General features: G+C 43.6%; 46 protein-coding genes and 1 pseudogene (2 of these 47 cut by a window edge). 33 read left to right on the top strand and 14 right to left on the bottom strand.

The window, feature by feature from the left end; genetic code table 11:
- The 16 genes from ABD014_RS01810 to ABD014_RS01735 all read left to right on the top strand — a co-directional run.
- Positions 1–2,774, top strand: partial view of an SDR family NAD(P)-dependent oxidoreductase gene (locus tag ABD014_RS01810; protein ID WP_343856741.1) — the end only. It extends 3,088 nt beyond the left edge of the window; the window shows 2,774 of its 5,862 coding nt (coding positions 3,089–5,862); its start codon lies beyond the left edge, outside the window; its stop codon occupies positions 2,772–2,774.
- Positions 2,775–2,809: 35 nt separating this feature from the next.
- Entirely contained in the window at positions 2,810–6,025 is a 3,216-nt protein-coding gene (locus ABD014_RS01805) for an AMP-binding protein (protein ID WP_343856739.1), read from the top strand.
- A gap of 359 nt (positions 6,026–6,384) precedes the next feature.
- The gene (locus ABD014_RS01800) at positions 6,385–7,818 is read left to right on the top strand and encodes an ABC transporter ATP-binding protein (protein ID WP_343856736.1); all 1,434 of its coding nucleotides are present in this window, start codon (positions 6,385–6,387) and stop codon (positions 7,816–7,818) included.
- A gap of 38 nt (positions 7,819–7,856) precedes the next feature.
- On the top strand, positions 7,857–9,656 hold the full coding sequence (locus ABD014_RS01795; RefSeq protein WP_343856734.1) for an ABC transporter ATP-binding protein: 1,800 nt from the start codon (positions 7,857–7,859) through the stop codon (positions 9,654–9,656).
- Between the two features lie 270 nt (positions 9,657–9,926).
- The gene (locus ABD014_RS01790; RefSeq protein WP_343856732.1) at positions 9,927–11,036 is read left to right on the top strand and encodes a DUF1839 family protein; all 1,110 of its coding nucleotides are present in this window, start codon (positions 9,927–9,929) and stop codon (positions 11,034–11,036) included.
- Positions 11,037–11,090: 54 nt separating this feature from the next.
- The gene (locus ABD014_RS01785) at positions 11,091–11,462 is read left to right on the top strand and encodes a VOC family protein (protein ID WP_343856729.1); all 372 of its coding nucleotides are present in this window, start codon (positions 11,091–11,093) and stop codon (positions 11,460–11,462) included.
- Positions 11,463–11,490: 28 nt separating this feature from the next.
- Positions 11,491–12,054 carry a class I SAM-dependent methyltransferase gene (locus ABD014_RS01780; protein WP_343856727.1) on the top strand — a complete coding sequence of 188 codons (564 nt, stop codon included), beginning with the start codon at positions 11,491–11,493 and terminating at the stop codon, positions 12,052–12,054.
- A 73-nt stretch (positions 12,055–12,127) separates the two neighbouring features.
- Positions 12,128–13,153: a hypothetical protein gene (locus tag ABD014_RS01775; protein WP_343856725.1), complete on the top strand. Its 1,026-nt coding sequence runs from the start codon at positions 12,128–12,130 to the stop codon at positions 13,151–13,153.
- Positions 13,154–13,261: 108 nt separating this feature from the next.
- Positions 13,262–14,377, top strand: a complete 1,116-nt coding sequence (locus ABD014_RS01770) for a methyltransferase (protein ID WP_343856723.1) — start codon at positions 13,262–13,264, stop codon at positions 14,375–14,377.
- A 699-nt stretch (positions 14,378–15,076) separates the two neighbouring features.
- On the top strand, positions 15,077–15,502 hold the full coding sequence (locus tag ABD014_RS01765; RefSeq protein ID WP_343857323.1) for a DMT family transporter: 426 nt from the start codon (positions 15,077–15,079) through the stop codon (positions 15,500–15,502).
- 26 nt (positions 15,503–15,528) lie between these two features.
- A complete protein-coding gene (locus tag ABD014_RS01760) occupies positions 15,529–16,230 on the top strand; it encodes a Crp/Fnr family transcriptional regulator (protein ID WP_343856721.1) in 702 nt (233 codons plus the stop codon).
- 12 nt (positions 16,231–16,242) lie between these two features.
- The gene (locus ABD014_RS01755; protein ID WP_343856719.1) at positions 16,243–16,722 is read left to right on the top strand and encodes a DMT family transporter; all 480 of its coding nucleotides are present in this window, start codon (positions 16,243–16,245) and stop codon (positions 16,720–16,722) included.
- Positions 16,723–16,945: 223 nt separating this feature from the next.
- A complete protein-coding gene (locus tag ABD014_RS01750) occupies positions 16,946–17,572 on the top strand; it encodes a TetR/AcrR family transcriptional regulator (protein WP_343856718.1) in 627 nt (208 codons plus the stop codon).
- A 13-nt stretch (positions 17,573–17,585) separates the two neighbouring features.
- The gene (locus ABD014_RS01745) at positions 17,586–18,884 is read left to right on the top strand and encodes an MFS transporter (protein WP_343856717.1); all 1,299 of its coding nucleotides are present in this window, start codon (positions 17,586–17,588) and stop codon (positions 18,882–18,884) included.
- Positions 18,869–21,187, top strand: coding sequence for an ABC transporter permease (locus ABD014_RS01740; protein WP_343856716.1), 2,319 nt, complete (start codon positions 18,869–18,871; stop codon positions 21,185–21,187). The genes ABD014_RS01745 and ABD014_RS01740 overlap by 16 nt, the downstream gene beginning before the upstream one ends.
- A gap of 4 nt (positions 21,188–21,191) precedes the next feature.
- Positions 21,192–21,950: an ABC transporter ATP-binding protein gene (locus tag ABD014_RS01735; RefSeq protein WP_343856715.1), complete on the top strand. Its 759-nt coding sequence runs from the start codon at positions 21,192–21,194 to the stop codon at positions 21,948–21,950.
- A gap of 64 nt (positions 21,951–22,014) precedes the next feature.
- Here the strand turns inward: ABD014_RS01735 and ABD014_RS01730 are convergent, their stop codons facing one another.
- From ABD014_RS01730 to ABD014_RS01715, 4 genes are read right to left on the bottom strand one after another with little or no spacing between them, the layout of a single operon-like run.
- A complete protein-coding gene (locus ABD014_RS01730; RefSeq protein ID WP_343856713.1) occupies positions 22,015–23,043 on the bottom strand; it encodes a Gfo/Idh/MocA family protein in 1,029 nt (342 codons plus the stop codon).
- Between the two features lies 1 nt (position 23,044).
- Positions 23,045–23,806: a sugar phosphate isomerase/epimerase family protein gene (locus tag ABD014_RS01725; RefSeq protein WP_343856710.1), complete on the bottom strand. Its 762-nt coding sequence runs from the start codon at positions 23,804–23,806 to the stop codon at positions 23,045–23,047.
- A 15-nt stretch (positions 23,807–23,821) separates the two neighbouring features.
- Positions 23,822–24,985: a Gfo/Idh/MocA family protein gene (locus ABD014_RS01720; RefSeq protein ID WP_343856708.1), complete on the bottom strand. Its 1,164-nt coding sequence runs from the start codon at positions 24,983–24,985 to the stop codon at positions 23,822–23,824.
- Between the two features lie 60 nt (positions 24,986–25,045).
- Positions 25,046–25,903 (bottom strand): sugar phosphate isomerase/epimerase family protein, encoded by an 858-nt coding sequence (locus ABD014_RS01715; protein WP_343856706.1) that lies wholly within the window; start codon positions 25,901–25,903, stop codon positions 25,046–25,048.
- 123 nt (positions 25,904–26,026) lie between these two features.
- On the opposite strand from ABD014_RS01715, the gene ABD014_RS01710 reads away from it, so the two are divergent.
- On the top strand, positions 26,027–26,872 hold the full coding sequence (locus ABD014_RS01710; protein ID WP_343856705.1) for a helix-turn-helix domain-containing protein: 846 nt from the start codon (positions 26,027–26,029) through the stop codon (positions 26,870–26,872).
- A gap of 99 nt (positions 26,873–26,971) precedes the next feature.
- The gene (locus ABD014_RS01705) at positions 26,972–27,988 is read left to right on the top strand and encodes a S66 family peptidase (protein ID WP_343856704.1); all 1,017 of its coding nucleotides are present in this window, start codon (positions 26,972–26,974) and stop codon (positions 27,986–27,988) included.
- 304 nt (positions 27,989–28,292) lie between these two features.
- Here the strand turns inward: ABD014_RS01705 and ABD014_RS01700 are convergent, their stop codons facing one another.
- Entirely contained in the window at positions 28,293–28,928 is a 636-nt protein-coding gene (locus ABD014_RS01700; RefSeq protein ID WP_343856702.1) for a nitroreductase family protein, read from the bottom strand.
- A 208-nt stretch (positions 28,929–29,136) separates the two neighbouring features.
- On the opposite strand from ABD014_RS01700, the gene ABD014_RS01695 reads away from it, so the two are divergent.
- The 6 genes from ABD014_RS01695 (at position 29,137) to ABD014_RS01670 (ending at position 34,410) form a co-directional block, all read left to right on the top strand.
- Positions 29,137–29,601, top strand: a complete 465-nt coding sequence (locus ABD014_RS01695) for a GNAT family N-acetyltransferase (RefSeq protein ID WP_343856701.1) — start codon at positions 29,137–29,139, stop codon at positions 29,599–29,601.
- 21 nt (positions 29,602–29,622) lie between these two features.
- Positions 29,623–30,024, top strand: coding sequence for a zinc ribbon domain-containing protein (locus tag ABD014_RS01690; protein ID WP_343856698.1), 402 nt, complete (start codon positions 29,623–29,625; stop codon positions 30,022–30,024).
- Positions 30,025–30,173: 149 nt separating this feature from the next.
- Positions 30,174–32,090: a beta-N-acetylhexosaminidase gene (locus tag ABD014_RS01685; protein ID WP_343856695.1), complete on the top strand. Its 1,917-nt coding sequence runs from the start codon at positions 30,174–30,176 to the stop codon at positions 32,088–32,090.
- 207 nt (positions 32,091–32,297) lie between these two features.
- On the top strand, positions 32,298–33,089 hold the full coding sequence (locus ABD014_RS01680) for a lipid II flippase Amj family protein (protein ID WP_343856694.1): 792 nt from the start codon (positions 32,298–32,300) through the stop codon (positions 33,087–33,089).
- A gap of 103 nt (positions 33,090–33,192) precedes the next feature.
- The gene (locus tag ABD014_RS01675; protein WP_343856692.1) at positions 33,193–33,843 is read left to right on the top strand and encodes an HAD family hydrolase; all 651 of its coding nucleotides are present in this window, start codon (positions 33,193–33,195) and stop codon (positions 33,841–33,843) included.
- 30 nt (positions 33,844–33,873) lie between these two features.
- Positions 33,874–34,410, top strand: a complete 537-nt coding sequence (locus ABD014_RS01670) for a GNAT family N-acetyltransferase (RefSeq protein ID WP_343856690.1) — start codon at positions 33,874–33,876, stop codon at positions 34,408–34,410.
- Between the two features lie 147 nt (positions 34,411–34,557).
- Here ABD014_RS01670 and ABD014_RS01665 read toward each other — a convergent pair whose 3' ends face one another.
- Together ABD014_RS01665 and ABD014_RS01660 are read right to left on the bottom strand one after the other, a co-directional pair.
- Positions 34,558–34,794, bottom strand: a complete 237-nt coding sequence (locus ABD014_RS01665; RefSeq protein ID WP_343856688.1) for a cysteine-rich CWC family protein — start codon at positions 34,792–34,794, stop codon at positions 34,558–34,560.
- Positions 34,795–35,721, bottom strand: coding sequence for a helix-turn-helix domain-containing protein (locus ABD014_RS01660; protein WP_343856685.1), 927 nt, complete (start codon positions 35,719–35,721; stop codon positions 34,795–34,797).
- Positions 35,722–35,892: 171 nt separating this feature from the next.
- On the opposite strand from ABD014_RS01660, the gene ABD014_RS01655 reads away from it, so the two are divergent.
- From ABD014_RS01655 to ABD014_RS24795, 7 genes and pseudogenes are all read left to right on the top strand, one after another.
- Complete coding sequence (locus tag ABD014_RS01655; RefSeq protein WP_343856682.1) at positions 35,893–37,671, top strand: ABC transporter ATP-binding protein; 1,779 nt, start codon at positions 35,893–35,895, stop codon at positions 37,669–37,671.
- A gap of 196 nt (positions 37,672–37,867) precedes the next feature.
- A complete protein-coding gene (locus ABD014_RS01650; protein WP_343856679.1) occupies positions 37,868–38,995 on the top strand; it encodes a DUF4349 domain-containing protein in 1,128 nt (375 codons plus the stop codon).
- Positions 38,996–39,424: 429 nt separating this feature from the next.
- Entirely contained in the window at positions 39,425–40,060 is a 636-nt protein-coding gene (locus tag ABD014_RS01645; protein ID WP_343856677.1) for a class D sortase, read from the top strand.
- A gap of 184 nt (positions 40,061–40,244) precedes the next feature.
- A complete protein-coding gene (locus tag ABD014_RS01640; protein ID WP_343856675.1) occupies positions 40,245–41,381 on the top strand; it encodes a response regulator in 1,137 nt (378 codons plus the stop codon).
- Between the two features lie 174 nt (positions 41,382–41,555).
- The gene (locus tag ABD014_RS01635; protein ID WP_343856672.1) at positions 41,556–42,197 is read left to right on the top strand and encodes a hypothetical protein; all 642 of its coding nucleotides are present in this window, start codon (positions 41,556–41,558) and stop codon (positions 42,195–42,197) included.
- Positions 42,198–42,633: 436 nt separating this feature from the next.
- A complete protein-coding gene (locus ABD014_RS01630; RefSeq protein ID WP_343856669.1) occupies positions 42,634–43,296 on the top strand; it encodes a diguanylate cyclase domain-containing protein in 663 nt (220 codons plus the stop codon).
- A 9-nt stretch (positions 43,297–43,305) separates the two neighbouring features.
- Positions 43,306–43,454, top strand: a pseudogene (locus ABD014_RS24795) (alpha-galactosidase); the annotation flags it as partial.
- A gap of 67 nt (positions 43,455–43,521) precedes the next feature.
- Here ABD014_RS24795 and ABD014_RS01620 read toward each other — a convergent pair.
- Positions 43,522–44,772 carry a methyl-accepting chemotaxis protein gene (locus ABD014_RS01620; protein WP_343856662.1) on the bottom strand — a complete coding sequence of 417 codons (1,251 nt, stop codon included), beginning with the start codon at positions 44,770–44,772 and terminating at the stop codon, positions 43,522–43,524.
- Between the two features lie 365 nt (positions 44,773–45,137).
- Between ABD014_RS01620 and ABD014_RS01615 the strand changes: the two genes are divergently transcribed.
- The gene (locus tag ABD014_RS01615) at positions 45,138–46,649 is read left to right on the top strand and encodes a DHA2 family efflux MFS transporter permease subunit (RefSeq protein ID WP_343856660.1); all 1,512 of its coding nucleotides are present in this window, start codon (positions 45,138–45,140) and stop codon (positions 46,647–46,649) included.
- Between the two features lie 68 nt (positions 46,650–46,717).
- Here ABD014_RS01615 and ABD014_RS01610 read toward each other — a convergent pair whose 3' ends face one another.
- The 6 genes from ABD014_RS01610 to ABD014_RS01585 all read right to left on the bottom strand — a co-directional run bounded on the left by ABD014_RS01610 (position 46,718) and on the right by ABD014_RS01585 (position 57,199).
- Positions 46,718–48,328 (bottom strand): S-layer homology domain-containing protein, encoded by a 1,611-nt coding sequence (locus ABD014_RS01610; RefSeq protein WP_343856658.1) that lies wholly within the window; start codon positions 48,326–48,328, stop codon positions 46,718–46,720.
- The gene (locus tag ABD014_RS01605; RefSeq protein ID WP_343856655.1) at positions 48,267–51,104 is read right to left on the bottom strand and encodes a family 10 glycosylhydrolase; all 2,838 of its coding nucleotides are present in this window, start codon (positions 51,102–51,104) and stop codon (positions 48,267–48,269) included. Before ABD014_RS01605 ends, ABD014_RS01610 begins: the two co-directional genes overlap by 62 nt.
- A gap of 304 nt (positions 51,105–51,408) precedes the next feature.
- On the bottom strand, positions 51,409–53,874 hold the full coding sequence (locus ABD014_RS01600; protein WP_343856653.1) for a glycoside hydrolase family 94 protein: 2,466 nt from the start codon (positions 53,872–53,874) through the stop codon (positions 51,409–51,411).
- 135 nt (positions 53,875–54,009) lie between these two features.
- Positions 54,010–55,059 (bottom strand): LacI family DNA-binding transcriptional regulator, encoded by a 1,050-nt coding sequence (locus tag ABD014_RS01595; RefSeq protein ID WP_343856651.1) that lies wholly within the window; start codon positions 55,057–55,059, stop codon positions 54,010–54,012.
- Between the two features lie 142 nt (positions 55,060–55,201).
- On the bottom strand, positions 55,202–56,095 hold the full coding sequence (locus tag ABD014_RS01590) for a molecular chaperone DnaJ (protein ID WP_343856649.1): 894 nt from the start codon (positions 56,093–56,095) through the stop codon (positions 55,202–55,204).
- A 186-nt stretch (positions 56,096–56,281) separates the two neighbouring features.
- The gene (locus ABD014_RS01585; RefSeq protein WP_343856647.1) at positions 56,282–57,199 is read right to left on the bottom strand and encodes a C40 family peptidase; all 918 of its coding nucleotides are present in this window, start codon (positions 57,197–57,199) and stop codon (positions 56,282–56,284) included.
- 195 nt (positions 57,200–57,394) lie between these two features.
- Here ABD014_RS01585 and ABD014_RS01580 point away from each other — a divergent pair, with 195 nt between their 5' ends.
- On the top strand, positions 57,395–57,671 hold the beginning of the coding sequence (locus tag ABD014_RS01580; RefSeq protein ID WP_343857321.1) for an aldose 1-epimerase. Its footprint extends 725 nt past the window's final position; the window shows 277 of its 1,002 coding nt (coding positions 1–277); it begins with the start codon at positions 57,395–57,397; its stop codon lies off the right edge, out of view.

Here is a 57,671-nt window from a genome sequence, read left to right as displayed (position 1 = left end):
GTAAGGACTTTTTTTACGCAAAAATAAATGGAACGTTGAATATTAGAAATTCAATTTCTGATGACAAGTTTGGTTTTTGTTATCTTATCTCATCAAATACTTCTTTTTTAGGTGGTATTGGTGACAGTATATACAGTACTGTTAATAGTTTTTGCAATTTGTTGGCTGAAAAAGAAAGTCATAAGTGGAAGGCAATATGCTTTGATTATTTACCAAGAATCTTTGAAGACAGTGTTGAAGTCGATAATTATGGTAAATCATTGATTAGGAATATGTTGAATATAATTGAATTCAATGCTGCTTTGGCTGCCTTACATGAGATACAGGAAGCAGTACTCATTGTCTCAAAGAGCGAATACAACAACAGATACAATGAGGTAGTTAAAGCGATTGAAACGACTCCTGTACGGAATCTGCCGACTCTAGTTACTTTAGACGAGCATGAGATTCGTACATCGTTACAAAAAATGTGGTTTTCTGCATTGAGTGAAAATCTTGAAAATGACGACAATTTTTTTGATTTTGGGGGAGATTCTTATGCCGCAATAAAAATTGTTGCTGACATTTCATCCACGTACAACATTGAATTTTCAGTTGCTGAATTTATGAACAATTCTACAATTACGAAATTAACCAATAAAATTCAGGGTCTGCTTAAGGAAAAAGAACAATTAGCCTTACAGAAAAGAGAGGCGCATGCACTTGAGCTTGATAAAACAAGTAGCGACAATGATGATGATCTTATAGCTGTGATTGGTATGTCCGGTCGATATCCAGGTTGTAAAGATATAAATGAATTTTGGGAGAAAATTAAAAACAACCAAAATTGTTTGGATAATTTTCAATTTGAAGGTTGTTTCTCGGAGAAAAGCGGAAAAGGTGAAAAAGAAGTTTTCGTAAGAGGGATTCTTGACGAAGAAGATGTTAGAAATTTCGACCACAAACTATTTAACATCTCCTATTACGAAGCATGCCTTATGGATCCGCAGCAGCGTATATTTCTTCAGTGTGCATGGGAAGCTCTTGAGGATGCAGGAATTTCAATTGATGGGTCAGTAAGAAATATCGGCGTATTTGCCTCGGCGTGTCCCAGCTCTTATTTATATGAGAACATTATTCCATATGAAGAAAAATATAATGAAAAAAGTGACCTGAAATACATTTTTAATAGTGCTGATTCACTTGCAACAATGGTGTCTTATAAACTTAATTTTAACGGACCAAGTAAGTCTGTACAGACATTTTGTTCAAGTTCATTGGTGGCTATTTATGACGGTATGCGCAGTATTCTAAACGATGAGTGTAAAATTGCCATGGCGGGCGGTGTCAATATTATCACTCCCCAGAAGAAACCCTATCTTTATCGACAAGGCTCGATTTTATCTCCTACAGGGCACTTAAGGCCGTTTGATGACCGTGCTGATGGAACTGTTTTCAGCAACGGTGCAGGTGTTGTTATATTAAAGAAGCTTTCAGAGGCTATGAAAGATGGGGATTATATCTATGGTGTTATCTCTGGGGCTTCGATCAATAACGATGGCTCATCAAAAGCAGGTTATATGGCCCCAAGTGAAGAAGGGCAAATAAAATGTATTATGGATGCTTATCACAAGTCTGGAATTCAACCGGAGTCAGTTTGCTATGTTGAAACCCATGGCACAGGGACACGGATTGGTGATGCGATCGAAGCCTCTGCACTAATACAGGCATTTTCTAGTTATACCAATAAGAAGAGCTATTGTGTGCTTGGTTCTGTCAAAGGAAACATTGGGCACACAGACAGAGCCGCAGGAGTATTGTCGTTTATTAAATGTATGCTTATGTTATCACACAGAGAAATGCCTCCAATTTTCAATCCGGATTCTATCGAGAACAAATCGATTGCTTTTCATAATTCACCATTTTATCTGAATAGAGAGCTTTTAAAAGTAGATACTTCCCAGAAGTTTATTATCGGTTTGTCTGGTATGGGGGTAGGCGGAACCAATGTTCATTTGATTTTAAGTGAGGTTCCTTCCAAAAAGATCAGTGGTTTCGACCAACAATCAAGATACTTGGTAAAGGTTACAGGAAAGAATTCTAGTGCTCTTGCACGAAACTGTTTAAGATTATCTCAGTTTCTTGGGGAAAATCCGGATCGTAATCTGTGCGATGTAGCATACACTCTTTTGAAACGTTCTGATTTAAATCAAAGGGCATGTTTTTCGGCTGCTACAATTGAGGAATTAAGATATAAATTGGAAAATTATGAGGTTGGCAAAGATATACCAACTGAAAAAAAGATATTGATTATAAAAAAAGGTAAACTTAGGGAGATAATAAATACCGTAGCTCAGTATCATCATGAATTCAAGCAAATTCTGAACAATCACAAAGATGATTTTGATAGAGAATTACTTGCTTTAAAAGAATTTACAGAACGGTTGTTTTATTATAATACAATTTTCTCCGTCCAGGAAGGCGATCAAAGCAGTTTTGAAACCCTTGGTAATAAAAATTATATGTACGTTGATGACTATTCTACGTATCTTGATTTTTTGGCATATCATTATCGATTGGGCATGATGATGGATTGGAACACCTTCTTGATGGGAAGTTCCGGGAATATGATATCCCTTCCATTTTATTCATTTGAAAAGAAATGCTGTTGGTTGGAGGTAGAGAAGGCATCGAGCGTAACTGCCGAAGACAAAATTAACGTACTCAAGGTTCAAAATCGCACCTTGGAGGAAAAGTTCCTTGGTGATCTTGAAAACTTATTAAAAACTTTCTAGGGGAAGTTAAGCCAATAATAGGTTAGGAGATTGTCATGCTAAATAACAGTCTAAATCAAGTTAAGTATCAAAATCTGTTTTATTTGGACAGAAATGACGAAGTATGTAAGTTTACTATTAATTACGGCTGTGATCAACTATTCACGTCAGCTAATTTCGACAATAGAGCAGAAAAGTTAAAAGCAGCATATAACCAACAGGCTTTATGGTACGAAGAGAAAAGAAATCCTAACACTTGGAATCTATTCAATATCAAAGCCATAAAGCTTAAAGGGATATGTGACAGCAATGAAGTAGAGAACATTATAAGGAAGTTAATAGATCGGCACGAAGCCTTACAACTATGTTTTTACGAATATGAAAATCAGTTGTATTTTGATTTCGAAAAGAACCGTTATACATTTTTCAATTATTCAAACATTGCTGCCAAAGCAGAAGTTGAGAAGAGAGATATTATTCAGAAAACTGCCCATACACTATTTGACTTGGAAAAGCCATTATTCCGTGCGCACTTATTCAGAACTGCTTCAGATGAAAATATTCTAATGTTTGTTATCCACCATCTTATTTCAGATGCTTGTTCAGTTCAGATCTTGTTAAATGAATTCGTCATGGAATATCAAGGAATTAAGCAGATTGATAAGCTTGAACCTGTATGGGGGCAATATTTTAATTTTATCAGAGCAGAACAGACAGGGGCGCTTGATCAGCTTTACACCACAGAGTATCAATACTGGAAGAATGAGATTGACTTGAACAACAAAAGCAGTGAATTGGATATTGCGGAACAAAAAATCAGCGAAGGGTATAAGCAAGGTCGGTTGTTGCATTTTTTTGACCAGGAACAGAGTGAATTTATTAAGAATGCCAGTTCAGATTTATCATGTAGTGCATATGCATTGTTCTTATCGGCACTTTGCTTAATAATGAAGAATTTTACAAATTCTGATAATGTTAGTTTGGGTGTGTATGGTCTTAACAGATACATTCAGAATAAAAATTATAACAGTATCGTCGGTTATTTTGCTAATCCCTTAGTTTTTCAGACCAAGGTGGATACGTCACAAAGAATTACAGACTTTATTGCTCATATCAATAAGAAGATTTATGCCATTATCGAGCATCAAATGTATCCGTATTCTCTCCTTGTAAAAAAGCTCAATCCTACAAGAAGAGCAGAAAGTAGTTTTTTTAACATTGCTTTCGATTCACTGATTATGCCGCGATCTTCAACAAAGTATTTGAATAAATTTGAAACCTATGAAGTGATTCAGGGAACTGGTGAAATTGATATTCTAATCTGGCTTGGAATAGAAGAAGGGAGATTCTACCTCGACTTTAGATTTAATGAACATAAATATATGCAATACCACATACAAGAGCTTGCAGCGTGCTTTGTAAAAGCAGTTCAAGGTTTGACCTCCCATCAAACAGAACACTTAGAAGCGGTGGAATGTCTATCTAATTTTTATAATGAATACAATAACACCGAGATGCACTTTGAATTTGATAGCATCAATTCATGTATTCTTTTTAACAGTTTTTTTAACCCAGACAAAACTGCAATTGTTTACAAAGATAAAAAACTGTCTTTTTTGGAAGTCTCTGACCTCGTCAAGAACTTTTCCTATCAGTTAAAAAGCAAGGGGGTCAAAAAAGGAAGTAAAGTTGTAGTGAGTGTCGATAAGAATGAATATTTTCTACCATTAGCATTGGCTATTCTGTATGTTGGAGCAATATATGTGCCTATAAATCCTGCTTTTCCGTATCACAAGAAAAAATCAATGTGTTCTTATGTCCAGCCCGATTTATTGGTAGCCACCGCGGACTTGGAATCCTCGTGCGGTGAGTATACCTCATTGACAGCCCTGATAGATAATTTTGATAGAGATCAATTCTGTGAAGAGCCTGAGGAAATACATAAAGAGGACATTGCGTATATTATTTTCACCTCGGGTACAACTGGAGATCCTAAAGGCGTTCAAATTAGGCATGGTTCTTTAATAAACCTTCTTCAATCCATAAAAAACAACATTGGAATTGATATAGATGACTGCCTCTGTTTTAGTGCATCTATATCGTTTGATATGTCTATTTTGGAGATGTTTATGCCGGTGTTTTGCTGCTTAAAGCTAGTAGTGATAGATGATGATATAAAAATTGATGGTGAACAGCTATTACATACCTTATATGAAAATGGAGTAACCGTACTTCAAGCGACTCCAACGATGTTGAGAATGATGAGTATGTTCTACGAACTAGATCATCCGATATTTAGAACAGTCTTGTGTGGAGGGGAAGCTTATAGTATTGATACAGTCAGAAAAATTGAACTTATGAGTCGTAATATTTACAATATGTATGGACCTGCGGAGACCACTGTTTGGGTTACATTCCAAAAAATAGATGGTAAATTTAGCAATATACCATTGGGAAAACCGTTATATAATACTACAATTTTGCTTTTCAACGAACAAAAGCAATTAGTACCTAAAGGTATTTGCGGAGAAATCTGGGTGGGGGGAGAAAATGTATCGCAGGGTTATTATAACAATCCTGATTTAACCAAATTGCAATACCCAATATGTCATAGTAAGGACATTTATTATAAGACTGGAGATTGGGCTTATATAAATGAGACAGATAATATCATTTTCTTAGGTAGAAAAGATGAACAGATAAAAATAAGAGGATTTCGTGTAAATATACAGGAGATCGAAGCGGTCATTAATAAGTATGTTGGCGTTCAAAATGTGGTCATATTAAATAGCACTAGGGATGCTCTAGTAGCGTTTTGCAAGAACGATAACACCATAGAATTGTTGGAAATTAAACGAGAGATATCTAAACACTTACCAGATTATATGGTTCCGGCATATATATGGAATATTGATTCATTCCCTATGAGTACCAGTAATAAAATTGATAAGCGGGCATTGATGGAAACCCATGATAAGAGGTTGACACGATTGGATAATCAAGAAGATATGAGCAACAAAAATATAATTGAAAAACAACTGGTTCAAATATGGTCAGATATATTGCAGCATTCTGTAAACAATCTAGACCAAACCTTTTTTGATTCAGGTGGAGATAGCTTCGCACTGAGCAGACTTCGTGTGGCTCTTGAAAGTGCGTTCGAAATTAAAATCAAAATTACTGATTTGTTTCTATACCCATCAATTAAAACATCTGCAAAGTACTTGCATGAGATTATAAAAAATAAAGGTGGCATACAGGATAAGATATGAAAAACGAGATTAGAGGTAGCAATCTAAGTAATATTAAATTTCTCATTCAGTATGCATGGAAGCATGATAAGATAGTGTTTTTTCAATTTATCATATATACGATTATGGCACCGGCCTTACCATTTATCGGCTTGTTGGTAACCAAGTTTGTCCTCGATGAACTGACCGGGAGCCTCCGATGGAGTTACTTAGTAGAAATTATAGTAGTCAGTTTTGTTTTATCTTCAATAATCTATTTTATTGTAAATTATGTTCGTGAGATATACTTTCCACGGATGGTCAGACTGCGTTTTCAATTGTTTGAAGAGATACAAAGAAAGTGTTTGGAGATAGACTACAATCATTTAGAAGATCCGGAAATGTTGGACAAGATTCAATTATCATTTCAGGCAGTTGATAACTGCTTCGTTGGGGTTGAAGGAACACTACATAAGTTGTTCCAGACTCCGGCTAAGTTCGTGATCTTAATATTCAACTCGATATTTATATTTAATTTAAGTCCAATTGTTTTTGTTGTTTTATGTACTAGCGTGCTAGTCAGCCATTTTCTATACCGCAAAATTTCAAAATATTCGTTTAGTAAAGCACACGAACTTTCGCGGTTAGACCGAAAAACAAATTACTATTACAATACAACATCCGACTTTTCCTTTGGCAAGGACATACGAATCTTTCAGATACAAGATTTGTTGAGACAAAAGTTTAAACAATCTATTGAAGAAAAAGTTGCCGTGAACCGGGAAATTCAAAATTATACCCTGTTTATTAAAACATTTTGCAATATCGCTTCTGTTTTAGGAGAAGGCGTAGCTTATATTTATCTGGTTTTCAGCTATGTTAATGGGTCTATGAGCGTAGGGGATTTCTTTCTCTATTTTGGACTAATTACTATTTTCAGTAGCAGTCTTGTTGATATTGTGACTGATATTGCATTTGTTAATTCTGAAAGTTTAAAAGTCCGATATTTCAGAATTTTCTTAAGCTTTGAAGATGATGGGGATAAAAGCAACCTGAAAAGCATTGAAAAGTCAAGCGAGTATAGCATAGATTTTAGGAATGTATCTTTTAAGTACCCTAAGAGTGATAATTGGGTATGCAGAAACTTATCATTTACCATTGAGTCAGGACAGTCCATAGCAATAGTGGGATATAACGGGGCTGGAAAGTCAACCATTATAAAATTACTAATGAGGCTCTACGATCCTATTGAAGGTGCAATCTTTATAAATGGAATTAATATAAAAGAATTCGATAGGAAGGAATATTACAAGCTGTTTTCAGTAATATTTCAAGATATTAAGATATTCGCTGCATCTGTGGAACAAAATATTGCAATGAGTTTAGGAGAAAGTGTTTCTAAGGAAAAGGTTAAAAATAGTGCTAAAATAGCGAACATCGACCAGAAAATAAGCTCCCTTCAGAACGGTTATAATACAAATCTATTGAAAGTCATTGACGAAGACGGAACTGAATTGTCGGGGGGGCAGAATCAAAGAATTGCATTAGCACGTGCAATTTACAAGGATGGACCATTTTTCATACTGGACGAGCCAACATCAGCTATGGATCCAATGGCCGAATACCAATTTTATATGAATTTCAGGAACATAGTACGTGGAAAAACTGCGATCTATATTTCACACCGACTGGCCAGTACGAAGTTTTGTGATAAAATATTCTGTTTTGAGAAGGGATGTTTAATTGAGGAGGGTACTCATGAGGAACTATTGCAATTAAACGGAACTTATGCAAAATTATATCGGATTCAATCAGAAAAGTTTCAATCAGTTTAGTAGGTTTGTAGTAACCTAAAGAAATGAGGTATGTTCGATTGGTAAGTACAGCGCTTCAAGGATTAAAAAATGATATTATTATAGCGAAGCATTTCTTGGCTTTGGTGACTAAAATTTCAAAGCTTTATACTGCTTATATTACATTGTACGCGATCGTTAATTGCTTTGACACATTTCTCATTATAATGGCACCCAAATTTATTATTGATGAACTTTTAGGAGAACAACGTTTAACGGTTATTTTGACTATTATTGCAGCAATTATAGGTTTGAAATTTTTTCTAGTCTGTATCAAGGATTTTTTAGACAGTAAAATCAATGTTGAAAACTTAAGAATTAAAGAAGGCTTTAATCTCCATATTGGAAATATCATCATGGACATGCCAATTGAAAACATCGAAGATCCGAAAATCCTAACACTGAAGAAAAAAGCGATGTTTCCAATTCATGATCAAGACGCAATTAAACGAATGTTGGATGGACTTTTTAGAATTCTTCAGCAGTTTATTGTACTTATTACCATAGCGGGTTTGTTGTCAATATTAAATCCTCTGTTGATGCTTGCTTTGTTAGTAATCGTACTTTTAAATGTGAGGTTACTAAAAAATAACCAGAAAAATCTATATGATTTTAACAGTGCTTTGGCTGAATTTGATAAAAAGTTTGATTATTATCAGAATACCACAACGGATTATTCTTTTGGCAAAGATGTTCGTTTGTATGATGCGAGTAATCTTGTAATTGGCAAAATCCATTCATGTGTCAAAAGTAGTATTGCTGCATTTTTTAAACTAGATAGGATACAAGGTAGAAATAATGGCTTAATAAATGTGAATTTACAGATTCAGACTTTAATAGTTTATCTTTATTTAGCATATAAGGTAGTGACTAAAAGTATTAGTATCGCAGATTTTACAATGTATATGAATGCAGCGAATAAATTCAGCAGTGGTCTATCTGATATTTTGAGTTCCTATAACGAAATCCGGCAAATGTGCAGGTACCTTGAAAACTATATGAAGCTTGAAAGCATTCCTGCACAGAAGTGTAGTGAAAGTAGTTCTCTCGATATGAAGAGGGAACCTGTAATTGAAGTTCGTAATGTTTGGTTTAAATATCCCCGTAGCCATGATTATATTCTGAAAAATATAAGTATTACGATGAATCCTGGTGAAAAAATTTCAATTGTAGGATTGAATGGTGCTGGAAAGACAACATTTATCAAACTATTATTAGGATTTTATGAACCTTCTAAAGGGGAGATATATGTAGCGGGTAAGCCAATTAAAGAATATAACTTTGAAGAGTATGTTCGGTTGTTTTCGGTGGTATTTCAAGATTCGAAACTTTTTTCATTTTCCATAAAGGAAAATTTGCTTCTGAATGATCATTATCATGCTGGTAGTAATCAAGTTGTAGGCGATATTTTGAAACGTGTAAGCATGTACGATTATGTAAATTCATTGAATAATGGTGCAGATAGCTTAATGTTCAAGATGCTTGACGATGGTGGTGTTGAATTCTCCGGTGGGCAGAATCAAAAACTTGTGGTGGGAAGGGCGTTACATAAAAATGCATCGATCCTAATTTTGGATGAAGCCACATCGGCATTGGACCCCGTCTCGGAGAAGGAAATTGATGATATTATAGATGCGAATACACAAGATAAACTAGTAATTTTTATCTCACATAAGTTGTCCAGTTGCCAGAAAGCCGATAAAGTTTTATTCTTTCAAGATGGAGAGATTGCAGAATCTGGAAATCATAAAGAGTTAATGGAACTAAATCGGGAATATGCCGCTTTATATAGGCTTCAGATGGAAAATTATATCGCTTAATTTTGGAGTATGGAATGGAATTAATACATACCTTTCCAAAGGTTTAAACTTATTGCTGCCAGCTCATCTGCCAAGAATCACTTGAAAACTAGCCATACCCTTGGACGATTGAAGCATAATTTTTTCTTGGAGATAATCCTTATCTGTAAAAACGGAGATTTATTAACTTAACGAATTTCAACTCGGACTGACATCCAAAGGAATATTGATTTAACCAAAAATAATGATAATCGCATAAAAGTATGAAACATTTACTAAGGTTGGTGGGTTATGGGCTTTGATCAAAAAAAACTGTTTATAGATAATAATAGTTTTTGTTTGCTTGGTGTGATTGGTGCTGTTGCACGTTATAAGTACGATGTAAGTAATATTAACAAATTGTATTTTAGTCACACATATCAATATGAGAAACAAGAAGATAAAATCAGGTTTCAAAAAAACTCAGATTTACTGAACATTAACTTTTCAAGACAAATAATATTAAATAAAGAAGAATGTATTAAAAGATTAAGGGGTTATTACGGAATTGAAATAGTATACAAAGAATATAAATTATTTGATGAATTAATGATTGATATAGAATACTTTAGCAGTATAGGTGAACTAATATTAACAGAAATAGACATGTTTTATGTGAGCAAAGACAGAAGTTACCACGAAGTGAATGATCAGCACGTGATGATCATTCATAATATAGACAAGCATAAAGGACTAATAAATGTTATGGACAACAAATATGGTTTTTTTGATTTGCCTATAGTTGACTATAAGGATTTTTTTGTAGAGGTAACTGAACGTATAAAAAGGCCGCTTTATCTAATGTTGGTTAAAAGGGATCGACTAAAATATAATATAATCAATAAAAATGAATTATTTAAGGACATTAGTCTGACTATACAAAATAGGAAAAATGAAAACAAAAAATATGGGGTTAAAGCATTAAGTATTTTTTTCGAAGACTATTTAGAATTTTTGACCTGGAATAATGAAACATTAAGGAAGGAATTCAGTATTCCTGGTTTGTGGACAATTAATGCGGACCTGAGAAACAACTCACAGTTTCTTGATGAGTTCGCAAAGGAAAATGTTGTTTTTAATAATGTGTTATTGTCGGACATTAAAAGAAACTTATCTTTATTAATTAAGAATTGGTCTATTTTTAATAGAACAATATATATCTACAAACCTACTAAAGATTATATTGAAAATACCAAATCAATTTTTAATGAGATTATTCGACTTGAAGGTGAGATGGATAATTTGCTCGATAACTTTAAACATATGATTGAAAGACAATTTTGTGATGAAGAGCTACCCTTAAGCAAGGAAAATTTAAGGGGCTTCATTTCAGGGGTGCCGGATAAAGTGTACTATGACTAGTAAAATTATTTACACTATTCGTATTTTAATTCCTATTAATTTAGAGGTGTTTGGATGGAATTTCATCATATTGGGTTGGCGGTTGAAAATATAAAAGACTATTATAATAAATATCTTAAGCTATTTGGATTCAATGAATTAACGCCAATTAAAATATTAGAAACACAGAAAGTACAAATAGCATATGCTATAAATGCTTCCGGAGTAAAAATTGAACTAATAGAAGCCTTAGATGAAACTAGCCCATCAACGAAAGTTTTAAAGAGGAAAAACGGAGGGCTTTATCATTTGGGTTTTACATCACAAGAATTTATGAAGGATGTAGAATTGTTAAAGAATAGGGGATTTAGAGTGATCTCACTAGGAGAGGATGTAGCTTTTTTGCTTGCCCCAACAATGGAATTGTATGAAATAATAGAAGATTAAAATTAGATCCTAAAGTGAGGTTAAGCTTATGATTAATATAAACATGGACAATAAGACATTGAGTTTTGTGACTTCTGATGGAGTCTTTTCTCCAAAATCAATAGATAAAGGCACTATTGCAATGATTTCACAAGTAGAGTTCCAGAGTACTGATAAAGTGCTTGATTTAGGCTGCGGTTATGGATTTGTGGGGATTTATGCATCTAAGATTGCAGGTGTGGAGAAGGTTGTTATGGTTGATGTTCAAGATGAAGCGCTTGAATTAGCACAACAAAATATTGAAATTAATAATACAACAAATGTTACTTTGATTAAAAGCGATGGATTCAATAACATGTTCGAAACTGGTTTTACCTTAATTCTATCAAACCCACCATATCATGTTGATTTTTCTGTGCCGAGAAATTTTATTGAAAAAGGGTTTAATCGCTTAACAATAGGCGGAAAAATGTACATGGTTACAAAACGAAAGGAATGGTATAAAAAGAAATTCATTTCTATTTTTGGTGGGGTTAAGATTTGGGAAATTGATGGTTATTATATTTTTATGGGAATCAAGAACAGCATGAAATATGCCAGTAAAAAAAAATAATGCAGTTATCGCAATTATCGGTTTGATAAAAAGCCAGTATATATAACTAAGTCGAAAAGAAAAATTACTCATAATGCACGAACCAACCAAAATGAGTGGGGGAATTTGTCTGATACTACAATTATCTGACCCAGTTATTAAGTCATACTCATTATATACTAACCCGCTTTCAATAATATTACATGAAGAAAAAAGTTGGAATTGGTTTTATAGTAATTTTCTATTACTTTGCACTTTTGATCATGATACTGATGAAAGCATTAATGACTTGGCGCTTATGTATGCTCCTTTGGAAATAAAGCATATTTGTCCATGGATAGAATACCAGAGGATTAATAAAGATGTATTGGCATTTAATGGCGAATCGATAATAAAATTTCTGATTAATTGTTTGAACCAAGGTTATTATATACATTGTCATGTTGATCACTATTACATAAGTCAATCTGATAAAAATGATGCACATGAATTTTTTATTTATGGATATTGCAATGAAAGCGATTTATTTTATGCTGCTGATACTTGTTTAAATGATAAATATTCAAAAATAACTTGTACATTTGAAGAATTTGAAAAAGCATATTCAAGTAATAAAAGATTTTATGGCAAAGAGAAGTACATAGAACTTCTTTGCTTTGATAAATATAGGGACATTTATGATTTTTCTTTTATTTCATTTACTACACAATTAACCGATTACTTAGAATCAAAATGTTCTGACCCAAATAATACGCAAAAAATGACATTTGGCCTTAAGAATTATCAAAAGATTAAAAAATTTCTATCTTATGTTATTAATGATAATCCTGGAACTGATACTGATATTCGCCCATTTTTTGTACTGTATGAATATAAAAAGGTAATGGTTATGCGTTTGAATCATATGAAAAAAAATAAGCTTTTTAGCAAGAATATAGATCATATTATTGATGGATATGATGAATTAAAAACAATTAGTGAGTCACATCTCAATAGCATGATAAAATATTCGATAACTAAAAATACAAAATTAGTTGAAAATGTATTACAACAAATTGACTATGTTGAATGTTGCGAAAGAGAGCTTATTAATCAAATGCTCAGTTTTTGTCCAGTATAGTAGGTATACGTGGCAGATCCGATTAGACCATGGTTCAGACAGTATGAATAGGAATGAAGTTGAAAGAATCGGGTGGCATATTCCTCCATTCAGAAAAGTGAGGGTTTCATGAATAATTCACGAAAAGCAGTAGCGATAGAGTTGAAAAAAATTCTGGATCGCTATCAATATCATTCTTTGATTTTCATGTTGACAGACGGACGTTCTATGCAGGAGCCATGGACTGAAATTCCGGAGTATCGACTTTCTAAGCTTCCACAAGAACTTCAAAAGGTCGTACGTTTTTTCTATCAGGGGAAAGCTGTTGAGCTGTCTTCAGATTATAGTCAGTTGCTTAGTTCTCTTGAAAATGCTGGATTGGCAGACCAATTGTCTGGAACATGGAAGTTAAAAGAATTAAGAATCGTTCCCATTCAAGGTCTATACTTAATAGTTGATCTGTGGAGTCCAGGAAATCACTCAGATCAACTTCAAGTATGGCTGGGTCGAGATTCGATGTTTTTAGGACAGATCGTGCAATTTATTAGTAAACGCAAACGAGTGCTTGATTTGTGCACGGGAACTGGAATCCATGCTTTAATCAATGCTTCAGCTTATGATGCGGAAACCGTAGAAGCGGTCGATATCAACCCAAGGTCTGTGTTCTTAACAGAATGGAATGCACTTATTAACCAGTTGGAGCATAAATTACGCGTACATCATGGGGATTTGTTCGAACCTTTTAAGGGTAAGTCATTCGACTTCATTATTGCAAACCCTCCGTTCCTTCCAATTTCTGAAGATTCGCAGAACATGATCTCTTTTGCAAACGGAGGAAACGATGGACTTGCTGTGTTACGGCGAATTCTGAATGAGTGCTCTGATTATTTAAAAAAAGATGGGGTTATGGTTATTTTTTGCGGTGGGTTTGGAGATGACTACCAGCCTTCTTTCTCGCGTGAATTGGATTTATTAACGAAGGAAAAAGGTTGGAGTACTCAACTATATTCTGTCTCCAAGGATCCGGTGAAATTCATATTAAATAATATGGGAAGTGAATTCCCAAGCATGCAAGAGGGGATTACCATGATGCTGAATGATATATCCTCAGACATTACAAGCTATTATAACTTTCTAATATGTATACGTAATGGTACTGATCCAGTATTTCAAGCAATAGATTGTAGTTTTTCCGTGAAGGAAAGAATGGATCAGTCTAGGAGGCATAAGAAGCTATCCCAGTAATGAAGTAGTGGGAGGTATATCAATGATTATTGAAGCTGCTAATCAGCTTTTTGGTGACCCCATATGGTGATCATAGGTACATGCAAATGTTGTTAGCTTTATGATGTTACAATTTAGTTGGAAAGTGACACTGACAATAGAGGTGTGACATTTTTACAGTATAAAAAGCTTCCGAAATAACTTATTTTAATGACAAAACAAGTTAGCGGACATTTATTGAATGTTGTAATTAGAACTGTTACCCATTGAAAGATGATTCGTCACCAGGTTTGAATATGTATGACTGTCCCCAACCCTTCAAGGGTTGGGGCTTTTTTATAGGTTTAGTGTCATTATTGTAATCCTAACCGACTATATCAATTAACTTTTTGATAAGGTACTTCAACTCCTTCATCGATAAATAATTGATTCTCAACATCTACATAACTCATCGTATTGCGTACGCGATACCGTCGATTGTGCTGTATATTCTTTCTGTCTAAAGGGTTCAGCATGCAAGGGGGGACGAAGGGGTAATAAGTGGGGAGGCGGCCTTTGTCCTGAATTCATGGACTGAGGCCTTTTTGTTTTGCTTGTAGTCGTTCATAATTGAACAATGAAAATAGTTATCTTGGGACATATGTCCTTCCCCGGATGCTTCGATTTGATTTTAAATAATAGCATAGTGAATCGATATCGAAGTGTTAGGGGAGCGGAATGATGGTAGGAATCTTATTTGCATTGTTGGGCGGGGCATTTATTACGCTGCAAGGCGTGGCGAATTCCCGAATCAGTCAAGATATTGGCACTTGGCAAGCGGCGGCGATTACCCAGTTCACCGGATTTGTGCTGGCTTCCCTCCTTCTGCTCATCGTCCGTGACGGGCGGTGGAGGAAGGTGGGGCAAGTGAAGCCGCTCTATTTAACGGGTGGAGCCTTAGCGGCAATCATAATTTCTAGCAATATTACGGCCATTCATCACATCGGCGTTACCTTGACGATAGCCATCGTGTTGATTGCTCAGTTAGGTATAACCTTTATGATCGACAGCAGGGGATGGTTCGGTGTAGCGAAGCAGAAGATGAAGCTGGCGCAGTTCATCGGCATTGGGATGATGATCGCCGGAGTGGTCATAATGAAGATGTAATTTCGCTTGAGAGGTGAAGGCATGCTATGAAAGAGATTAAGGATCGTGAACAACTGGCTCACTATTTAGAGATGCATCAGATTACATCGATATTCAATGCGAACATTATGCCGCATTTGGCACTTTACAGCTATGAGCAGGGTGAACGCATCTGTTCTCAGGGCGATCCTGCGGAGTACTTGTACATTCTTGTGAAAGGGAAGGTGAAGGTTTCTAACACCTCAGCGGAAGGCAAGGCGCTGATCATATCATTCAAAACGGCGCTAGAGGCGATCGGGGACATTGAATATGTGCAAGGGATCGACTTTATGAACTCGGTCGAGGCTGCATCACCCGTTCATTTGATTGGAGTCCATAATCGCTGGCTGCATCAATATGGAGCAAGTGACGCGGAATTGCTTCGTTTTCTGCTCAGGATCATTACGACGAAGTTTTGCATGAAATCCGACGCATTAAGCTTTAATCTGATGAATCCGGTGGAGGCACGCTTGGCGAGTTATCTCTTATCCATTTCGTATGACGAATCGGATCCACGATTTAACGGTCAGCTCAGTGCAGTCAGTTTACGGGATGTGGCGAACCTTATCGGCACTAGCTACAGGCACCTAAACCGGGTCATTCATAAATTTTGCGAAGAGGACTTGGTCGAACGCAGTCGTGGGTTCATTTGCGTAAAGGATCGGGAGCGATTGCGTGCATTGGCAGGTCATAATATATATGAGACATGAGAGGAGACGCATATGATTACAGGCTTGGTATTGGCACTCCTTGCTGGCTCGCTGGTAGGCATTCAAAATGTATTCAACAACAAAGTGAATGAGGGTGTGGGAACGTGGACGACGACGGCAATCGTGCTTGCCATGGGATTTATGGCTTCCTTCTGCATTGGCCTAGCTATAGAGGGCAGGCAGATGTTCGATTTGTCTAATATGAAGACGTGGTTCTGGTTCAGCGGCGTCATTGGGGTAGGCGTGGTTCTTTCTGTGGTGCAGGGAGTGAAGCGGCTTGGTCCGACGTATGCGATCTCGATCGTAATGGCGTCCCAGATCGGATTTGCTCTGGTGTTCGACTCATTGGGACTGCTTGGCCTAAATAAGGTTCCTTTTACGGGAAAACAAGCTATCGGGGTATTGGTCATTGTTGGCGGCATTATCGTGTTTAAGACAGGCGGCAAGCGCAGAGATACCCGCAAGTCGGTTCAGAGCCAGCGAACTGCTTAGAAAGTATATAAGAACAGATGGGTCGTGAGAGATAGGAATAAAAAAGAGCGCGAAAAGGAGTGATTCCAAATCGCGCTCTTATTGCTGATCAGTCGCACAGGCAGGCCGTGTCAGGGCTTTTGTGATTCATAGAGAAGTCTACCTCTTTCCTTCACTAACAATCTATGTTATTATATTACCGACAGGCAGTCGGTCTATAAAGTCCAATCAGGGAGGTGCAGCAATGAGAGTTGTCAAAGATGCCGAGGAGCGCAGGAATGAAATTCTTGATGCGGCGAATGAACTGTTTGCGCAGAAGGGCTTTGACGGCACAAGTACGAACGATATTCTCGAGAAGGTTGGGATCGCTCGGGGAACGCTATATTATCATTTTAAGTCAAAGGAAGATATTATGGACGCGCTGATTGAGCGATATAGCGTACGTCTAATTGGGGCGGCGCAAGAAATTGCCGTGGACAAGAGCACTCCCGTTGTCGAGCGTATTATCCGTGTGATCATGGCATTGAATATCAGCGATGGGAGCAGTCAGGAGATTATGGAGCATATTCATAAGCCGCAGAACGCGCTGATGCATCAGAAAATACAGAAGGTGCTGATTAACGGTGTTACACCGATCCTGGCGGATATTATCCGCGAAGGCATCACGCAGGGACTGTTCAACACGCCGTTTCCGTATGAATGCATGGAGATGGTCATGATTTATGCCAATACGATCTTTGATGATGATATGGTTCCGATGACGAACGAGGAGCTCGCTCATCGGGCACAGGCGCTCGTATACAACATTGAGAGGCTGCTGGGCGCTGAGAGCGGAAGTCTTATGCAGGTCATGCAGATGTTTGGCAGCTAATATGGAGGCAGGAATGGACAATTCAAAAAGGCTTTTTGGAAAATTTCTTATTTTGTGGTCAGGGCAATTTATTTCTTCAATCGGCAACGGGCTTACTTCATTCGGACTGGGCATTTATGTGTTCCAGCTGACCGGAAAGGCATCCGCCATGGGTCTGGTCACCTTGCTAGCGTTCATGCCCTCGCTACTATTAAGCGCCTTTGCCGGTGTACTCGCTGATCGTTATGACCGCAGACTGCTTATGGTGTTAGGCGATAGCCTCTCTGCTATAGGCCTTGTATTCATCTTGATTTGTATGCTTCGCGGAGAGGCGCAGCTCTGGCAGATTTGCGTGGGGGTAACGATAAGCTCGGTATTCTCGTCGCTGCTTGATCCGGCGTATAAGGCTACAGTTACAGATTTGCTAACGAAGGAGCAGTACACGAAGGCAAGCGGTCTAGTCCAGATAGCGAGCACGTCTAAATTTTTGATCTCACCGATCATTGCCGGATATTTGCTCGTGATCTCGGACATCAAGCTGCTGCTGATCATCGATATTTTCACTTTTTTTGTTACAGTCACGACAACACTTGTAGTTCGCAGTGGTCTTGCTTCCAAGACCTATGAGCGGGCAAATTCGTTCATTCGGGACTTCAAGGACGGATGGAGCGCCATATCCGGGAATAGAGGGGTGCTTGTCCTTATCATCATGACCTCATTGCTTACCTTTCTGCTAGGAATCATTGAGACCCTTTCAATTCCGATGCTGCTGGCATTTTCGAACAGCTCTGTAATCGGAACGGTCGAGACCATTGTAGCTTCAGGCATGCTCGTAACGAGTGTAGTCATCGGATTTCTTCCGATCAAGAAGGATTATGTGAAAATATTATCGTTCTCCATGTTCCTGGTAGGGATATTTATGACTATGTTCGGATTACGTGAAAATATTGTGTTGATATGTGTTGCGGGGTTTCTCTTTTTTGCCATGATTCCTTTTGCTAATGTAAGTATGGATTATCTTATCCGTACGAATATTGATAATTCCGCTCAAGGAAGGGCATGGGCGTTGATCGGTGTTATTACTCAGTTCGGTTATGTGGCCGCTTATGCACTTGCTGGTCTGATGGCGGATTACCTATTCACTCCTTTATTAGTGGAAGGGGGAGCGCTTGCTGGCAGTGTTGGGAGGATCATAGGCACGGGAAGCGGCAGGGGAACAGGCTTCCTCATTATTGTCGCCGGGATCGTGTTAAGTGTAGTTTCGATTGTTCTATATAACATGAAATCAGTTAGAAAGCTAGAACACAAGGGGGACTTATGTATTCAAGAATAATCCGCAATGACATCTCGAAGAGCAAGCTCGTTACACTGACAACCACCATATTTATTGCTGCCGCGGCTATGCTTGTATCACTTGCGGCGATCCTCATCGTCAATCTGTCAGGTGCGCTGGATTCAATGATGACCCAAGCCAGAACTCCGCACTTTTTGCAGATGCACTCCGGGGATATCGATATTGCACGATTGGAGTCATTTGCGAATCAGAATGGCAATGTTGATGAATTTCAAGTGCTGGAATTTCTGAATATGGACGGTTCGCAATTTCGGTTCGGCGATTACTCGCTAACAGACAGTGTTCAGGATAATGGCATCATCGTACAGAGCGAGAAGTTTGATTATCTACTCAATCTTAATGGCAAAGTCATTAATGTATTGGACGGAGAGATTTATGTTCCGGTCAACTATATGAAGGACGAGACAATTAAGGTTGGCGACAAGGCCGTTATTGGCGGTAAGGAATTTCAGGTTGCGGGTTTTCTTCGAGATTCCCAGATGAATTCCATGCTAGCCTCTTCCAAAAGATTTCTAATTAGCAAGCATGATTTCGAACAGTTAAAAGATATGGGCAGTATAGAGTATTTGATTGAGTTCAGATTGAAGAATTTGGCGAAGCTCGGTGAATTTGAGACAGCCTATGCTTCCGCAGGGTTGGAAGCGAACGGGCCGGCAATTACATATCCGCTTTTTAAAATGATTAACGCCCTCTCCGACGGGATGATGATTGGGGTCATTCTTCTGGTGAGCATACTTGTCGTCGCTATAGCATTGATGTGCATCCGCTTCACGCTGCTTGCCAAAATGGAAGACGACTACCGTGAAATCGGTGTGATGAAGGCTATAGGACTACGCATCTCGGACATCAAGAAAATCTATCTTGCGAAATATGCGGTACTAGCGGCGGTAGGCTGCATGATCGGCTATGCTCTGTCCTTGGTCTTCAAAGGCATGCTGCTTGAGAACATCCGACTATATATGGGAGAAAGCGAAAGTTCTTCTGTTGCTGCCGCTGTAGGAATCTTTGGTGTACTACTCGTGTTTCTGGCAATTATCGGTTATGTAAATGGTGTACTAAGACGCTTCCGGAAGATCTCTGCAGCAGAAGCTATCCGCCAGGGGACTTCCCAGGACAAAGCGCCTGGCTCCAAGCATTTTCGTCTAAGTGGGAACAGGCTGCTGAACACGAATGTTTTTCTCGGGATCAAGGATGTACTCGCCCGAAAAAAACTGTACACGACGATGCTTGTCGTGCTGATCATTTCCGTGTTCATTATGGTAGTTCCGCAGAACCTGTACAACACGATTTCCTCCAAGAGCTTCATTCAGTATATGGGGATTGGAAACTACGATATGCGCATCGACATTCAGCAGACGGATCATATGTCTGAGAGAGCTGCTGAAATGATAGACACGCTTCGCAATGACAGCACCATCTCAAAGTATGCTGTGCTAGCAACAAAGACCTTCAAAGTAAAGATGGAAGGCGGATCGGAAGAAAACATTAAAGTCGAGCTCGGCGACCATACGATCTTCCCAATTCAATATTCTCAGGGCAGAGCGCCTGCGGATGAAGATGAAATTGCACTATCCGTTTTAAATGCGGATGAATTGGGCAAGAAGATTGGCGATCCGATGACGCTGATGATAGAGGGACGAGAGAGGAATTTTACCATCAGCGGAATTTATTCTGATATCACTAACGGAGGCAAAACCGCCAAGGCTGGATTTACTGATCACTCAGCTGAGGTCATGTGGTACGTGATCTGCGCGGACCTATCCAACCCATCGCTGATCGGCGAGACAACGTCACAATATGCAGACAGGTTTAGTTATGCCAAGGTCTCAGATATTGATGGATTTGTAGCTCAAACCTTCGGATCGACGATTAGCTCCGTCAAGAAGGCTTCCCATGCTTCAATTCTCGTTGCTCTGATTATTGTAGTATTGGTTGCCTTGTTATTCATGAAAATGCTTGTAGCAAAAGATAGATACTCAATTGCTGTAATGAAAGTGTTCGGATTTACAACCTCAGATATCAGGACACAGTATCTCGCGCGATCCGGGTTCGTTCTGTTCGTTGGGATTGTTCTTGGTACGTTACTGGCCAATACACTTGGAGGGATGCTTGCGGGTGCGGCGATCTCTTCCTTTGGAGCGGCGACGTTCCATTTTACGATTAATCCGCTGTCTGCGTATCTATTTAGCCCGCTTCTGTTGATCGCCTCGGTACTCATCGCCACGATGATCGGTACAGCGGGCGCGAGACGAATACAAATTTCCGAGAATATAAAGGAGTAGACAGATGAAGAAGATCATAATCGGCGAACATATCGTAAAATCCTTCGGTGAGGGCAAGGAGAAGCGCAATGTTCTTGATGGTGTGTCCGTTGAAATTACAGAGGGCGAGTTCGCTTCGGTGATGGGCCCCTCGGGTTCGGGAAAATCAACGTTAATGTTCGCACTGAGCGGAACAGACGGGATTGATAACGGAAAGGTTATTTTCGATAGCAAGGATTTATCAGCGGCCTCGGAGAATGAACTCTCGGATCTGCGCAGGACGACAATGGGCTTTGTCTTCCAGCAGCCGACGATGTTGAAGAATCTGAATATTCTCGATAACATCATTCTCCCATCGATGCGCGGTAATCGAAAAAGTACGGTAGAAATTACGGAGAAGGCGCGAGCACTTATGAAAAGGGTAGGTATCGCCGAGCTGGAAAAGCGCGACATTACACAGGTCTCGGGTGGTCAGCTCCAGCGTGCGGGTATATGCCGCGCCCTGATGAACAGTCCAAGGATCATCTTTGGTGACGAACCAACGGGTGCGCTTAACTCAAAATCCGCGCAGGAGATTATGGATCTCCTGGCCGAGATCAACGCAGATGGCACTGCAGTGATGCTGGTCACCCATGATGTTATGGTCGCCGCGCGTACCGAACGTATTATGTTTATGCGCGATGGCAAAATCGTCAGTGAGCTGAGGCTCTCCAAGTTTGACGGGACCGATATGGATGATAGAGTCAGGAAGGTTACCGTGAAAATGCGGGAGATCGGAATATGATCTAAGAGTATAGTAGTAAAAGGCTGCCCTGAGTCTGTTGGCTTTAGAGGCAGCCTTTAATGTATTAGAACAACTCTATCATTTCTCTACGATCATTATTGGACGAAGCATAGATGGCATCGAGAATGCCCATGGAATAGGCGGCGTCCTGCAAGGAGGAATAGCTGCCTAGATGGCCGGCCAAAGTTTGATAGAATTGATCGATCAACTTGGCGTGGCCGCTGCCCCAATAAGCTTTGCCGATGGAAGACTTGCTGCATTGCATGTCATCAGCTAGAATCTGTTCCTCACCGTTACTCTTCAGTATGAGCTTATTATCAATATAACGCAGCACACCCTGTTCTAGATGCATCTCGATAAAGAAGGGACTGTCCTCGGAATAGCCGTTCGTCGCGTACAACCATCCGCGCTTGCCATCCTTATAATAGAAGGTTGCTTCCGCCGTATCCTCGACTTCAATAACCTCCTGAAGAACCCTTGTGTCGATGTGACCCTTCACGGCTTCAACCTCACCGCCGAGATAATACAGCAAGTCGAGCATATGGACAGCTTGGTTGATTAACAAACCGCCTCCTTCGGTAGCCCATTTGCCGCGCCAGTCGGCTGAAACGTAATATTCTGCCGTACGCTTCCAGGTCAGGAAGGCTTTAATCCCTAACAGCTTGCCATATGATCCATCATCAATCAGACTCTTAGCTGCTTCGATACAAGGGTTCAAGCGATTCTGTAAAATCGCGCAGCAGCTGACTCCAGCAGTGCGGACCGCGTTACTTACGGCACGGGCTTCTAAGACATTCATCGCAATCGGCTTCTCTAGTAAGATCTGCTTGCCAGCCGCAGCAGCTTGCACAGCCATTTCGGCATGCAAGTAATGCGGGGTGCATATGTGGACACTATGCACGGCCTCATCGGCCAGCACCTGTGCGTAGCTGGTGAAAGCCCGGCAGCCGTAACGTAGAGCCAGCGCTTCAGCACGCTCAGGAAGAACATCGCATACGCCATATAGATGAGCAGCGTCTGAATTCGTGATCGCCTCGGCATGGATCGGGCCGATGGCGCCACAGCCGATAATTACTGCATTCATCTGGCTCATCTTATTCATACCCCAGCTTTCTCAGATGATCATAGCTGATCTTCAAGCTGTCAAAGGCATCGGTCGGGCCGTCATCTCGCTCGATCAGATACCATTTTACGGCGGATTCCTCACAGGCTTGCAGAATATCGAGCCAATCCAGATTGCCTTCCATAACCTCAGCCATGATCTGCTGTGAATCAATAATCACCAGATCCTTCAGATGAATCGCCTCGATCCGGTTCTTCAGCTTGCGGATCCAGTTGCTCGGATTACCACCACCAACCTGTACCCAGTAAGTATCGATCGTAAACAAGAAGTTGTCGGGATTCGTCTGTTCCATAAGAATATCCAAGCCGAGCTGCCCGTCATATTTCTGAAATTCAAAATGATGGTTGTGGTAGCTGAACTTCAATCCGTTCCGTGCCAGCTCATCGGCGATGATCGAGAATTTCTTGGAGAAGGCATAATATCCGTCCTTACTCTGATATTCCCTTGGTAGACCGCCTAATCCCGCCAAGCCGCAGCCGAGCTTGTGATGATCACGAATCACACCGTCCAGATCATCGATAAAGCGTTCATACGGAGTATGCGTGATGACAATCTGCAGCCCATGGCTGGCCGCAATCGCTGCGATCTCATCGACAGACAGATGCCACATGGCCGATACTTGAACCGTCCGGTAACCCATCGCTTTGATCCTGCTCAAGGACTGGTCGAGCTCTTCAGGAGTGGCGGCGTAATTCCGGATTGTATACAGCTGAGCACCTAATATTTTGGACATGAATCTGGCCTCCTCTTAATGTGAACCTCTAACATCGCTAACCTTCTGACTGACATTCTTCTGCACGGTAGAGTTATTAATCCTCTCTTGCAGCAATTCATAGAAATGATCGTGATCGAAGCTGTCCAGTACGGCCCAGTCATCTTTCCAGGTAGAGTAATGAATCGCATTTGAGATTAGAAGACCGTTAATGCCCTCCTCACCGGGAGCAAGTAACTTATCACCGTGTAATATGGCATTTGCAAAATTCTTCAGAATTCCGATATGCTGCTCTCCGCTGTCTGTTGCAACCGGAATGTCCACATGCCAGCTCTCGGGCGCTTTGAACGCTTCGGTGTTGATGCGGTTGTGCTCCCGCTCCGAGATCCGGTTGCGGTCGAAGCTGATTCGGTTGTTTTCCACGACGATTCGACCCATATCGCCCGAGATCTCCAGCCGGTTCGTACCCGGGGCTTCACCGGTAGAGGTAATATATACTCCGCTGGCTCCATTCGGATATTCCAGATAGGCGGTTACATCATCCTCGACTTCGATATCGTAATATTTGCCGAAGCTGCAGAAGGAGCGAATCCGGCTTGGCATGCCTAACATCCACTGCAGCAGATCGAGATTATGCGGGTTCTGGTTAATGAGTGTACCGCCACCTTCTCCCTTCCAGGTTGAACGCCAGGAGCCGGAGTCGTGATAAGCCTGCGGGCGGTACCAGTTCGTAATGATCCAGACGACGCGTTTGAGTGCGCCGAGTTCACCACTCTGCATGAGCTCTCTGACCTTCTGATAGACAGGATTCGTGCGCTGATTATACATAATGCCAAATACTTTGCCGGATTGTTCCGCTGCGGCATTCATCTCCAGAACCTGCTTTGTATATACTCCAGCCGGTTTCTCGACAAGCACATGTAGACCGTTGGCAAACGCAAGGGCAGCGAGCGCAGGATGATCGTAGTGAGGGACGGCAATCAGCACCGCATCGATCAGACCGCTCCGGTACATATCCGCAGCCTGCTCGAACACCGCCACGCCGGGCAAATGCTCCTTGGCCCAAGCCCGCCGCTCCTCGCTAATATCGCAGATAGCACTTAGAACCATTCCTTGCACTTTATGATCAGCATGAATGTGCAGGCTATGAGCTGTACCTATATTGCCGATCCCGATAATACCTAAGCGAACGTTTTCCATTCAGTTATAACCTCCCTATTAGATACATAAATACATGTTCAAAAGGATCGCTTTCCAGCATTAAATGCGATTTAATATTTGCAGCAGGGAAGAGTGCGCCAGCCTGAAGCTATGCAGTCCGCTGGCCTCAAGCGTATCCGGCATTGAGGCATTCTCCAGTTCATGCAGCCCGGTGAAGCTGCCCAGATGAGGCTCCAGAGACAGGAAGCCGTTATACCCGTTCACCTTCAAGTCCTGCAGTACTTCTTCAATTCGTCCAGCTCCCATGCCTGCGGGCACATTCCGCCCATCTTCTGCAAGGGCATCCTTGATATGCACATATTTGATGTAATGCTTCAGCAACTCATAGGCCGCTGGATATGCTTCGCTACCACACTGAACAAAGTTAGCCGGGTCAAAAGCACAGGCAAAATGGGGGGAGCCAAACGTCTTAAGCAGATCGAGACAGCGTTCCGGGATATCCCCGTAGATTTCTTTTTCGTTCTCGTGGAGGATCGTTAGTCCGCTACCCTTAGCGGCATCCACAATTGCGCCCATGCGCTCCATAACTTCGTTCCGGTATAGGGCTGCATCGCTGCCTTGCGGGATGTAGAAGCTGAATATACGAACGAACGGACTGTTCAAGGTGCGAGCGGTTTCAAAAATGCGCTTTGCCATATCCAAATGGGCGCCAAAGTCGTCTTGAAGCGTTATTTTTCCAATAGGAGAGCCGATGGAAGATACACTAATACCGTAATCCTTCAGTTTGTTTTGAACCTCACGGATCTCTGGCGGGGTCAGGTTGGATATGTTCTTTCCATTTACGCCCCGAATCTCTATAAATCGAATATTTAGACTACTAAGCCCTTTCAACTGAGTCTCAAAATTCTCGTCAATCTCGTCTGCAAAACCTGTAATAGTAAATTCGGATGCTGGCATTGGCTGATCACCTCTTTTAAATTGTTATCTTCTTGAATGTAACATTAATATTGTCATAGTTCCTCGCTAAAATTGTTTGAAACTATGCCATTCTTGCTGTATGTTGAGATGGAGGTGAATGTTATGTCAGAACACGGGGCAGTAAATCTTCATTACACTGCGGAGGATCATTCTTTTTGGTATCATCATGTCCGGGACGAGCATCCAAATCCGCTGCATTATAAGCCACATTATGAGAAGGGCTATGAGATTTTTATGTTCATCAGCGGTTCAGGCAGCTTCACCATCGAAGGTAGTAAATATGAGCTGGAGCCTTATTCGATCTTGATGATGAATTCCAACGAGCTTCATGTCGTTAATATAGCAGAGGATCAGCCCTATGAACGGGCGGTGCTGACGCTTGACGGAAACTTCATGGCTCCGTTCATGTCCAGCGGAGTCGACCTGTTCCGGACGATTAAATACCGCAGACTAGGTCAAGATAACCAGCTCAACGCCAAGACGGTGAAGGAGAGTGGCTTGTTAGAGTTGTTTAGTGAACTCCGGCGGGCGCTCAATCAGGGCAGTGCTGAACATGAGATTGTCGCTAAATGCATCATTGTACAAATCGCCTCGATGATCAATGATTTGGCCCAGAATCACTCACCAAGCAGCAGCAAGAGGGGAGAGCCGAAGGTCACAGCGGTGCTTGAATATATCAATAATAATCTTGATGAATCCCTTACGCTGGACCTTCTAGCCGAACAGTTTTTTATTACTAAATATTATTTATGCCATATTTTCAAAGAAACGACGGGGTACACGATCAATCAGTACATCACTCACAAGAGAATTCTGAAGGCAGACGAACTGATGAGGCAGGGCTTCACCGCTACCCAGGCCTGCTTCGCGGCGGGCTTCACCAGCTATTCGAGCTTCTACAAATCGTACCGCAAGCTAACGGGCAGAACACCGAGGAGCGGGAGATAAGGGAAGAAATAATTCATAATGATATTGTTCTACGGCAGTGAATTGATTTAGAATGAATGGATAAATCGAAGTGAAGTCATAGTCATGAGGTGAATGTTAATGATTAAATATCCATCTTTACCTTTGGGAGCTACGATTGGTGTGACAGCACCTTCGTCAGGCGTTCCTGCTGAGTTACATGAATTACTCAGACAAGCTCGCAACCGTATGGAAGCGGAGGGATACGCTATGGTCTTTGGCGATACGGCCTGGACACAGGATAAAGCGAAGTCGGCTCCAGCCCGGGTGCGTGCTGACGAATTCAACAAAATGATCGGCGATGAGCAAATAGATTTGATCATTCCTCCCTGGGGTGGAGAACTACTAATAGAAATACTAGAACTTATAGATTTCGGAAAGATTCAGAACAAATGGATCTTGGGTTATTCGGACATCAGTGTGTTGCTGCTGGCAGTGACATTGAAGACCGGCATCGCCACTGCACACGGCACGAATCTAGTTGATCTTCGAGGGGAGTACTCCGATGAGACAACGGCGATGTGGGAGACCGTCCTAAGAACGAAGCCAGGAGAAGAGGTTCTACAGCATTCTTCGCCGTATTATCAGAAGGAATGGAAGCATGATGAACCTTCTCCTTGTGTCTATCACTTGACGGAACCGACCTGCTGGAAGACGGTTTCCGGGCAGAAGGTTAGGCTGGAAGGAAGATTGCTGGGCGGCTGCATCGACGTAATCAGGCATCTGATCGGTACCCCGTTCGGGGATATCCGTCATTATCAGGAATCTTATATCCATAATGAGCCAATACTCTGGTACTTCGAAAATTGTGAACTGAATACGGCCGATTTACGCAGATCATTGGTTCATATGAAGTTAGCTGGTTGGTTTGATAAATGTTCCGGTATTATGTTTGGTCGAAGCGGCGCTAATCAGCCAATCGACCATTATACGGTCGAGGATCTATATCAAGAGCTTGCTGATGAATTAGAGCTGCCGATTATTTATGATATGGACTTTGGCCATGTTCCGCCGCAGGTCACGCTGATTAACGGAGCCTATGCGGAAGTTGAGGTGGAGAACGGGAAGGGAACAATCAAACAAGTTTTTAAGGTGTAGAAGAATCTTTCTGAGGTTATTTAAGGATAGTAACTGTATCTATCAAAAAAAGCGGTGAAAGGCAGCCGATGGCCGTCTGTGCACCGCTTTTCTTCTATAAATGCGTGTTCAAAAAGGCTGGTTTTCAGCACCGAGAAGGTTGAATGAAGCTAGGGACTGAGGAGCGGAGCACCTGAGATGTTTCCGTAGGAAACATGACTTCGTAAGCATTTGCTTAGGCCCGGCTGAATTCAAGATTCGATGTCGAATTTACTTACTGATTCACTTCGTGATCAAAAGCGGACTTTTTGAACAACCTCTATAATTATTGCTTGCCAAACTCATTATAGCTTACAAATTCTCCGACTGGCTTGCGGTAGCCTCGTGGACGCTGGCTGGAAGGATCGGCCTTGCCGATGGTAATCATCATCGTAGGAATATAATTGTCAGGAATGTTCAGCAGCTCTTGTACCGCGTCTGGATCGAAACCGATCATTGGGCAAGTATCCCAGCCTCTATCTTTGGCAACGTACATGAATAACTGTGCCGATAGACTAGAGTTGCGGATCGCCTCGTCGCGCATAAATTGCTGGCCGCCTCCCTCATAGAAGCCAGTGACGGATTCAACCTCCATGTCATATTCCTGTTTGCTAAGGACCCCCAGATTCAAGAAGCCTTCATTGATCCGTGCTACATCCTTATAGGCCTCCAAATTGCCCAGGACAAGGACAACCGCGGAAGCGGTAAGTACCTTGTATTGCTTATTGGCTGCAACATACAACTTTTCAATCATGTCGCGGTCATTGACAACAACGTATTGCGCATGCTGAAGATTGAACGCAGACGGGGCTAATTTCACCAGCTTGAATATTTCTTCCAATTCTTCGACCGGTATTTGAACACCTTTAATAAATTTATTCGCCGAACGGCGATTTTCAATAATTGAGACAAAGTCACCCATGAGTAGCACTCCTTATGTATAATAATAATTCACGATGCGTTATTTCTTTAATTCATAATATTATTATATGTTATTTGCTTACTTTTTGAAAGTGAATTTTCTATGAATAGTACTATTATTTCTAAATTTGTTTTCGGTCCGCCTAGGAAACATGATAAGATGAAAAAAATGCATCAGTCAGGATTATTTTGGAATAGGGGATTGCAGAATGGAAATCGTATATAAACTACTGGATTTGCAAGCTGGGCAAGAGGTTCCGTATGAGCTGCTGCTGCTCGCTGATCCTTCCAAGTCGATGGTAGATGATTATATAGCAAGGGGAAAATGTTATCTCGCTTATATCAATGATGAGCTTGTTGGTGAATTTGTTCTGATTCCAACACACCCGAGAACGATGGAAATTGTGAATATTGCTGTTGCAGAGCAGCATCATGGACGCGGGATCGGTAAGAGGCTAGTTTTGCAGGCCATCGAGGAAGCTCGGCGCTTGCATGCGCACACTGTAGAAATAGGCACGGGTAATTCAAGTCTACTTCAACTGAAATTATACCAACGATGCGGTTTTCGGATTACGGGAGTAGACCGGGATTTCTTCGTCAGACACTATGAGGAAGAGATCATAGAAGATGGACTTCCATGTCGTGATATGATCCGGCTTCGCCTGGATTTGTAGTGAACTAAGGAGGAGACGCGTATGAATCAGTTGATTGAATGCCCTTGGTGCCATCATGAGATTCAGATTGTTCGCGGACGCTGTCCTGAATGCCATAACCAGCTCTATGAAGTAACGGAAGCCGATTTTCAGGAGGCAAATGGGGAAGAGCCCGTCGCCGTGCTTGGTTCAAATCTAGATGAAGTTATAACAATGATTGAGGATCGGTACAAATGTGTTAAATGCTCGGGTGGGGAATGCAGGGTGAAGGAGATCGCCATGACCGGATCAGGAGTTAGCAGGTTGCTTGATGTCCAGCATCATCTCTATCTTGCTGTCTCGTGTATAGACTGCGGATTCTCTGAATTGTACGATGCGGATGTTTTGTTGGGGAAGAAGGCCGGGATGCTGGGATCGGTGTTAGATTTAATATTTGGCAGGTAGATGTACACGAGACAATAATTAATGTTTTAATGATGAAAATAGTGCGTTAAAAGACCAAAAATGTTCCCCATTTGGAGCATTTTTCACATATAATAGGGCCAGAGCAATGTACGTAAATGATAACATTACTAGAGTGGGGGGAATTATTCGTGAAACTTCATTTTGAGGGGGATATTGCTGACCTATTGCCAGGGATTGAGGCATTATCTCAGGAGCTTTCATTTACTTTGTCTGATGACGGAGGGAAAGTTAAGGTAGGGCCTTCAACAGCCGAAGATGTGCTTGAGGTCGGACTTGAAGAAGGGAATGCTTACATTCGCTATGGCCAGAAACATCAATTCTTCCGCGGACTTGGCTTACTGATTCAGCAGGGGCAAACGGGAAGACCTTTTCATATTCAGGAGAATCAACAGTTTGGCACAATCGGCCCGATGTTCGATCTGTCACGTAATGGTGTGCTTACCGTGGACAGCTTCAAATTTTTCCTTCGTAAGATGGCCCTAATGGGCTTGAACACCGTGATGCTGTATATGGAGGATACCTATGAAATTTCCGGAGAGCCGTACTTCGGCTATATGCGTGGCCGCTATAGTGCGGCTGAATTGAAGGAAATTGACGACTATGCAGATCAGTTCGGGATCGAGGCATTTCCAAGCATTCAGACCTTAGCGCATTTGGAAGAGTTCCTGAAGTGGGAATCCGTAGCTGCTTACAAGGATACCAAGGGAGCCCTACTGGTGGGTGACGAGAAGGTAGATCGATTAGTAGAGAATATGCTGGAGAGCGTAAGCGCACCTTTTAGAAGCAAGCGAATCCACATCGGCATGGATGAGGCCGAAGAACTTGGACGCGGTAAATATTTGGACCGGAATGGCTACCAAGCGCGGTTCGATATCATGATCGGTCATTTGGAGAAGATCTTGAAGGTAACATCTCGTCTAGGTCTAGAGCCGATGATGTGGAGTGATATGTTCCTGAAGCTGGCTTCCGAGGATGGCCGAGATTATTACAACTCAGAAGCGGGAATTCCGGAAGAAATGGCTAAGCGTATTCCGAAAAATGTGGAAATGGTGTACTGGGACTACTATCACACGGAGATGGAGGATTATGAGAAGCAGATTGCTAAACATCGTCCGCTTGGATGTAACTTGGCATTTGCGGGAGCCGTCTGGGTGTTCAACACATTCGGTGTCAATTATGGCTTGTCCTTGCGCGCTACAGATTCAGCGCTGAAGGTATGCAAGCGAGAAGGCATTCGTGACATCTATGCCACGATGTGGGGCGATGACGGGAATGAGAGCAACCCGGTCGCTGCTTTGCTTGGTCTTCAGTTATATGCTGAGCATGCATATACGGAGGGAAGTCTGGCTTGGGAACAAGTGACGGAAAGGGTGCAATTCTGCACGGGGATCGAGGCAGAGGCTTTCCTCAAGTTCAAGGATCTGGACGAGGTTCCGGGCTCCGCACCGAATAATACGAGACAGAGCAATCCATCGAAATTTCTATTATATCAGGACGTATTGCTCGGCTTGTTCGATAAACAGATCGAAGGACTGGAGCTTAACGAGCATTATGCGGCCCTGGAGCAGGCATTGCGTGATGTCCGTGACCCTAAGGCGGAGCTTGATTACATCTTTGAGGTGCCGGAGAAATTATCCGGTGTATTGAAACAGAAGAGCGAGATCGGCATTCAGCTTAAACAAGCGTATGATTCGGGAAATACTGAAGTACTGCGGCATATCGCGGCCCAGGTGCTTCCAGCAATCTCTGCTTCTGTTCAGGAACTGCGCCGTGCTCATCGTAGACAGTGGATGCGCATCTTCAAGCCGTTCGGCTGGGAAGTGATCGATATTCGCTACGGCGGTGTGATCAGCCGACTGGATACCGCTTCTGAGAGGCTGATGGATTACGTGGAAGGTCGACTGGAGCGGATCGAGGAGCTAGAACAAGAGCGTCTCATTTACAGCTTCAACAATCGTTTCAATAATATGGGCGTCGGCTGGTGCAGCTATTATTACCGAATGGCGTCTCCGAACGTATTTTTTCATGTATTGAATCCACTATAAACCGATTACGGCTCCGCCTCAAACTCGAGGACGGGGCCGTTTCTTTTCGCAAATAAACAAACGGAATTAAGCAGCAAATGGGGATTGTCTTTTTTAATAAATCCAACTATGATTATGGTTATATTTCCCATCAGGGAATACATATACTAGCTCGTTAGCAACTATGAATACGAAGATACAAATAGTAGGTTAAAGGGGCTGAGCGGCATGGCGATTAATTTAACGATTGTATTCGTGTTGACGATGATTATCCATGCGTCTGAGACGTTGTCCTATTCGATTCGCTATGCCGGGGTGAAGCTGAACAAAATCGCGGTCGCCCTCTCATTAACTGGCATGATTGTACTTGTATCGAGAACGGCGAACATGATTCAGGCTCCGCTTACTGCTAAATTTATCGATTATGCGAGAGTAGATGCTTCATTTGATGTATTGTGGTGTCTGCGGATTATTCTGTTCGCGGCTTCTGCCGGTACGCTGGTAGCCTTATTTTTGTTCCCGACTTTTGTGAACGTCTTTGAGCGGATTATCGCCAAATTTGAGGTCGTAGGATCATTGCCCCGATTAATTGCCAGCGTAACGATCGGGCAGATCAAAAATTCCCGGCATTATTTGCAAAAGCCGCGGTTCAATTTTCGTCATTTTCGAATTTTAGGTATCCCGAAGCGTTTTATGCTACTCAATACAATAGTCACGGGAATTTATACAGTTGGAGTATTGTCATCGCTCTATGCGGCTTATCTCTCACCAGCATTTAGTACGACGGCCTCTCAGGCTTCAGGCATCATCAACGGGGTAGCGACGATCATCTTGACCATATTTATTGATCCGCAGCTTGGTTTAATCACTGATCGAGCCATCCATGATGAAGGTTCCAAGCACCAGCTTGGCAAAATATATGTTATGCTGATGTTATCAAGGTTTCTAGGTACATTATTGGCACAGCTATTCATTGTTCCGGCGGCTTATCTCATAGCTTGGCTAGTGCAGGTGATTTAATAGAATCCAGGCAGATCGAGAGATTGTAGGGATTAGATATAACCGGGCATGATCAGAACTGTATATTATGGAGCTTGAAACCTATTTATCAGGAGGGAGAACGATGAACAAGCAAGCCTTTATATTCGATATGGATGGAGTCATTATTGACAGTGAACCGCTTCATTTTGCCGTAGATATAGAGACGATGGAGCATTTTGGACATCCTCTTAGCAAGGAACAATTTGAGAGGTATGTAGGCATGACCAATCCTGAAATGTGGGCGGATATCAAGCGAGAATACGGAATTGGTCAGACTGTGGAAGAATTGATCGAGTATCAGTTGGCACAGAAGATTCAGGCGATTCGAAATATGGATGCGGAGCCAATAGACGGAATCAGGCCATTCATTGCCGAACTCAAGCGTCGTGGCATTGCGATTGGACTTGCCTCTTCCTCGCCAAGAGTGTTTATCGAGGCTGTTCTATCCCGGTTTGAGATGCTAAATGATTTCGGTAGTATCGTAAGCGGTGAAGAGGTCCCTCAGGGCAAACCGGCCCCCGACGTCTACCTGGAAGCGGCCAGGCAATTGGGAGTCGATCCCGAGTGCTGCGTTGTCCTTGAGGATGCGAGACACGGGGTTGCAGCAGCAAAAGCAGCGGGGATGAGTTGTATTGGTTTCCTGAATCCGAACTCCGGGGCACAGGATCTGTCACAGGCAGATCTAATCGTTGATCACGTTGGAGTTATTCAATTGGATGATTTTTTTACATAGTTTAGATAGGGAATAGGGGGTCAATCTATTATGCCGCATCTTATTGGGGATCGTATTGTGTTAAGAGAATATCGGAAGGAGGATTTGCCCAGCATTCGTAATTGGGTGAATGATCCGGATATTACAGGGACACTGAGTACGATCTTTACATTTCCGCAGTCCGAATATGATAGTGAATCTTTTTTGAATATGATGATCGAAGGCAAATCTGATAGTATACGAGGGTTCGTGATTGCGGATAAAGATACGCTGGACTATATTGGTCAGATTGATCTGATCAGAATCGATTGGCAGAATCGTACTGCCTCGCTCGGCATCGTGATCGGCCGCAAGGATCTGCTAGGGCAAGGAATTGGCCGGGAAGCTATTCATTTGCTCAAGCAATTTGTATTCCAGTCCTTGAATTTGAATCGATTAGAGCTAGAAGTATACGATTATAACGAGAGGGCCTATCGCTGCTATCGCAGCTGCGGCTTCCAGGAAGAAGGCAGGCTGCGGAAGAAAATATTCAAAAATGGCAGCTATCACGATATCATTATTATGAGCGTGCTGGCTGATGAGAATTAAGTTAACGTAATGAGCCGCTTTTTGTAAGAAAACTGCAAAAGCAATTCACTCTTCAAAAGGGTAAACGTATTCAAAGCCTGCATTTTTGCAGGCTTTTTTATCTGGGTTAGTTTATCTGGCCTATAGTTTCTATATAGTTCATACAGATTAGAGCACACCGTGTTTAGCAATATACGCTCTGACGCAATTCTCACAGACACAGGCTTTGCGGCGGAACCGATCGGGAATCTGCTCTAGCAGTGGCTTGGGAACGGATAAGTTGTTGCACCAGCAGGTCGTATGTGGTTGTCCGGCAGCGTAGGCACAATGATTAGGCTGCCCGCATAACGGACAGCGCAAGGGGTCAATCTCTGGAATTTTGGGGTTAGAATTGTTCGTACTCATTCAATGCACCTGCTCTTGTAAGTTGATTGGAACCAGATGATGGCGCTCGTTCAGATTGTTCTTGCGAAATGTGCTAGGAGTACAGCCCGCCCAGGCAGTGAACTGCCGACTGAAGCTCTGTACATTCTCGTATCCGATTTTGTGGGCAATACGTTCGATCGAATCGCTGCTAGTCACAAGCATCTGCATCGCTTCCTGCTGCTTCAGCACCATCAAATATTCGCGTGGGGGAATTCCAAAGGCTTGCCTGAACAACCGGTGGCAATGCCGCCTGCTCACCCCAAGCTTGCGCGATATCTCTTCAAGCCAGTCACTATTTGCATCCTTATCTGTCGTTACCCCAGCTACAGCCTCCTCGCTATTCCTTAGAACGAGCGCTTGAATTTCCTTAGCCACCTGATTAGACAATTCTGCATCGAAGGACAGTGGGCCTATATCGTGCTGTACGGAGAAATATTGCTCCATCTCGTCGAGAATGGTATAAACCTCGCGCATCAAAGACATCTTAGCCCCGCCATGATGGAATAAGGTGTCGATAATACGCTCAACAGAAGACTTAATCTGCTGGTTCAACGGATGACCCGACGGATAGAAGCCATGGTTGTTGGCGCCGATGAGATGGAGAATTTCCGTGTCCTCGATATGAATATGCATGGTGAAGAAGGATACTCTCTCCGACACCCTTACCTGAAAATCATGCACCATCATAGGCGAGACAATGATGATATCTCCGGCCTGCTGACTGAATTCGTTGCAGCCGAGAATCGTGGTTAGAGTTCCTTCAACTACGAGCAGTATTTCAAGCATAGTATGGTGAACATGCCGCCCGCAGACCCAGCCGTTCTCGACAGTTCTCGTATGAGGGGAGAATAAGCAGGCCTCCGAACGATAATGGGGGAAGTAAATTTCCGGGTAATCGGGGGTCATGTTAGATACACTCCTTGATGTCCGATTTGGTTAAACAATCCATGAAAAACAGACCGATCATGTTATAGAGATCAGGTAACAGGAGTTCTATACTAATCACTGATGTTATCCCTGGTTCAAATGGTCCGAATCCATTACTAACTATCATAATCTAAAAAGCAGGTGAATCCTATGGCAAGACCAGAGATTTCTCTGGATTATTCTAAAGTATTCGAAAATGAACAAGGAACTAAAATCAAACCGTTTAGTTTACTTGCGCGTCTATATCGTAATCATGTGGGAAAAGTGGCCTTATCGGCTCTTTTCTATACGATTAAAAATTCACCAACCTGGGTGCTGTCCATCGTCACAGCAAACATCATTAACATTGTAAGTTATCCTGAACGCCATACGATGAATGAGTTCTGGATCAATATGATTCTGGTCGTCATCGTCATCGCGCAGAATATCCCGACGCATACGCTTCATGTAAGCTATATTAGTAAAGCGGTTCGTCATGTAGAGGCAGGACTGCGCAGTACGCTCGTTCGGAAAATGCAGCAGCTCTCATTAAGCTATCACGGGGATATGAATGCGGGGAAATTGCAGTCCAAGGTACTACGCGATGTTGAAGCGGTCGACTTCCTGTCGCGGCAAATGCTCATGACGATCATTCCTGCCGCGATCAACCTGGCGATTGTCGTCGTGCTCACGTTATACAACAGCTGGATCGTTGCTCTATTCTTCCTGCTCATGGGACCAACGGCGATCTATCTGGTTCGCTTCTTCAATACTAAAATGTCGCAGCGTAACCGTGAAGTTCGGAAGAACATTGAGGAGATGTCAGGGAAAGTATCCGAGACCGTAGAGATGATTCCGGTAACACGGGCCCACGGCCTTGAAGAAGTGGAAATCCGCAAGGTTGATGCCGCTCTGGAGAATATCCGGGACCGTGGACATCGCCTGGACGTACTGGAAGCTTATTTTGGCTCCTCCAGCTGGGTTATTTTCCAACTGTTCCAGGTTGGCTGCTTATTCTTTACAGCTTATCTCTCCTACCAAGGCTATATGGAGATTGGCGATATCGTGATGTACCAGAGCTTCTTCAATATGATGATCGGTTCGGTGACATCGATCCTTAACGTATACCCGAACCTGGTCAAGGGCTTCGAGTCGCTTCATTCTGTAACCGAGGTTTTGTTATCTGATGAGACGGAGGAGTACAAAGGGAAGGTCAAACCTGAGAAATTCAGCGGCGGCTACCAGTTCAAAGGAGTCAGCTTCAGCTATAAGGATTCGGATCGGCATGTGCTGGATGATTTCAGCCTGGATGTGAAGCCTGGGGAGACAATCGCCTTTGTCGGCGAGTCAGGTTCAGGTAAATCTACCATTCTGAACTTGATTATCGGCTTCTACAAACCGCAATCCGGCAGCATTTTGATTGATGGAATGCCGATGAGTGAGCTCAGCATGTCGCGCTATCGTCAGTCACTAGCCATCGTACTACAGAACAATATCCTATTCTCCGGATCGATTCGGGAGAACATCACCTACGGTCTGCCTCATATTTCCGAAGAGAAATTACAGCGGGCTGTATGGATGGCTAATTTGCAAGATGTGATTGACAGTCTGCCGGAAGGTCTGGATACTTCGGTTGGAGAACATGGCGGCAGACTATCTGGTGGGCAAAGACAGAGGATCGCCATAGCCCGTGCATTGGTTCGTGATCCGAAGATTATTATTCTCGATGAGGCTACTTCTGCACTGGACAATGCCTCCGAACGACATGTCCAGAATGCGATGGAGCAGTTGATGCAAGGAAGAACAACGTTTATCGTGGCTCACCGTCTCTCTACCGTTAAGAACGCTGATCGTATCATCGTGCTTAAGAAAGGTAAGATCGTCGAAACAGGCACTTACGAGCAATTGCTGGATAGGAAAGGCGAGTTCTATAAGCTAAAAAATATGTAAGATTTATCATTCCCCTAGCCCCAGTTCATTCATTGGACTGGGGCTTATGCTATCCAAGGGAGACTTAAGTTGGCCCGGGAATATTTGCGCAACATTCCACATTATTCCTCCGTCAAGATTGATAAGGTCGGTCTTAATGAAGTTGATATAGAGATTTGACTGGACCGAACTATTAAAAGAATATGGGGGCATGTTTATGCGTAAATGGGGGGAATGGAAAGCGGCAGCATTGCTTCTGCTATCGCTGTTGTTACTAAGTGGATGCGGGAGCGCCAGCGTTTCGCAAAACGATTCAATGGCGAGGAGTGATGCCGACTTCGCTGTAGCGGATAAGGCGACCAGCATGAACACTATTGCTGCTGAGTCAGTCTCACAGAGTGAAGGCGGAGACCAGCAGTCTACTCCGAAAGGTTCTGGGGATACAGGAAGCTCCGGGTTTCAAGGCGTAGATATGTTGGCGGGCATGAACAAGAAATTGATTTACACGGCGAATGTCGTGATGCAGGTGGATGACTATAGCAAGGCGCAATCGGAAATCCGAAATCAGGTTACTTTGGCTGGCGGATATATCGTTGATTTTTCAGAGAATCGCTCCCTTGAGGAGCAGGGGGGAACCATTACGATCAAGGTTCCTTCTACAGGCTTCTCCTCCTTCTTGGAACAACTTGAGAAGTTAGACCATAAATCTTTGCAGCGCAGCATTCAAGGGCAGGATGTATCCGAAGAATATGTAGACCTGGAATCCCGCCTGAAGGTAAAGGAAGCGATGGAAGCCAGGTATCTCAAGTTCATAGATGAGGCAACGAAGACCAGCCAGCTTGTAGAGTATGTCAATGAACTTGAGCGGATTCAGACTGAGATTGAACAGATCAAAGGGCGGATGCGATATCTCGACAGCAATGTCTCTTTCTCCACCGTTGAAATCCGTTTGTATCAGCCCGATGTGAAATCTTTGCAAAATGCTAGCCAAGAGAAGTCCCCATTGCTGGAAAGAGCGGGGAAATCGCTAAACGGCAGCATTCAAGTGGTCTCGGCTATGTTGGAATGGCTAGTTGTTGTTCTTGCAGGTGCGGTTCCTGTAATTGTGATCGCAGGGATTATTTTTGCCATCGTATGGTTGTTACAAAGAGCGATAAGAACTAGAGCAAGGCACAGCAGAAACTACGCTCATCGAGCGATTCCAACTTCAGATGAGCAGGAAACACATGCACATCAACCGGAAGCAGCGGGGTCTCTGCCGGAAAATCAACAATCTTCAGTTACTGAAAAGAATCATTCTGTTAAGCGGATCTCCGAGCCTGATGAAGACGAAGATACGAAGTAAATATAATCTGTGTTGAGAATTTGTATAGCTGCTGTAAGTAATATAATGTTGTCGCCGTATGATCAGTGTGGGCCAGAAGTAGTGCAGCTATTGAGAGCATAGAAACATAGATGTCGATGGTTCCATTGCTAGAAAAAGGTTAGAAATATGGACTCGGCAACCGGATGCCAAAGCAATCATGCTGCGAACATATCTGATGGAAGGACTTAGGGTTAGTTGCTTCATTAAGGCAGCTGGTTTTCAGCATTGGAATTTGGGGATCGCCTTAAGCGTAGTCAACTAAACGAATAGTCCTGCTGATCGAAGCGAACACAGGGGTAATTGGATATTTGACCTCAGCGTTATACCTTTTCTTCTATTTTACTCCCAAGGTAGATGAGAAGGTATAACCATTCCACTAACCAGATTCGAGCAGAGGAGTGAAGGGGGATGCGCAAGCTATGGTGGTTATTTATTGTGCTTGGCGTAATGGTGATTGCGGCGCCGAGAGTTATAGAGTGGTATGCTGACCGCGAACAGGAGCGATTGCTGCAGGCCGCGGAGCACCAGGAAGCCCGACTTGATCCGAGTCTAATTTCCAGCTATGAACAGCTGTCAGGCTTCTTAGAGGAAGGATCAGCATCAGAGGACGATGGGACTGAAGTAAGTGCGCTTTCTGTTCCTGATGAGGAAGGATTGCTTGGAATTATTGAGATTACGTCAATCGATGTGAAGCTGCCGATTCTGGAAGGGGCGACGAAGGAGAATATGCGAGCTTCTGCCGTACATTTATCTGATACGGCTTCGCTCGGTTCACTCGGCAATGCCGCGATCGCGGCTCATCGCGCCAGGACGACCGGACGATTGTTCAATCGCCTTGATGAGGTTCAGCTTGGAGATAAGATCATTACTCATACCAAGGACAAGGTATATACTTATGAGGTTTATAATACTTTAGTTGTTGAGCCAACCGATGTATCTGTGTTAAACAGCGATGGGAAAGAGAGCCTATTAACTCTGATTACATGCACTCCGTTGAATGTATCGACCCATCGGCTTATCATACAGGCTAAATTGATATCATGAAGTGAAATTGTTGCTGCGGGAAACGCCTATCCAGGCGTTTTTTGTCTTTTTTGTGCAACTTTCAGACACATTTAGCGTTAATATGAAGTATATCCGTCCATCTCGATATTAGCGATTAAGCTTCATATGATATACTTTTTGATAGAATACCGTTAATTCAACCAGTAAGGAGCATGATCCTACCATGAGAATGATCCTCGTGGATGATGAGAAGCTGGCCCTGGAATTTCTCGAGCGGCAATTATCTAAAGTGGGCGATATCGAAATCGTCGGCAAATACACGGATCCATTGATCGCCCGTGATGAGATTTTGCATCGGGATGTTGATGCCGTATTTTTGGATATTAGTCTTCCAGAGCTCGATGGGATTCGATTGGCTGACCAGCTGCTAGAGAAGAAACCGAATTTAAATATTATTTTTGTTACTGCATATAATGAATATGCCGTACAAGCCTTTGACTTGAATGCGCTTGATTACATCGTGAAGCCGGTACAGACGGAGCGATTGGTCAAGACGCTGGACAGAATCAGGCAGCGGATGAACCTCCGGGCGAATATGCATGTGATACATAGCGGAGATATTTATCTGAATGTCTTCCGTCAGGTGAGTGTGGGTGAGATCGGCAATATGTCTTTGTTGCAATGGCGTACCTCTAAAGCGCAGGAATTATTTCTTTATTTATTGCAGCATCGTGAACAACTGGTCCGCAAGTCGGTACTGATCGATCTTCTGTGGCAAGATCACGATTCTGAGAAAATCTATTCCCAGTTGTATACTACGGTATATCATATACGCAAAGCTCTAGAGCCCTATAAAGATCGTTTTCAAATTGCCAATACCACCGATGGTTATGTCCTGCGTTTGAATCAAATCGTTCTGGACATTAACGAGTGGGATCGTAGAATAGGTACTCTTCCGCCATTAACCGCGGATTCGATAGATACATATCAAGAGCTGATTAAGCTGTATACCGGGGATTACTTGCAAGAATACGATTATTGGTGGGCGGAAAGTGAACGGCAACGCTACAAGAGCCAATGGCTTAAACTTAGCTATGATATAGGGGATTGGTACTATCAGAATGGCGCTTTGGAACAAGCAGCTGCCAGTTATCTGAATATTATCTTTCATGATACTCTTGAAGAGAGGGCGTATTACCAACTGATGGTCATCTATTCCGAGCAGCAACCGGCCATGGTGCATCGTCAATATCAATCGTTGCAATCGGTGCTGGAGGAAGAGCTTGGTGAGGCGCCGAGCGATTACATAACGGAATGGTATCAGATGTGGCAGGAGAGCAATCAAATAGTGAAACACTAGGCGGGTCAGGCGGCTAGAACAACAGCGAGGTTCCTATATTTGAGGAGTGAGCCTCGCTGTTTTTTTATCTGCTCCATATGTGTTCAGAAATTGTATAGTCGTAGATTATATACTTCTGACAGTGGGGCTCGCGGGAGTGAACAATTGCATATTTGAGGAGGAGAGTCCACGAGTATGAATATCATCAGAAATTTCAGAGATGAGTCTATAGGCCTTGATCTTGACTCTCTGACAGAAATTAAATTGTACAAAAGCATGAGCAGAACTACCATTCATTACTGCAGAGGGTTCTATATCAACTGTCAAGGCAATCTGGTTGGTGTTGTTGCCACTTCGGGAGGGCCAGCCTTTTTTTATAATCTGGATATTTATTTTTTACGTGAAAGGCCATTTCGATTTACCCTAGAGTCCGATCAATCCAACAACACTGTACATTTCTCAAGTGACGGGCGGCAAAAGATGCAAATTACTTATATGCGGGAACCCTGCCTACAGGGAGGAGACTGGGCCGATGACGAACTGCATGACTTCTTCCACTGGTTAATCAGGGCGGTAAATAATCGCAAGTTCTATGGGTTCTACACGTTAAATAGTGATCAGCCACTGGCTTGCAGCTTGGCTGACCGTGGGGGAATGAGTATGTCTACTACTGAACACAACTCTCTAGATTCAGTTAGCCTTGATGATGCGATCAAAAGAGCGGATGAAATCCTCGACAATCTGGATGAGGCGACAAATCAGCAGATTGAAGAAGTGTGCAAGCAGTTGGCAGCCATCTGTAAAGAGATTGTCAGCTTGGATAAGGAAAAAGTCTAAGTTGTATGATGTAAGTTCGTAAATAGGTGAAGGGGCTGAAGGGCAAAGTGGACGCTTTTTCCGGGCTTTGATCGAAGATCAGACTGCTTGGCGGTCTGGAAGGGTCAAGGTATGGAACAGGCGTCTTTTCTATTCGTAGAGAAATTGTAGAGCCTTGTTGTGTACGCTTAAGATTATGGTTTATCCTACTGATGTCTTAAGTCTTTAAGAGTATGAACCGTGCTAATATAACTACACGGAAAAGTTGTTATCCTATGAAGTTAACGAAAAAGTATAGAATTTGTTGCAATTCACCCTCGATATACGGACACAATAACGTCTTTTGCAACAATTGCTTGAGTTGGATCGTTCTTACTTGTATATTTAGAAAGTGCAGTTCGGAAATACGGATATTACATACCGTGAGTGGAAAATAGATTTGGTTGGTGATGAACGAATGAGTACATTATTTGATAGTATTCCAAGCTGGGCGTACATCGTTAACGTTGTCGTCTTAATCCTAATAGGCATCGCCTTACATGCTACCTTCAGCGAACGCTCCAGGTTGAAGCGTCTTGCTTATCGTGATACGGTCACCGGTCTATATAATCGCAATGGGTTGGATCGCTTCTGGAAGAAGTATAATGGCAAGGGGAACCTGGCGGTCATGAGCCTTGATCTCGACTATTTCAAGGAAGTGAATGATACATATGGCCATCATACGGGGGATATGCTGCTTCGCGCAGTCGGCAAAGATTTGAGAAGGGTAACGAATAAGCATCAACAAGCTTATCGGGTTGGCGGTGATGAATTCCTAATTATCCTCAAAAATTGCGAGCAGGATACGATCGAAATTCTTGCTGGATTGATATTAGGCAAAATATGCCGGCCTTACTATATCGAAGGGCGGGATATCGCAATTACCGGAAGCATCGGTATCAGCATGGCGGACGGACAGCATGCCGAACAGCGCCGTATGCAGGAGGAAGCGGATATTGCCATGTATCGGGCTAAGCGAATGGGCAAGAATCGTTATACTGTCTATAAGAGCGGTGAGATCAGAGAGATAAGCAAGGTAGAGTCGATCCGATTGCCTAAGAAGAAGAGTAGCGCGAATTGAACATATGACATCTATGCATTGCTGGAGCGGATTACGAGCCAATTCCCGCATGCATTGTTCGAGAGCTGTTCCCCGGCGGTGGGGGACGCTTTGACCATGGTATGCTCTACTATATGCCACAGACCTGGACCAGTGATGATACGGATGCTGTTGAACGTCCATTTGCACGGATGTTAACAATTAGAAAGGGCCTCATTCCCATCGGGAGTGAGACCCTTATTGTTATTAAAATTTGAAAATATGTATTGTCTTCTGTAACTGGAATACTGAATTTTTCATTTCCTCAATGTCCTTCGCCAGTGCTTGAACGGAATTGATCTGTTCATTCATCGAGGCAGATACTTGTTCCGTCCCTGCGGCAGACTGCTGAGTAATAGCCGAGATGTTCTGAATCGAGGATGAGATATTGTGAGCACTTTCCAGCATGGATTCGCTCTCTTGTGTGAAGGCAGCGATCTGTTCAGAAATGTATTGAACACTTCGCACGATCTGTTGGAAGATCTGCTCTGCTTCACGGATCATCTCGCTCTGTTGATGTACGACTTCCTCATTGATCTTGATATTCTGGCTTGCGCGCTGAACGTCCTGCTCAATGCTTCTAACGAGGTTGAATACTTCCTTCGTAGAAGTAGTCGATTCTTCCGCTAGTTTGCGTACTTCCTGTGCAACTACGGCAAAGCCTGCACCATGTTCCCCAGCTCTCGCTGCTTCGATAGAAGCATTGAGTGAGAGCAGGTTCGTCTGCTCGGCGATCTCGGAGATCGTTGCCGTAATTTTGGTGATGCCTTTGGCATTGCGGGCCAGCGCATCGATGGATTCGGCCACCTTCTCGGTAGCATCGATGTTCTTCTTCATTCCCTCGGCCTGCATGGCGACAGAATCACGGCCTTTCTCCACAAGCTTCAGCATCTCAGAGGAACGCTCGTTCATTACATGGGTCGACTCCGCATAATTGCTCACCTTCGTCTCGATTTCACCAATAGAGTCCTTCATACCGCCTACGTCTTCGGATATTTCGTTCGCTCCAAGGGCAAGTTCATTAGACGAAAGAGCTACCTGGCTCATTACCTCAACGAGTTCCTCATTACGGTCCGAGATGGATCGGCTGGAGTCCATAACCTTGCGGGTGATGTCCGAAGTTTCCTGGAGGATCTTGCGCAGCTTGTCCACCATACTGTTAAAGGAACGAGTAAGGTTCTCCATTCCCCCCGATTCCATGATTCGGCTCGTGAAATCTCCTTTGGCAATCCTCGCCGAAGCATTCGAGATATCGTCGAAGGAGCTAGTAAGCGCGGTCTGCAGATAGCGAGTAAAGGGATAAGTAAGTCCCGCTAAGACAGCGATTACACAAATTCCGACTATAATTTTGCCAACCAAAATAAAGGCGATAAGCGTTGGAACGGCAAAAAGTGCGGCCACAAGATAACATGCTGCTGTAATCTTCTGATTAAGGGGTAGTCTGTTGAACCATGACATAGGGATAATGACCTCCTTGTAAATTAGGATAATCCTACCACAATTATATCATCGAGTTGTGAAAGGGGATACAACGAATTATATGATTTCTCCTAAACTTTGAAACGTTCGGATTATTATGGAATATCACAATAGAACCTGAGCCGCATACGCGAATTATGGGAATGAAAATGAGTCTGACCGCAGATCTGTAATATTATGTATTACCGAGAAAGGAAAGGAAGTAAAGCATTTAACGAAATTGAAATATACAAGGGCTGTTTCAGGCATTATAGATATATTAGGCGAGAATGACTTGAATCAGATTTTGGATACTCAACGAAGAATTATAGAAATTTTTGACAACATGAGAGAAGGAGCCACTGATGAGCAATAAAGAACAGACAGCAGGAATATCATTCAAAAGATGGCCGATTGTGATGGCGCTGATGATCGGGGCGTTTGTCGCTATTTTAAATCAAACCTTGATGAATGTGGCCTTGCCGAAAATGATGGCCGATCTTAATGTAACGACGACAACAATTCAATGGTTGACGACAGGATTTATGTTAGTTAACGGGGTATTGATTCCGGTGAGTGCCTATTTAATGGAGCGGTTCACGACCCGAGCACTGTTTATTTCGGCGATGAGTTTATTTGCATTAGGAACGGTCGTGTGCGGAATAGGTTCAAGTTTTGCCATGGTATTAGTCGGACGTCTTATTCAGGCTGCTGGTGCAGGTATTTTAATGCCTATGATGGTCGTTGTGTTCTTGACAATATTCCCGATTGAGAAGCGTGGACAAGCTATGGGGACGATGGGGATCGCGATGAACTTCGCTCCGGCCTTTGGACCGACGCTGTCCGGGTGGGTGATTCAGCACCAATCCTGGCATACGCTGTTCTGGATCATTTTACCTTTTGCACTTTTGTCCATCATTTTGGGTATTATATTTATGAAGAATGTGACGGAGGTCTCACGGTCTAAGCTGGATAAGCTGTCGGTAATACTGTCCACGATCGGCTTCGGTGGCGTATTGTATGGCTTCAGTGAAGCAGGGAGCAAGGGCTGGGGTTCCAGCGTAGTAGTTACCACTTTGGCTGTTGGTGTTGTTGCTCTGGTGCTGTTTATGATACGTCAACTTCGAAGCGAGCATCCTATGCTTGAATTCAGAGTGTTTAAATACGATATGTTCGCCTTGACGACAGTTATCAATGTGGTAGTGACGATGGCGCTATATGCCGCAATGATATTGCTGCCGATTTACCTGCAGAACATTCGCGGTTTTACGCCGCTGCAGGCAGGTCTGTTGCTAATGCCGGGAGCTTTACTGATGGGGATCATGTCACCGATCACGGGTATGATCTTTGACAAGATCGGAGCTAGGTTGCTTGCCGTCGTCGGTTTAGGAATCACGATCGTAACAACCTGGGAATTCAGTCATTTGACGGACAGTACAAGCTATGTTCATCTGCTGCTGATGTATACTGCGCGGATGTTCGGGATGTCGCTCCTGATGATGCCGATTCAGACAGCGGGCTTGAATCAGCTTCCTGCCAAGCTTAACGCGCATGGTACGGCGATGTCCAACACATTGCGGACGATTGCGGGGGCCTTAGGTACGGCACTGCTCGTATCGGTAATGACGACACGAACGAAGAGCCAGGCGGCGGCGCTAATCATCGCCGCTGGCATTAATCCAAAGGATCCGGCAAATGCTCAGCAATTGGCGCATATTACGAAGGAAGCAACGATTAATGGGATCGATTATGCCTTCGTCATTGCTACAGGGATTACAGCCGTTGCCTTCATTTTGTCTTTCTTCATTCGCAAGGTGAGGATCGATCGCGGAGAGAAGGGCGCTGAGGAGATTGCCGTCAAGCCGGCAAGAGCATAAATTTTTAGACTAAGCTAAGCCCCTGGCTGTAATTGAACAACCAGGGGCTTTTTTCAGATTTTCATGTGTTACTCCGTATACTGCAGCATTCTTAAGATCATAATGACGGCTTCTGCACGGGTAGCATTTTCCTTTGGAGCAAACGCTTGATTGCTCCTGCCTTGGATGATGCCTGCATGATAAGCTGCAGCTACGTACGGACTGGCCCATGCTGGAATCGTGTTTGCGTCGGAGAAGGGCGGAGCTGTCTTCGAATTAGGTTCTATGCCTAATGCCCTAACGATCATAGCGGCCATCTCCGCCCGGTTAATCTGTTGATCCGGTCTGAAGGTATGATCCTGATATCCGTTGATGATGCCGGATTCTAGCACTCTGGCGATGTGAGGTCTTGCCCAGGCAGCGATTTTGTCGGCATCTGCAAAGGTGACATCCGTTCCGTTGCCTTCTAGCTTCAATGCCCGGCTGAGCATTACAGCAAATTGTTCGCGATTCACGGGTTGATTTGGCCTGAATGTCCCATCGTTGTAACCATTAATCCATTTTTGCTGAACGGCCTGTTGAATGGATATCTCGGCCCAGTGACCGGAAATATCGGATAAGGTTACGTTTGAGGGCTTCTCAGAGCCATCCACGTTTGGATCTTGGTTATTGTCCTTATCCTCAGCAGGCGGATCTGTTGGTGGTTTCGTGGATGGTGGTGTTGACGGAGTGCTGCCTGAACCCCCACCCGATCCGCCCCCTCCAGTACCGCCGCCCGGATTGTCTCCGCCACCTGTGCTGCTGCTTAAGACCGTCAGTTCATATACAGCGGATAATGATTGATATTTTGCTGTAAGTGTTGTTTTGCCCGCGGCAATGGCTTTGGCGAGTCCGTGATTGTCAATCGTTGCTATTCCCGGATTGCTGCTTGAGAATTCCATCTGATCGTTGATTGCCAATTGTTCTGTTCTGTCCTTGTATATCGCTTTAATTGACACTTGATGGCTATTGCCTGTGTAGAGCGCTGGTATTTTATCAAATTCGATGGCTTGGATTGGTTCCAGTTCCTTCGCCTCGACAGTAACATGCTGAGTCGAATCGCTTTCCTGATGTGCACGGTTGAACGATGTAATCGTATAGGTGTAGGTCTTGCCTTGCTCTACAGAATGATCGATAAATAGTTGATGATTGCCGGAGATCTTTCGTACTTCATCATAAATATTAGCCGGATTACTGATGTCTGGAGCCTGATCTCCAACACTCCGGTAGATCACATAATAGGCGACTTCATCCTGTGGATCCTGCCAATCGAGCTGAATTCCTGATGCCCTCGCTGCCCCTGTCATATCAGTGGGCGCAGCGGGCTTGCTCTGCCCAAGCCAGTTCATCTCTGGTACGAGAGCAGGATAGGCGTACAAATCTTGCTGCAGCCTGTCATTGAAGCCTAGTGGATTGTCACGAAGACTCTGGGTTGAGAAGAAAATGCTTCCCTTAACGTTGTTAAAATTCCGGTTGAACAGGATCTGATTTGGCATCTGATCGGGATCAAGCCAGTTCGGATCATCCGATCCGATTCGATAAGCGCCATGTCCAATGTACAAGTGAACCTTCTTGCCATTCACTTGCTTCGCCCACCAATCAATCATAAGCGGCCGGACCATAATTGAAGTACCAGTAAATCTGCGGGGCGATATAATCAATCCATTCTTCCTGTACCCATTTACGGGTATCCGCATAGATCGCGTTGTAGCTCTCGGTACCTCTAGTATCCGAACCTTGCGGGTCGGAATCGATGTTCTTCCAGATGCCGAATGGGCTGATGCCGAATTGAACATAAGGCTTCTCGGCTTTGATTGCTTTTGATAGATTTTGAATTAATGTATCCACATTGTGTCTGCGCCAATCCTCTCGGTCCATCCCATTTCCATATTTACTATAGGAGGCATCGTCCGGGAAGTTCACTCCTGCGACCGGATAAGGATAGAAGTAGTCGTCGAAGTGTACTGCATCAATATCATAATTTTGTACGACCTCCATAATACTGTCGATAATATATTGTTGGGTATCAGGGATACCCGGGTCCATGATCAGCCTGCCACCATAGGTAAGCAGCCAATCCTCGTGCTGGCGAAGAGGATGCTCCGGAATCAAGCTGTTGACATCCGGCTCCATACTTGCGCGGTAAGGATTAAACCAGGCATGGAACTCCAGATTCCGCTTATGCGCCTCCTCAATCATGAAGGCGAGAGGATCGTAACCTGGATCTTTGCCTTGCTCTCCGGTCAGCCATTTGGACCATGGGGCGAATTTTGAAGGATAGAAAGCATCGGCCGTCGGCTTAACCTGCATGACGATCGCGTTCATTCCAGCCTCTTTCAATCCATCAAGAATAGCAATGAAATTGGCTCTTTGTTGTTCGGCATTGAATGGTCCTTTTGCCGGCCAGTCGATATTTTCCACTGTAGCAATCCAGGCAGCTCTAAGCTCCCGCTTAGGGATCATTTCCTCTCCATTAACTACGAGTACATAACTATGTGATTTTCCTTGATAAATTGCTGTTAACATTGTCGCTCCTATACTTTTCGCCGTAACGATTCCTTGGGCATTAATGTCTGCAACCGTCGGTTTACTGCTTTTATAGATGGAGTCTGCAGTTACATCCTTGTCTAAGTCCTCGCGGTATTGGTCTAGAACGTTGTATTTAGCTGTTACCTTGGCCTGTTGCTGCTCGCCCAATTTCATCGTTTTCAGTTCGGATAAGACGATCTTATCAAGCACAGACTTCGCCTCAATAATTTCCAAGGAATAATGTGCTTGTTGTCCGTTATACTCGGCGGTAATAGTTACCGTACCTGTGTTATGTCCTGTAATTTCTCCGCTACCTACAATGCTGGCAATGGAAGAGTCTGAGCTGGTGAACGTCGCCGTATTTGTCACATCGATCGTATCAGGATAGTTGGCGTACCGGGCTAGGACTTTGACGTAATCTGTTCGACCTTGCTCAATGCTTTCGGGTCCGTAAATCCCGATCGATTCCAGTGGCGGTTCATCTTCGGAGACAGTAAGCTCGAACAGAGCCGGTTGTCCGGTACCATACAGCGCAACAATAGTAGTCTGACCCGTACGGTGGGCCTGAACCATTCCATTGCTATCAACGGAGGCTACTTCCGGATGACTGCTCAGGAAGGTTGCTCCGTTCTGAACAAGTTCCGGTGCAGTGCTGTTATTTTTCGTGATATAGACTTCGGCCTGCTTGGATTCGTGTACTTTCATAGGTGTTAGACCCTCCAGATCAATGCCTAGTATATCTGTATTCGAATAGAAGACACTGAGTCGGTCAAAATACAGAACACCTGCATTCTTATTCTCATTCTTCGTCTCCACGAGGTACAGATCACTGATCTTGAACGGACCAGTAAGGTCCGTCGGCATGGGCGCCGTAACATACTTCCATCCCGACCAAGTAAAGTTGGAAGATGTGGTGAAATCGATCGTTTTTAAGACGTTCGCCCCATCACGGAGCCTAGCCCGGAACCAATGGGCGCTCTGATCTCCATAGACCCAGACCCCCAGCTTGGTCGGATAACCTTCGAGCGGCCTATAATATTCTCCGGTATCCAGATTGTGCAGGCTGACATAGGCGGCGGAAGTTCCCGATGTGCCTGACATGTCGTATGTAAACTTCGCTGCATGCTCTCCATACATAACGGGCTCAGGACGGCTGGATAATTCGACCTTGGACGACGTACTATTAATCAGGCCCGCTGACAATACAGAGGTTCCGTTATGCTTCATGGACTCGAATTCCTCAATAACGACAGAGATCTTGCCAACGAGGACGAGGGCTTGTGCAGACAATTCACCATAGCTTGCTGTTACGTAACCGTATTTGACCTCGCCTATCATGCTATTCGCGGTAAATAGACCATTGGTGTCGATCCGGCCGATAATTGGATCAGCAGACCATTCGAGTCCATTCGTTACACTTACTTCCTGACCTTTCTCGTCATAGAAACTTACAGTAAATTGCTGACTTGTTCCTGATTCCATCATGAGATGATCGGACTGGATTTCCAGGCTGCTAACTTCGGCCAGGCGTTCAGCAGGCTCATCTAGTTTGTTCCCATCCTCAGCGGTCTCGGTTTCTGTGGGCAGGGAAGGGTCCTCTGGTGTTTCTATCTCTGGAGCAGGACTATCTATGCCGGAGTCTGAGTTATCCGGACTTGTTCCTGTGTCTGGCTCCTCTGTTATGGGAGGTTCATTATCCGTGTTTCCGGGAGGTGTCATTTGATCAGCAGGTTCTGTTTTATCTGAATCGGAAGGTTTGCTTTTAGATACTATGGGGGAATAGTTTCGTGAAACAAAATTCGACTCATTTTGTGAAGCGCTTACAAAAATATTAGTGCATAAACTCAGCAGCAGCAAAAGAACGATGACCGTAGCCAACTTACGTTTCACACTTGAATAATTGATCAATTAACTCTCTCCTTCAAATGATCAGATAACTGAAACCGAGCACTGTAAGCTAGAGATCACCCCCTTGCCATAGTGATAGATGTTCAATCCAAACGCAGAGGAGAAGCAGATCGATAGTGTGTCAAAGTTGTGTAAGTTAATTTCATTCCGAAATATTATGTCGAAAATATATTGTATGATGAAATTTCATTTCAGATTATAACAGATGGATTATTTCTCTTCAATATGAATTTCAAATTTTTATGGAAAAATGAAGAAACCTGCATTTCTGCAGGTTTCTCTACTCCGCCCAAGATTGACGAGGTTACAAATACAATTCATCGTTATGGCTACCCATCACAACACTGACCTTATGAACAGCACCATCTCCAGCAGGGGGGATAATATTTCCTTCGATAGACTGACCGTCTATAGAAATGCTCTTCACGCCTTTGGATACATGCTCAGGGTTAAGGATCTCAATCTCATAAGTGTCACCGCGGAACGCGCGAGTAATCTTGAAGCTGTCCCAGTCAGCAGGAATGCATGGGTCGATCTTCAAGCCAGTGAAGTCGGCCTGAATTCCGAGAATCGCTTGTGTAATCGCCACATAGTTCCAGGCAGCCGTACCTGTTAGCCAGGAGTTCTTCGCTTCACCATGGCGGACGGCATCTTTGCCAGCAATCATTTGCGAATAAACATAAGGCTCGGTCCGATGAATGTCGCTGATGTCCTCCAGATATGCCGGAGCGATCTTGGAATAGACCTCGAATGCCCGATCCCCATGACCCAGCACGGTCTCTGCGATCATAATCCATGGATTGTTATGGCAGAAAATACCGGCATTCTCCTTATATCCTGGAGGATAGCTCGAGATTTCTCCAAGATTGATATAGTATTTGGAATAAGGTGGCTGCTGCAATACGATACCATATTTCGTATCGAGTCGTTGTTCCACCGAACGTAGCGCCTTCTCCGCCTGGCCGCCTTCAACACCAATTCTGGCCATGACGCACATACCTTGCGGCTCGATGAAGATTTGTCCTTCCTCATTATCTTTGCTGCCGACTTTGTCGCCGTAGTGGTCATAGGCACGCAGGAACCAGTCGCCATCAAACCCATGTTCCAGCGTAAAAGCCCGCATCGTGTCGATATGCTTCACGGCTTCAGCCGCTTCTTCAGTCAGACCCCGACTGCGGCATAATTCCACAAAATCTGGGCCTACGAATACGAATAAGCCAGCGATAAAGACGGATTCCGCGACACGGCCTTCAATGTTGGCTGTTGTCTGGAATGATTCACCTGGTTCTTTGGAGAAGCAGTTCAGGTTAAGACAATCATTCCAGTCTGCGCGGCCAATGAGCGGCAATTGGTGCGGGCCAAGATTGTTCACGACATGATAGAAGGAGCGCTTCAAATGCTCGAACAACGTAGCCGTATTATCCGGATTGGAATCGAACGGCACTTGTTCATCGAGAATACTGAAATCGCCGGTCTCCTTAATATAAGCGGATGTTCCTGAGATCAACCAGAGCGGGTCGTCGTTAAATCCGCTGCCGATCTCATTGTTGCCTTTCTTGGTCAGCGGCTGGTACTGATGATAGGCGCTGCCATCTTCGAACTGGGTCGCGGCGATATCAAGAATCCGTTCTCTGGCTCTCTCCGGAATCTGATGCACGAAGCCCAGCAGATCCTGGTTGGAGTCGCGGAAGCCCATGCCGCGGCCGATCCCAGATTCAAAGTAAGATGCGGACCTTGACATATTGAAGGTCACCATACATTGATACGGGTTCCAAATGTTGACCATCCGGTTCAGCTTATCATCATGGCTCTCGATTTGGTACTTGCTGAGCAGCCCATCCCAGTATGCAGCCAGATTATCCATCGCCTGATCGACAGCGGCATTGGTGGAGAATTGGGCGATCATAGCCTCAGCTGGCTTCTTGTTAATAACGCTTGGGGCTTCCCATTTCTCATCTTCAGGAACCTCAACATAGCCAAGAATGAAGATCAGGCTCTGCTCTTCACCGGCAGCCAGGGTCAGCTTGATTTGATGGGAGCCGACCGGGGACCAGCCGCTTGCTATCGAGTTGTTCGATTTACCTGCTATAACCGCTTGTGGTTCATGAAGCCCATTGTACAGGCCGACAAACGATTCACGGTCCGTATCGAAGCCATCGATGCTGCGATTGACTGAGTAGAAAGCATAGTGGTCGCGGCGTTCGCGATATTCTGTCTTGTGGTAGATAACGGAATCCTTCACCTCAACTTCACCCGTACTGAAATTGCGCTGGAAGTTCGTCATATCATCCTGTGCATTCCAGAGACAGAATTCGGCAAAAGAGAAGAGGGAGACGGTCTTGCTTCTATCGCTAGTGTTGCTGACAGTCAAGCGATGAACCTCGCCGTTATATCCGAGCGGGACGAAAGCAAGCTGATTGACGGAGATGCCGCCGCGTTCACCCGTGATTGACGTATAGCCAAGACCGTGACGGCATTCGTAGAAATCTAGCTCCCGCTTGACCGGCATCCACCCGGGCGTCCAGAAGTCTTCATTGTCATGATCACGTAGATAGTAGTAACGTCCGCCAATATCGACAGGGACGTTATTATAGCGATAACGTGTAATTCTGCGCAGGCGGGCATCGCGATAGAATGTATAGCCTCCAGCCGTATTGGAGATAAGTCCGAAAAACTGCTCATTGCCCAAGTAATTAATCCATGGGTAAGGGGTTTGCGGCGTGTTGATTACGTATTCTTTGCGGGTATCGTCGAAATGTCCAAATTTCATAACAATGTCTCCCTTCAATTTATGAACGCGCGTTAATAACACACAAAAAATATCTTCCTCTTCATTTCAAGATGCCTATTGTCTTCAATAGGGAAGAGGAAGAAATCCGCATGAACAACGAACTAGCCCGTTTTATCAAACGATAAGCTTGCAGGAATCCCGAATGACGAGCCTGGTCGGAAAGCTTACATTGCTGAAGCTAGCTTCTTCGTTATTGCAGAGTCCGATGACCTTCTCCACGGCACTCTTAGCCATATCATCGATAGGCAGCCGGACTGAGGTCAGCTTAGGACTAATCGTGGAAGCGAGTTGCGTGTCGTCGAAGCCGATGATCGAGATGTCGTTCGGAATATGAATCCCATGTTTTGCGAACGCTTCCATTGCGGCGATGGCCATATCATCATTGGAACAGAACAGTGCGGTTGGCAGTTTGCCACGCTTGATGAGCTTTTCGGTTTCAACATAGGCAGTTTCCTTCAGAAATTCGCCTTCGAGAACGTAATCTTGCCGAAGTGTAAGGCCATGGTTGAGCAGTGTACTCTCAAACGCAGCATAGCGCTCCCGTCCCGAGAAGGTGCTCATTCTTCCTTTGAGGATTCCAATCTCTTGGTGTCCCAGGCTAATAAGGTACTCGATCGCTTCGGCAGTCCCCTCATAGTCCATCGAGTTAATAATTGCCAAATGGTTCTTGTTCAGCCGTTCAGCTATAACCTCTGAAACGTCATAGTCAATCAGAACAAGGGGGGCGTCTTGACTCACCAGTTCGCGCACAAGCTCGATATCCTTCTGGGTGCCTACCAGGATCCCGCCGTCAATACGCTTTTGCAAGAATGCCTGCTTGATCTTTTGGAAGTCCCCCGGGGAGTACACCGTATGAATGAGCACGTAGAAGCCGCGTGCGTTGGCGGTATCGACAACCAGATCGACGATCGGAGCAAAATAACTATTCTGATAAATGCGGGTTGCATTCTCCTTCTCGTTCATACTGATCGCAAACAGTCCAATGGTGTCCGTCCGTTTGCCAGCAAGCGCACGGGCGAAGCTGTTCGGCTCATACTGATACTGCTCAATCACTCTTAGTACCTTGGCTTTGGTTGTCTCTGGAACGTTGGGATAGTTGTTGATCACCCGTGATACAGTACTGCGGGAAACCCCAGCTAATTTGGCTATATCTTCGCTGCGCATTAGTGATCCCTACTTTCTATAAACGCGCGTTTATAACGTTATTTTAGTTGAAGAATGGCTGCAAATCAATCTCGTATTTTACCTTAGCATAAAAATATCCCGAAGTCGGAAATTTTTGTGACTTCGGGATGTTAGCAAGTAATTATTTTGTTGTGGCTTCCTGTAAATAACGCTCTATGAAATGAATCGCTTTATCATGATTTTCCGAGCCTCCTCGGAGACCTACGATCATCTGCTGCTTGCCGAGCGGAAGTTGGTCGGCGAGCTTGCTGTCTGTAATGTCAATCGCATACACATGGTCCTCGGTATCTTCCTCACCACGGCCGATAATTTTGTTGTTTTCATTTAATAACGGTTTTAGAATGCCGTTAGCCTCTTCATCCAGCTTTTCTAGAACACCGCTACCGCCGATCCAGTCATAGGAGGCCTGATCGAGAATATAGATATCTGGCTTCTCCGTAGCCAGAATGGCCATCGCTTTTTGCTGGTAAGCCAGATCTGCTCCCCCCATAGCTTGATCGGATGGAGGCAAGTAAGTCATTGTCAGCTTGAGACGCTTCCATTCCGGGAATTGTTCCAGCATCGCCTGTTCTAGGCCTGCATCACCGCCGTTATCCATATCACTCATAAAGTTGCCAAGATACATGATCGACAGGTCGATCGGAGGCAGCGCAGCCAGGCGCTTCTGCTCCTGACGATGATTGACAAAGGTGACAGTGGCAATTGTAAGAACAATGACAGCTATAATTCCAACGATAACATGGGTTCTGTAGATCCGGAAGAAATCTTCGACCTTCTCTGCAGTACCGGCAAATCTACCCCATTTCTGATACCGTTCGCGGCTCTTCTCTTCAATCTTCCGGCGGTCTTCTAAATCGGTAATCAGCTTATAAGCCTTCAATTTCATCTCGAAGTCTTGCTCATTAGATTTGGCGCGCGATTTCCTTAATTCGATATCAAAGACCCGCTCAACTTCTTCCCGCGAGGCATTTTCGGGGAGACCCAGCAATTCATAGGCTTTCTTCAAATCACTCATGTTTATCTCCTCTGATTATGAACTATGATTATGTAAATACGAGATTAACTCTATTAATTATTATACTGTGAATTGTGCCTGAATGGAAATGCTGGTCATAATTTATTCTGTCTCCATCAATAAAAGAGCCAGGGGTCTATGATCCATAAGGCCCCCGGCGTATGCAAAAAATGATGAAATTATGATCTAGGAAATCTTGCGCATCGACAGCAAATGATCTTTCCAGTATCCACTATCGACGGAGCTGATCTGCACACCGGGATCTCCCCAAGTATGAATCATCTCGCCGCCCCCGATATATATGCCCACATGTCCGACGATTTTATCATTCTCGAATCGCCCAGGTACGCTGAAGAAGATAAGATCGCCCTTCTGCAATTCGTTGCGAGTGACTGATGTACCGAGCTGAGCTTGGTCTCTGGCTAGCCTTGGCAATGATTCTCCAAATTGTTTGAATACGTGCTGGGTGAAGGAGGAGCAGTCGAATTTCTTCGATTGTTCATAGGGCTTCGCCCCAAATTCGTAAGGAACCCCTATAAATTTCTTGGCATAAGCAACGAGTTCATCTCTGTTTCCGTCGACGCTAAAAATATTGAAACGGTTTATTCTCTCTGGCTCTCCCGTACCTGTTGAACGAGGAACCGGAGCGACGCTGCTTAAAGGTCCGAGCCTGACGTGACGACCATCTCGCCCATCGGTCTGCACCTTTGTACCAAGCAGCTTGGATAGTGAGTTTGCTGTAACGTAAATATTCCCATTCTGGCGTATAGGCGCATCAGGGAGGATGATCTTTTTGCCGTAAGAGAGGGCCTTGGAGTGATCTGGCATCAATTCGTACATGGCATCCGTATAGCCAAGCTTGACTTTTCCATCCTTCTCTTTGATTCGCAGGCCAAGATCCTTGGCAACGGATTGCAGTGGAATCCAATTGATTCCGTTCGTATCCTTGACCAGATCGGCCCGAATCAGATGTTCATCGGCAGCTTGGTTCGGAACAGAGGAGACCTTAGGTCCCGCAGGCTGTCTAGAGCAGCCTATACAGGCAGCAAGCAGAAGCAATGCCGCAGCACAGAGAAGAGCTTTTTGACTAGCAGGTCTGATCATTAGCTGTGTAACACTCCGTTTCTGAAAGTATTTTTTGTAACAGACCGTCATTTGAGCAAGGTAATATTTCTGTCATTTGAAGTATGTAATTATTAGTGACTTTTATGCGCATTGAGGGTGACTTTTATGGCCCGATTCTGTATAATCCTTACCAAGTTAGACAAGTTGGCAGGGAAGGGAGATTTCGTATAAATGATGAATAATCAAGCCTATAAAGGGGAATTTCATGGAGAGCCTGCAGTATGGCTTAGATATGGCAACTATGAAGCGGCTTTATTACCGGAAATCGGCGGCAACTTAATTGCATTTCGAGATTTAGAAAACGGTTACCGTTTCTTGCGCGAGCCTGAGGAGGCGGAGATGGAGGAGTTCAAGAGCAATCCGGGTGTTCACGGAATTCCGGTGCTTTATCCACCGAATCGCTATGAGGATGGCAAGTTTCCTTGGAAAGGGAAGGTACACCAGCTTCCAA

Source organism: Paenibacillus motobuensis (genome assembly GCF_039521865.1).
GTDB classification, from domain to species: Bacteria; Bacillota; Bacilli; order Paenibacillales; family Paenibacillaceae; genus Fontibacillus; species Fontibacillus motobuensis.
The sequence above is the reverse complement of the archived record's forward strand: the minus strand, read 5'-3'. Positions and strand labels throughout refer to the sequence as shown.

What these genes read in the sequence shown, in the direction of transcription:
- ABD014_RS01805 (WP_343856739.1), top strand. Translation starts at nt 2,810, where the DNA reads ATGCTAAATAACAGTCTAAATCAAGTTAAGTATCAAAATCTGTTTTAT.
- ABD014_RS01800 (WP_343856736.1), top strand. Translation starts at nt 6,385, where the DNA reads ATGTTGGACAAGATTCAATTATCATTTCAGGCAGTTGATAACTGCTTC.
- ABD014_RS01790 (WP_343856732.1), top strand. Translation starts at nt 9,927, where the DNA reads ATGGGCTTTGATCAAAAAAAACTGTTTATAGATAATAATAGTTTTTGT.
- ABD014_RS01785 (WP_343856729.1), top strand. Translation starts at nt 11,091, where the DNA reads ATGGAATTTCATCATATTGGGTTGGCGGTTGAAAATATAAAAGACTAT.
- ABD014_RS01780 (WP_343856727.1), top strand. Translation starts at nt 11,491, where the DNA reads ATGATTAATATAAACATGGACAATAAGACATTGAGTTTTGTGACTTCT.
- ABD014_RS01775 (WP_343856725.1), top strand. Translation starts at nt 12,128, where the DNA reads ATGCACGAACCAACCAAAATGAGTGGGGGAATTTGTCTGATACTACAA.
- ABD014_RS01770 (WP_343856723.1), top strand. Translation starts at nt 13,262, where the DNA reads ATGAATAATTCACGAAAAGCAGTAGCGATAGAGTTGAAAAAAATTCTG.
- ABD014_RS01765 (WP_343857323.1), top strand. Translation starts at nt 15,077, where the DNA reads ATGGTAGGAATCTTATTTGCATTGTTGGGCGGGGCATTTATTACGCTG.
- ABD014_RS01760 (WP_343856721.1), top strand. Translation starts at nt 15,529, where the DNA reads ATGAAAGAGATTAAGGATCGTGAACAACTGGCTCACTATTTAGAGATG.
- ABD014_RS01755 (WP_343856719.1), top strand. Translation starts at nt 16,243, where the DNA reads ATGATTACAGGCTTGGTATTGGCACTCCTTGCTGGCTCGCTGGTAGGC.
- ABD014_RS01750 (WP_343856718.1), top strand. Translation starts at nt 16,946, where the DNA reads ATGAGAGTTGTCAAAGATGCCGAGGAGCGCAGGAATGAAATTCTTGAT.
- ABD014_RS01745 (WP_343856717.1), top strand. Translation starts at nt 17,586, where the DNA reads ATGGACAATTCAAAAAGGCTTTTTGGAAAATTTCTTATTTTGTGGTCA.
- ABD014_RS01740 (WP_343856716.1), top strand. Translation starts at nt 18,869, where the DNA reads ATGTATTCAAGAATAATCCGCAATGACATCTCGAAGAGCAAGCTCGTT.
- ABD014_RS01735 (WP_343856715.1), top strand. Translation starts at nt 21,192, where the DNA reads ATGAAGAAGATCATAATCGGCGAACATATCGTAAAATCCTTCGGTGAG.
- ABD014_RS01730 (WP_343856713.1), bottom strand. Translation starts at nt 23,043, where the DNA reads ATGAGCCAGATGAATGCAGTAATTATCGGCTGTGGCGCCATCGGCCCG.
- ABD014_RS01725 (WP_343856710.1), bottom strand. Translation starts at nt 23,806, where the DNA reads ATGTCCAAAATATTAGGTGCTCAGCTGTATACAATCCGGAATTACGCC.
- ABD014_RS01720 (WP_343856708.1), bottom strand. Translation starts at nt 24,985, where the DNA reads ATGGAAAACGTTCGCTTAGGTATTATCGGGATCGGCAATATAGGTACA.
- ABD014_RS01715 (WP_343856706.1), bottom strand. Translation starts at nt 25,903, where the DNA reads ATGCCAGCATCCGAATTTACTATTACAGGTTTTGCAGACGAGATTGAC.
- ABD014_RS01710 (WP_343856705.1), top strand. Translation starts at nt 26,027, where the DNA reads ATGTCAGAACACGGGGCAGTAAATCTTCATTACACTGCGGAGGATCAT.
- ABD014_RS01705 (WP_343856704.1), top strand. Translation starts at nt 26,972, where the DNA reads ATGATTAAATATCCATCTTTACCTTTGGGAGCTACGATTGGTGTGACA.
- ABD014_RS01700 (WP_343856702.1), bottom strand. Translation starts at nt 28,928, where the DNA reads ATGGGTGACTTTGTCTCAATTATTGAAAATCGCCGTTCGGCGAATAAA.
- ABD014_RS01695 (WP_343856701.1), top strand. Translation starts at nt 29,137, where the DNA reads ATGGAAATCGTATATAAACTACTGGATTTGCAAGCTGGGCAAGAGGTT.
- ABD014_RS01690 (WP_343856698.1), top strand. Translation starts at nt 29,623, where the DNA reads ATGAATCAGTTGATTGAATGCCCTTGGTGCCATCATGAGATTCAGATT.
- ABD014_RS01680 (WP_343856694.1), top strand. Translation starts at nt 32,298, where the DNA reads ATGGCGATTAATTTAACGATTGTATTCGTGTTGACGATGATTATCCAT.
- ABD014_RS01675 (WP_343856692.1), top strand. Translation starts at nt 33,193, where the DNA reads ATGAACAAGCAAGCCTTTATATTCGATATGGATGGAGTCATTATTGAC.
- ABD014_RS01670 (WP_343856690.1), top strand. Translation starts at nt 33,874, where the DNA reads ATGCCGCATCTTATTGGGGATCGTATTGTGTTAAGAGAATATCGGAAG.
- ABD014_RS01665 (WP_343856688.1), bottom strand. Translation starts at nt 34,794, where the DNA reads ATGAGTACGAACAATTCTAACCCCAAAATTCCAGAGATTGACCCCTTG.
- ABD014_RS01660 (WP_343856685.1), bottom strand. Translation starts at nt 35,721, where the DNA reads ATGACCCCCGATTACCCGGAAATTTACTTCCCCCATTATCGTTCGGAG.
- ABD014_RS01655 (WP_343856682.1), top strand. Translation starts at nt 35,893, where the DNA reads ATGGCAAGACCAGAGATTTCTCTGGATTATTCTAAAGTATTCGAAAAT.
- ABD014_RS01650 (WP_343856679.1), top strand. Translation starts at nt 37,868, where the DNA reads ATGCGTAAATGGGGGGAATGGAAAGCGGCAGCATTGCTTCTGCTATCG.
- ABD014_RS01645 (WP_343856677.1), top strand. Translation starts at nt 39,425, where the DNA reads ATGCGCAAGCTATGGTGGTTATTTATTGTGCTTGGCGTAATGGTGATT.
- ABD014_RS01640 (WP_343856675.1), top strand. Translation starts at nt 40,245, where the DNA reads ATGAGAATGATCCTCGTGGATGATGAGAAGCTGGCCCTGGAATTTCTC.
- ABD014_RS01635 (WP_343856672.1), top strand. Translation starts at nt 41,556, where the DNA reads ATGAATATCATCAGAAATTTCAGAGATGAGTCTATAGGCCTTGATCTT.
- ABD014_RS01630 (WP_343856669.1), top strand. Translation starts at nt 42,634, where the DNA reads ATGAGTACATTATTTGATAGTATTCCAAGCTGGGCGTACATCGTTAAC.
- ABD014_RS01620 (WP_343856662.1), bottom strand. Translation starts at nt 44,772, where the DNA reads ATGTCATGGTTCAACAGACTACCCCTTAATCAGAAGATTACAGCAGCA.
- ABD014_RS01615 (WP_343856660.1), top strand. Translation starts at nt 45,138, where the DNA reads ATGAGCAATAAAGAACAGACAGCAGGAATATCATTCAAAAGATGGCCG.
- ABD014_RS01600 (WP_343856653.1), bottom strand. Translation starts at nt 53,874, where the DNA reads ATGAAATTTGGACATTTCGACGATACCCGCAAAGAATACGTAATCAAC.
- ABD014_RS01595 (WP_343856651.1), bottom strand. Translation starts at nt 55,059, where the DNA reads ATGCGCAGCGAAGATATAGCCAAATTAGCTGGGGTTTCCCGCAGTACT.
- ABD014_RS01590 (WP_343856649.1), bottom strand. Translation starts at nt 56,095, where the DNA reads ATGAGTGATTTGAAGAAAGCCTATGAATTGCTGGGTCTCCCCGAAAAT.
- ABD014_RS01585 (WP_343856647.1), bottom strand. Translation starts at nt 57,199, where the DNA reads ATGATCAGACCTGCTAGTCAAAAAGCTCTTCTCTGTGCTGCGGCATTG.